42 protein-coding genes, 1 tRNA gene and 1 pseudogene are annotated in these 41,284 nt (G+C 62.2%); 11 read left to right on the forward strand and 33 right to left on the reverse strand.

What is annotated here, in order from left to right:
* From RCI06_RS08275 to RCI06_RS08345, 15 genes are all read right to left on the reverse strand, one after another.
* A partial coding sequence (locus tag RCI06_RS08275) for a hypothetical protein (protein ID WP_373690851.1) occupies positions 1-391 on the reverse strand: 391 nt, incomplete at its 3' end.
* A 414-nt stretch (positions 392-805) separates the two neighbouring features.
* On the reverse strand, positions 806-1,477 hold the full coding sequence (locus tag RCI06_RS08280; protein WP_306575520.1) for an MBL fold metallo-hydrolase: 672 nt from the start codon (positions 1,475-1,477) through the stop codon (positions 806-808).
* 10 nt (positions 1,478-1,487) lie between these two features.
* Positions 1,488-2,471 carry a lipoate--protein ligase gene (locus RCI06_RS08285; RefSeq protein WP_306575522.1) on the reverse strand — a complete coding sequence of 328 codons (984 nt, stop codon included), beginning with the start codon at positions 2,469-2,471 and terminating at the stop codon, positions 1,488-1,490.
* A gap of 28 nt (positions 2,472-2,499) precedes the next feature.
* The gene (gene lpdA / locus RCI06_RS08290; RefSeq protein WP_306575525.1) at positions 2,500-5,181 is read right to left on the reverse strand and encodes a dihydrolipoyl dehydrogenase; all 2,682 of its coding nucleotides are present in this window, start codon (positions 5,179-5,181) and stop codon (positions 2,500-2,502) included.
* A complete protein-coding gene (locus RCI06_RS08295; protein WP_276870032.1) occupies positions 5,178-5,681 on the reverse strand; it encodes a TRAP transporter small permease in 504 nt (167 codons plus the stop codon). The genes lpdA and RCI06_RS08295 overlap by 4 nt, the downstream gene beginning before the upstream one ends.
* A gap of 87 nt (positions 5,682-5,768) precedes the next feature.
* Entirely contained in the window at positions 5,769-6,341 is a 573-nt protein-coding gene (locus RCI06_RS08300) for an HD domain-containing protein (RefSeq protein ID WP_306575528.1), read from the reverse strand.
* A gap of 12 nt (positions 6,342-6,353) precedes the next feature.
* The gene (locus RCI06_RS08305) at positions 6,354-7,310 is read right to left on the reverse strand and encodes a TRAP transporter substrate-binding protein (protein ID WP_172439190.1); all 957 of its coding nucleotides are present in this window, start codon (positions 7,308-7,310) and stop codon (positions 6,354-6,356) included.
* A gap of 125 nt (positions 7,311-7,435) precedes the next feature.
* On the reverse strand, positions 7,436-8,530 hold the full coding sequence (locus tag RCI06_RS08310; protein WP_101550092.1) for a zinc-binding dehydrogenase: 1,095 nt from the start codon (positions 8,528-8,530) through the stop codon (positions 7,436-7,438).
* 14 nt (positions 8,531-8,544) lie between these two features.
* A complete protein-coding gene (locus RCI06_RS08315) occupies positions 8,545-9,573 on the reverse strand; it encodes a zinc-binding dehydrogenase (protein ID WP_306575531.1) in 1,029 nt (342 codons plus the stop codon).
* Complete coding sequence (locus tag RCI06_RS08320) at positions 9,574-10,761, reverse strand: dihydrolipoamide acetyltransferase family protein (RefSeq protein ID WP_306575534.1); 1,188 nt, start codon at positions 10,759-10,761, stop codon at positions 9,574-9,576. It abuts the gene before it with no gap.
* Positions 10,762-10,774: 13 nt separating this feature from the next.
* Positions 10,775-11,749: an alpha-ketoacid dehydrogenase subunit beta gene (locus RCI06_RS08325; protein ID WP_207654181.1), complete on the reverse strand. Its 975-nt coding sequence runs from the start codon at positions 11,747-11,749 to the stop codon at positions 10,775-10,777.
* 13 nt (positions 11,750-11,762) lie between these two features.
* Positions 11,763-12,821 (reverse strand): thiamine pyrophosphate-dependent dehydrogenase E1 component subunit alpha, encoded by a 1,059-nt coding sequence (locus RCI06_RS08330; RefSeq protein WP_306575538.1) that lies wholly within the window; start codon positions 12,819-12,821, stop codon positions 11,763-11,765.
* Between the two features lie 297 nt (positions 12,822-13,118).
* Positions 13,119-13,778 (reverse strand): FadR/GntR family transcriptional regulator, encoded by a 660-nt coding sequence (locus RCI06_RS08335; RefSeq protein WP_101550084.1) that lies wholly within the window; start codon positions 13,776-13,778, stop codon positions 13,119-13,121.
* 296 nt (positions 13,779-14,074) lie between these two features.
* Positions 14,075-14,365 (reverse strand): hypothetical protein, encoded by a 291-nt coding sequence (locus RCI06_RS08340; protein WP_306575540.1) that lies wholly within the window; start codon positions 14,363-14,365, stop codon positions 14,075-14,077.
* A gap of 4 nt (positions 14,366-14,369) precedes the next feature.
* On the reverse strand, positions 14,370-14,807 hold the full coding sequence (locus tag RCI06_RS08345; RefSeq protein WP_306575543.1) for a hypothetical protein: 438 nt from the start codon (positions 14,805-14,807) through the stop codon (positions 14,370-14,372).
* A gap of 28 nt (positions 14,808-14,835) precedes the next feature.
* Here RCI06_RS08345 and RCI06_RS08350 point away from each other — a divergent pair, with 28 nt between their 5' ends.
* Both RCI06_RS08350 and RCI06_RS08355 read left to right on the forward strand, forming a co-directional pair.
* The gene (locus RCI06_RS08350) at positions 14,836-15,825 is read left to right on the forward strand and encodes an AraC family transcriptional regulator (protein WP_306575546.1); all 990 of its coding nucleotides are present in this window, start codon (positions 14,836-14,838) and stop codon (positions 15,823-15,825) included.
* Entirely contained in the window at positions 15,822-16,835 is a 1,014-nt protein-coding gene (locus tag RCI06_RS08355; RefSeq protein WP_306575549.1) for a zinc-binding dehydrogenase, read from the forward strand. Before RCI06_RS08350 ends, RCI06_RS08355 begins: the two co-directional genes overlap by 4 nt.
* A gap of 190 nt (positions 16,836-17,025) precedes the next feature.
* Here the strand turns inward: RCI06_RS08355 and RCI06_RS08360 are convergent.
* The 3 genes from RCI06_RS08360 to RCI06_RS08370 all read right to left on the reverse strand — a co-directional run bounded on the left by RCI06_RS08360 (position 17,026) and on the right by RCI06_RS08370 (position 18,163).
* Positions 17,026-17,102, reverse strand: a tRNA-Pro gene (locus tag RCI06_RS08360).
* Positions 17,103-17,167: 65 nt separating this feature from the next.
* Positions 17,168-17,599: a PPC domain-containing DNA-binding protein gene (locus tag RCI06_RS08365; protein WP_121586809.1), complete on the reverse strand. Its 432-nt coding sequence runs from the start codon at positions 17,597-17,599 to the stop codon at positions 17,168-17,170.
* Between the two features lie 57 nt (positions 17,600-17,656).
* Positions 17,657-18,163: a GNAT family N-acetyltransferase gene (locus RCI06_RS08370; RefSeq protein WP_306575552.1), complete on the reverse strand. Its 507-nt coding sequence runs from the start codon at positions 18,161-18,163 to the stop codon at positions 17,657-17,659.
* 416 nt (positions 18,164-18,579) lie between these two features.
* Here RCI06_RS08370 and RCI06_RS08375 point away from each other — a divergent pair, with 416 nt between their 5' ends.
* The 3 genes from RCI06_RS08375 (at position 18,580) to RCI06_RS08385 (ending at position 21,511) form a co-directional block, all read left to right on the forward strand.
* Entirely contained in the window at positions 18,580-18,963 is a 384-nt protein-coding gene (locus RCI06_RS08375; RefSeq protein WP_101550074.1) for a desulfoferrodoxin family protein, read from the forward strand.
* 127 nt (positions 18,964-19,090) lie between these two features.
* A complete protein-coding gene (locus RCI06_RS08380; RefSeq protein ID WP_172439188.1) occupies positions 19,091-20,029 on the forward strand; it encodes a uridine kinase in 939 nt (312 codons plus the stop codon).
* A 138-nt stretch (positions 20,030-20,167) separates the two neighbouring features.
* A complete protein-coding gene (locus RCI06_RS08385) occupies positions 20,168-21,511 on the forward strand; it encodes a hypothetical protein (RefSeq protein ID WP_306575554.1) in 1,344 nt (447 codons plus the stop codon).
* A 56-nt stretch (positions 21,512-21,567) separates the two neighbouring features.
* Here the strand turns inward: RCI06_RS08385 and RCI06_RS08390 are convergent, their stop codons facing one another.
* From RCI06_RS08390 to RCI06_RS08405, 4 genes are all read right to left on the reverse strand, one after another.
* A complete protein-coding gene (locus RCI06_RS08390) occupies positions 21,568-22,044 on the reverse strand; it encodes an acyl-CoA thioesterase (protein WP_306575556.1) in 477 nt (158 codons plus the stop codon).
* 149 nt (positions 22,045-22,193) lie between these two features.
* Positions 22,194-22,565, reverse strand: a complete 372-nt coding sequence (locus tag RCI06_RS08395; protein WP_101553195.1) for a type II toxin-antitoxin system PemK/MazF family toxin — start codon at positions 22,563-22,565, stop codon at positions 22,194-22,196.
* A gap of 218 nt (positions 22,566-22,783) precedes the next feature.
* A complete protein-coding gene (locus tag RCI06_RS08400; protein ID WP_276870073.1) occupies positions 22,784-23,323 on the reverse strand; it encodes a hypothetical protein in 540 nt (179 codons plus the stop codon).
* Between the two features lie 17 nt (positions 23,324-23,340).
* Complete coding sequence (locus RCI06_RS08405; protein ID WP_306575559.1) at positions 23,341-24,876, reverse strand: NAD(P)H-hydrate dehydratase; 1,536 nt, start codon at positions 24,874-24,876, stop codon at positions 23,341-23,343.
* A 233-nt stretch (positions 24,877-25,109) separates the two neighbouring features.
* Between RCI06_RS08405 and rpsF the strand changes: the two genes are divergently transcribed.
* Genes rpsF through rpsR form a run of 3 tightly spaced genes read left to right on the forward strand, consistent with a single transcriptional unit; the run spans position 25,110 to position 26,263 of the window.
* On the forward strand, positions 25,110-25,487 hold the full coding sequence (gene rpsF, locus RCI06_RS08410) for a 30S ribosomal protein S6 (protein WP_101550064.1): 378 nt from the start codon (positions 25,110-25,112) through the stop codon (positions 25,485-25,487).
* 21 nt (positions 25,488-25,508) lie between these two features.
* Positions 25,509-25,961 (forward strand): single-stranded DNA-binding protein, encoded by a 453-nt coding sequence (locus RCI06_RS08415; protein WP_101550060.1) that lies wholly within the window; start codon positions 25,509-25,511, stop codon positions 25,959-25,961.
* Positions 25,962-26,011: 50 nt separating this feature from the next.
* Entirely contained in the window at positions 26,012-26,263 is a 252-nt protein-coding gene (rpsR, locus tag RCI06_RS08420) for a 30S ribosomal protein S18 (protein WP_101550058.1), read from the forward strand.
* Between the two features lie 67 nt (positions 26,264-26,330).
* On the opposite strand, the gene RCI06_RS08425 is transcribed toward rpsR, so the two are convergent.
* The 6 genes from RCI06_RS08425 to RCI06_RS08450 all read right to left on the reverse strand — a co-directional run bounded on the left by RCI06_RS08425 (position 26,331) and on the right by RCI06_RS08450 (position 32,921).
* Positions 26,331-27,245 (reverse strand): pseudouridine-5'-phosphate glycosidase, encoded by a 915-nt coding sequence (locus tag RCI06_RS08425; RefSeq protein ID WP_306575561.1) that lies wholly within the window; start codon positions 27,243-27,245, stop codon positions 26,331-26,333.
* 101 nt (positions 27,246-27,346) lie between these two features.
* Positions 27,347-28,081, reverse strand: coding sequence for a GntR family transcriptional regulator (locus RCI06_RS08430; RefSeq protein WP_101550054.1), 735 nt, complete (start codon positions 28,079-28,081; stop codon positions 27,347-27,349).
* A gap of 188 nt (positions 28,082-28,269) precedes the next feature.
* Positions 28,270-29,352, reverse strand: a complete 1,083-nt coding sequence (locus tag RCI06_RS08435; protein WP_306575562.1) for a BMP family ABC transporter substrate-binding protein — start codon at positions 29,350-29,352, stop codon at positions 28,270-28,272.
* 23 nt (positions 29,353-29,375) lie between these two features.
* The gene (locus RCI06_RS08440; RefSeq protein ID WP_276870085.1) at positions 29,376-30,335 is read right to left on the reverse strand and encodes an ABC transporter permease; all 960 of its coding nucleotides are present in this window, start codon (positions 30,333-30,335) and stop codon (positions 29,376-29,378) included.
* On the reverse strand, positions 30,332-31,372 hold the full coding sequence (locus RCI06_RS08445) for an ABC transporter permease (protein ID WP_306575564.1): 1,041 nt from the start codon (positions 31,370-31,372) through the stop codon (positions 30,332-30,334). The genes RCI06_RS08440 and RCI06_RS08445 overlap by 4 nt, the downstream gene beginning before the upstream one ends.
* A 16-nt stretch (positions 31,373-31,388) precedes the next feature.
* Positions 31,389-32,921, reverse strand: coding sequence for an ABC transporter ATP-binding protein (locus tag RCI06_RS08450; RefSeq protein WP_121586800.1), 1,533 nt, complete (start codon positions 32,919-32,921; stop codon positions 31,389-31,391).
* 357 nt (positions 32,922-33,278) lie between these two features.
* On the opposite strand from RCI06_RS08450, the gene RCI06_RS08455 reads away from it, so the two are divergent.
* Together RCI06_RS08455 and RCI06_RS08460 are read left to right on the forward strand one after the other, a co-directional pair.
* On the forward strand, positions 33,279-34,106 hold the full coding sequence (locus RCI06_RS08455; RefSeq protein WP_276870092.1) for a hypothetical protein: 828 nt from the start codon (positions 33,279-33,281) through the stop codon (positions 34,104-34,106).
* 29 nt (positions 34,107-34,135) lie between these two features.
* Positions 34,136-35,086: a translation initiation factor eIF-2B gene (locus tag RCI06_RS08460; protein ID WP_288234684.1), complete on the forward strand. Its 951-nt coding sequence runs from the start codon at positions 34,136-34,138 to the stop codon at positions 35,084-35,086.
* Positions 35,087-35,140: 54 nt separating this feature from the next.
* Here the strand turns inward: RCI06_RS08460 and RCI06_RS08465 are convergent, their stop codons facing one another.
* Positions 35,141-35,842: a Crp/Fnr family transcriptional regulator gene (locus RCI06_RS08465; RefSeq protein ID WP_288234683.1), complete on the reverse strand. Its 702-nt coding sequence runs from the start codon at positions 35,840-35,842 to the stop codon at positions 35,141-35,143.
* A gap of 122 nt (positions 35,843-35,964) precedes the next feature.
* Here RCI06_RS08465 and RCI06_RS08470 point away from each other — a divergent pair, with 122 nt between their 5' ends.
* Positions 35,965-37,479, forward strand: coding sequence for a YjjI family glycine radical enzyme (locus RCI06_RS08470; protein WP_101550039.1), 1,515 nt, complete (start codon positions 35,965-35,967; stop codon positions 37,477-37,479).
* Between the two features lie 65 nt (positions 37,480-37,544).
* Here the strand turns inward: RCI06_RS08470 and RCI06_RS08475 are convergent, their stop codons facing one another.
* The 4 genes and pseudogenes from RCI06_RS08475 to RCI06_RS08490 form a co-directional block, all read right to left on the reverse strand.
* A complete protein-coding gene (locus RCI06_RS08475) occupies positions 37,545-37,976 on the reverse strand; it encodes a YaiI/YqxD family protein (protein ID WP_302823081.1) in 432 nt (143 codons plus the stop codon).
* Positions 37,977-38,110: 134 nt separating this feature from the next.
* Positions 38,111-40,297: a beta-propeller domain-containing protein gene (locus RCI06_RS08480; protein WP_306575567.1), complete on the reverse strand. Its 2,187-nt coding sequence runs from the start codon at positions 40,295-40,297 to the stop codon at positions 38,111-38,113.
* A gap of 20 nt (positions 40,298-40,317) precedes the next feature.
* Positions 40,318-40,851, reverse strand: a complete 534-nt coding sequence (locus tag RCI06_RS08485) for an RNA polymerase sigma factor (RefSeq protein WP_101550034.1) — start codon at positions 40,849-40,851, stop codon at positions 40,318-40,320.
* Between the two features lie 154 nt (positions 40,852-41,005).
* Positions 41,006-41,284: pseudogene (locus RCI06_RS08490) on the reverse strand (hypothetical protein); the annotation flags it as partial.

A 41,284-nucleotide genomic window follows, 5' to 3' on the forward strand; every position in this document is an offset into this window, starting at 1 on the left:
GCACCGAAAAGGTCGCGCAACTGCCCCAGCCTTCCTGCATCACCCGTTCGTTCCACTGCTGCGTCAGCCGGGGCAGGACGTCCTCCTTCATTTGCACGAACCGCGCCGCCGGGCCCGGTTTCCCGGCCGTGCGCAGCTGAGTGCCCCGCTGGGGGAAGGAGAAATAGTCGAAGACGGCGTCCAGCTTCATGACCAGGTCGTAAAATCCGGTGAAAGGCAGCTTCTCCGCAAAGCCGCCGTTATAAAATTCCCCGCTCGCCGTCCGCAGGGGCACGCTGTCCGCCAGGGCCCCCTCTCCAAAACAGCCGCTGATCGTGGTTTCCGTCACCGCATTCACGCATATCATGGTCACAGGGATGTTCCCCAACTGCTGCCTGGACCTCTTTGCCATATCCGATCCTCCGATTTATTACTGGACTTGATGCTCAAAAATGTCTCAAAAAGTACGCTTTTTGTGACCTGTAAAATAAAATAATATCTAAGAATTTATAAAAATTTTTGGTTGTCAACCGCAGGAAAAAATGATATACTCTTAACAACAATTTCCTTATTAAAAAATTATTCCCTTATTATGTGGGAACAATAGAGATTTCCCCCATGTTTTATAATGTGTACCTTTTGAAACCGATCCATTTTTCCCATTTATGCCCAAAAAAGCGAACCCGGGACCGATCTTTGATCGGTCCCGGGTTCGCTTTTTTGCGGGAAGTGATTTGGGGATATTTTGTGACCTGCGGCCTAAAGCTATTCCGCTATTGATATTTCAGGAGCTCGGGGGTATAACCGTCGGGGCTTTTCAGCCAGCTCAGTAAAACAATGTTTGGCCTTCCTCCATCAGTGCCTCCACTCGATTATGCGCGCTGCCGAACCGCCTCAAGCTCCCGGCGGCAAGCCGCCGCAGCCCCCCGATATCGTCCTTCAGGAACGGGACGTGATAGACGCACACCAAGCGCGGCGCACAGTCCCGCAGAATTCGCTGCCCCACGGAGTTTGAGAAGAAAACCGGATTAACAAAAATCACGTCGGCCCGCGCATTGCAAAACGCCTTGGCGGCCTTTGGAACCCGAAATTCCGCATCAGCTGTAATGAGCAGCCGAACGCCAAAAAGATCAATCAGGTAACAGTTATGGGGAACAGCGCCAAACGCATTCCCACCAGCCAGATGCCCTGTTCGTATGACTTCGACCGACCAGCCTGGCCGGCTGACCGTCTGTCCCGGTTCCGTCTCCGGGAGCAGAATCTCTGCCAAATCCCCGTGGGCGGCGTACCGTTCTGCCAGTTCCTCTGAAAAATGGTCGGGATGGCGGTGGGTGACCAGCAGGCAGTCCACCCCGCCGCGGAGGGCCGAATCCAGCATCTGCCCGGAAGGCGCGCTGAAGCCGGGCGCCGGGAGCGAAAACAGCGCGTCCACGAGCAGCCTCGCTCCCGGCGCCTCGAGCAGCAGGCCCGCGTTGGCAAGCAGCGTTATTTTTATCATCGCGCGCCATCTAAAAGAAGAGCCCGGAAAGCTCCGCCCGGGAGCAGCCGGAGAGGTATTCCCCGACCGGGATTCCCCGCAGAAGGTCCTCCAGCGCGTCCCGGCTGTGGCGGACGCCTTTCAGGGCCCGTTCCAGTCCGTCGATCTCCCGGCGTCCGAAAAAATCGCCGAAAAAGCGGGCGTTTTGGATTCTGCCCTCCACGACCTCCATGCGGAGGTCCACAATCCCGAATGAAAGTTTTTTTACATTGCGGAAGGTATATGGCGGCGACTCCCCATAATTCCACTCCCACGTTCCATATTTTTGACGGACCAGCGCCCGGATCTCCGTGTCGTCCGCCGGGCCGATCCCATAGGGGGAAGCCTGCGGGAAGTACGTGAGGAAAAAACGGCGGAGCTCCGCGCAGAACCGTTCCACCGTCATTGGCTCCGGCAGGTGGGAAATCAGATTTTCCACCCGGGATTTTGTCGATTTGACCGCTTTGCTCTCGAGCTTCAGCGGACCGGGATTTAGCGCGCCCGCCAAATCCCCCATATTGGAATCAAAGAGGATCGTCCCATGATGGAGCATCCGGCCGCCATACCGCGCCTGGGCGTTTCCGGAAAATTTGCGTCCGTCAACCAGCAGGTCGTTGCGCCCGGACAGCTCCGTCCGGATTCCCAGAGTCTCCAGAAAGAGGCGCACGGGCTTGGTAAAAAGGGCGTAGTCATTGAATTGCTCCCCCGCGCGGTCCTCGCTGATGATGGTGAAGTTGACGTTTCCGAGGTCGTGAAAAACCGCGCCCCCGCCCGTCAACCTGCGGACGACCGCGATTTTCCTGTCCTCGACATATGCGGCGTCGATTTCCTCGGTGGAATTCTGATTCTTTCCCACAACAACCGCCCGGTCGTTGCGCCACAGCATGACCACGTCATCGGGAACCTTTTTTAGGAAGTATTCCTCCGCTGCCAGGTTGTAATAGGGGTCAATCGAAAAATTTTCAACGAGCAGCATTGCCCTCCCCCTCTCCGCGCCGCCACGGTCAGTTTGGTATGTGCAGCGCCCGCTTTTCAGCGTCCAGCGCCGCTTCGTGGAGCGCCTCCCCCAGCGTCGGATGCGCAAACACCGTATTGGCGAACTCTCCAACCGTCATGTGGGCGGACAGCGCCACGGCGCCCGCGCCAATCAGATTGCTTGCCTGCGGGCCGACGATATGGACTCCCAGCAGCGTCCCGCTGACCGCGTCCGCGACCACCTTCACAAAACCGTCCGGTTCCCCTTCAATGAGCGCCTTCCCGTTTGCGGCAAACGGGAAGCGGCCGATCCGCGTTTGATAACCGGCCTTTTGGGCGTCCTCCTCCGTGAGTCCGGCGAAGGCGATCTCCGGATGGGTGAAGATGCAGCCCGGGACAGCGCCGAGCGTCAGCCCGGTATCCAGGCCGAACATCTCCTCCACCGCGATCTCCGCTTCCCGTGAGGCGGCGTGCGCAAGCTGAATCTTGCCGGTCACATCGCCGGCCGCATAGATGTGCGGAACGTTTGTGCGGCCCTTTTCGTCCGTCACAAGGCATCCCCGTTCAGTCCGGAGGCCTGCGGCCTCGGGGCGCAGCCCTTCGCAGTTCGCGCGCCTGCCCGCCGCCACCAGCACCATGTCCGTCAGCAGCTCCTCCGTCCCCTCGTCGCCCTCAACCGTAGCCACCGTCCCGTCAAAGTCGCTTTCCACCTGAAGAAGCCTGCTCCCCAGGCGGAAGGTTACCCCCTCCCCTTCCAGCTTTTTTCGTACCAGCCCGGAAATCTCCCTGTCCGTGCCCGGCAGCAGGCGGTCCAGCAGCTCCACCACCGTCACATCCGTCCCGAGCGAAGCGTAAAAGCTCGCAAACTCCATGCCGATCACGCCTCCGCCGACGATCAGGATGCTCTTCGGAAGTCCGGGAAAATCAAAAACGCGGTCGCTGTCAAACACCCCCGCTCCCTCCAATCCAGGAATCGGGGGCGCCGACGGGCGGGAACCCGTGGCGATCAGGATTTCGTCTGCCGTGCAGACGAAATCCCCTGCCGTTCCCGTTACCCGTACCTCCCCCGGCGAGAGGAAGCAGGCCGTCCCCTCCACAAGCCGCACGCCGCTTTTTTTCAAAAGCATTTGAATCCCTCGGCCCAGTTGCCGGATAACCGCGTCCTTGCGCGCCCGGATCGACGGGAAATCCACTGCAGGACCGCCTGTACTGATCCCGTAGGCCGCCGCGGACCGGACCTGCCGATATATCTCGGCGCTCTTCAAATAGGCCTTCGTCGGGATGCAGCCCCGGTTCAGGCAGGTGCCGCCCACCTGCGCACGCTCGACAAGCGTCACCTCCCCGCCTAACTGGGCCGCGCGCAGGGCCGCGACATAACCCGCCGGACCCGCGCCGATCACTAAAACCTTTCTCACGTTTCTCTCCCTCCCCGCCTCAAGGACCCACATGATGAGCTGCGGGAAAAAGCTGAATAAGAAGATCAGCCCAATGCCCGCGGCATAGAAGTATTTCCCCGAAGCCACCATTCGCTGGATCGGCCTTTTGGAATAGCCCGCCGCCACAAAGAGGTCCAGCCCGAAGGGCGGCGTCACCATCCCGAACGCAAGGTTAAAGACGGTGATCACACCGAAATGGATTGGATCGATCCCCAGAGTGAGCGCGATGGGGTAAAAGATCGGGGTTGTCAGGATGATGATGGGAATCGTTTCAATGAACATTCCAAGGACCAGATAGAGCAGGTTCACGGTGATGAAAAAGGCGACTGTCGTCAGCCCGAAGGAAACCACGACGTCCCCCAGCATCCGCCCGACGTTTTCAATGGTAAGAATCCAGCTGAACAGGGACGCGACCGCCACCAGCAACAGGACCATACCCGTTGTCAACGCGGAATTGACAAACGCCTCCTTGAGCTTTTTGAGGGTCAGCTCCCGATAGATGAAAAAGCCGACGATCAGCGAGTAGAGTACCGCGATCACAGCGGCCTCCGTGGCGGTAAAGGTCCCGGAATAGATGCCTCCCAGAATAATGACCGGGGAGAGCAGGCCCCAGAACGCTTCCTTGACTGCTTTCCATAGTCCTAACTTTTCGTCAGATTCCCCGGATTTTTCCTGCGGGGCCGCCTGTCCGCCTCTTCGGGAGAGCTTCGCGGTCAGCATATAGACCACCGTCGTAATGATCCCCGCGACGGCGCTCACCATAAACAGGCTTCCAACCGAGGAATTCGTCTGTGTACCGTAGATGATGAGCGCAATGCTCGGCGGGATCAGCAGGCCGAGCGTCCCACTCAGCGCACCCAGGAATGATGCGAAGTCGGGTTTATAGTTTCCCTTGATCATTTCAGGGTACATCATTCCGCCGATTGCGGCCGTCGTCGCGGCGGCGGAACCGGATATCGCGCCGAAAAAGGCGGAAGCCACGATCGTCACATAGGCAAGCCCGCTCTTCGCCCTGCCCACCAGCACCTTCGCCAGCTTGACCAGCCGCCCGGAGATTCCCCCCATCAACATGATATCCCCCGCCAGCACGAAGAACGGCACCGCCAGCAGCGGGAAGGAATCGACGGCGACCAGCAGGCGCTGGGGAACGATCGTGAGCGGAAGCGAAGCCTTCGCAACCAGCGCCAGAATCGAGGAAATGCCGATTCCCGCTGCGATCGGCATTCCAAAGAGCAGCAGAACGATAAAAGTTATCAGCAATATCGCCAGCGTCACAGGGATCCCTCCTTCCTTTCACAGTCCTTCTGCGGGACCAGCCGCCCGCAGAGGTCCTCCAGGGAAAACAGCAGCGTCAGCAGGCTGAAAAAGGGAATTGCGGCATAGACGATCCCCATGGGGATCCCCATCGCGGGGGAATCCTGCCCCATCGTCATGCCCGCCAGCTGGACGCCCTTGACCAGAAGGAACACGGCCATCGCCGCGACCAGCACCGACTGGACCCCGGCGGCCGCCTGCTTTTGCTTTTCCGGGAACAGGCCGATCACGACGTCGATCGCCACATGGGATTTCCTCCGGAAGCCGAGCCCCGCCGCCACAAAGGTCAGCCAGACCAGTCCGTAGCGGCTCAATTCATCGGTCCAGACAAACGCCTTTCCAAGGACAAAACGGGAAAATACCTGCAGGAAAGAGGAGACGATGATCAGTGTGAACAAAGCGACCAGCAGAATTTGACAAAGCCTGTCGGCGGCTTCGTTCGTCTTCTTGATAAGGCCCATTCTTTTCCTCCCTTTCGCCGCGCCCTTTGCGCGGCCCGCGGCGCCGCCCCGTGACGGCGCCGCGCACACACATAGATTCGTTCCGGTTCACTCTGCGAAAAGCGGAAGCCCGCGTTCGTAAAAAACCATGTCCGCGTCGCAGAGGTCCATGTAAGAAAACAGGATCGCTTCCTTATATTGCGGCTTCATCTTCGACTGCGGTGTATGGGTAAGGATGAGATGGAGCGTCTCCTCGGAGAAGCCCTCCTCCCGCGCCAGTACCGCGCCGTAAAAGCCGTGCTGCAGCTTTTCTCCGATGGACGACCTCCGATAGCCGCCCTTCCCGTCCGGCTCATATTCCAGCAGCTTACTCACGTCGTGCAGCAGGCCGATCGTCAAAATCCGTTCGTAATTGAACGATTCCCCCTGATACCGCTCGATCAGCTTCGCCATCTGAAGGGAAGCGATCGTCGTCACGTTGACATGGTCGACAAGGCGGCAGTCCCTCTCCTGGATATCGGGGTTGAAGCAGGCGTCCTCGAGGCGCTCCCATTTGCTCATTCCCCACGCGCGCAGCCAGACCGCGGCGATCCTGTCCGCCAGATCCTGATTCCGAATCTCGCGTATGATCGGGAACAGTTCCGCGATCTTCGATTTGTCCCTCTGTTTTCCGCCGTCCATAAGCGCACCCTCTCACTGGCGGCCGAGCGCGGCCTGCACCTTGCCCAGCGTTTCCTTGTCGGCGTAATTGTCATAGATCGGCTGCACGGCCGCGCGGAAGGGCTCCAGATCGGGCGTCGTGAACTGGACGCCCTGTCCCTCCAGCTCCGCCTGAAGCTGCGCCTCCATCTCCTTGACGGTCTGCCGCTCGAAATCGCACGCCTCCTTCGCGGCTTCGCGGACCGCCTCCTGAAGCTCGGGGCTCAGGCTGTCCATAAAGGATTTGCTCGCACCGAACGGGATGGAATCGTACATGTAGTTGATCCAGCCGTAATACTTCTGCACCTCGCCAAAGCCGGAGGTCGCAAAATTGCTGATCGGCACCTCAGCGCCGTCCACGACGCCGGTCTGCAGGGCGCTGTAGAGCTCGTTCCACGCGATCGGCGTGGGGCTGGCGCCCAGCGCGTTCCAGGTGTTGATGTAGACGCTGCCCTCCGGAGTCCGGATTTTAAGGCCCTTCACGTCGTCGATCGAATTGACCGGGCGTTTGGAATTGCTGAGCTGCCGGAAGCCCGCCTCAAAATTTCCGACGATCTCGATCTGGTTCTCAAGCAGCGGCTTGTAAAGCTCCTGCCCGACCGGACCGTCGAGGACCTCATAAACCTCCTCGCGGCTCTCAAACATAAATGGGAGCCCGAACACCTCGAGCTTCGGCTCGTACGCCTGCGAAAGCACGCCCATGCCGCCCACGGCGAATTCGACCGTTCCGAGCTTGAGCCCCTCAAAGAGGTCCCGTTCCGCGCCGAGCTGCCCGTTCGGATAGATTTCAATGACGACCTTCCCGCCCGTTTTCTCTTCCACCAGCTCCTTGAACTTTTCCGCTCCCGTCTGATAGGGAGACTGCGGAGAAAGCGCATGTGCAAACTTTGCGACGATCACGCCGCCTCCGTTCTCCCCGGCGGCCTGCGCCGACGGACTGCCCGCCGGCAAATCCGACTGTTTCCCACAACCGCTGAATGCAATGAGACAAACCATACAGACGGCCAAACCGATGCAAAATAGCTTTTTCATCTTTTCTACCCATTCCTTCCAGGTCGTCGGTTTCTGTTCTCTTCCTACACTTTACGGGGCCCTGATTCAGGCACCAGCCCGATTCGGATGCAGTCCTCCGGTCCCTCCAGGAAAAGCCGCATCGCCTCCTCCGCCTTTTCCAGCGGGAATCTGTGGGAAATCATCTTTTCCACGGCATATTTCCGGCTGTTGATGAGCGCCGCCGCCTCCCCGACGTCCCACGACTGCCCGTGGCCGCCCCGGACCACCAGCTCGTTGTTGACGATCACGTCCGTCTTGAGCGGGACCTCCCTGCCGCCGTTGACGCCCGCCAGCACAACCCGTCCACAGTCCCGCGGGAGCCGAAAGGCCGTCTGCACAGACGCGGGCACGCCGGCGCATTCAATGACGACGTCCGCCATTTTCCCGCCCGTAATCCTGCGGACCTCTTCCGCCGGGTCGGTTTTTTGCAGGTCGATGATAAAATCCGCGCCGAATTCCCGGGCGACCTCAAACTTGACGCGGTCCTTGGTAAGGCCGATCACCATGATCGGGTATGCCCCGGACTCCTTTGCCGCGACCACCGAGGCCAGCCCCTGCGCGCCCGCGCCGACGATCGCGACGCTCTCCCCATACCGGACCTCGCCCTTGGTGCGCACCCACCGGACGCCGTTTCCGATGACCGAGGAGAGGCAGGCGGCCTCCGCGGGGACCTCCGGCGCGATCCGGTGGAGCCTGCTCCCGGGCGCCACAAAGAGATACTGGCTGTACGCCCCCCACAGGTAGGGCGGCTTGTCACAGTTCAGCGCGACCCCATAGGTCATATGGGGCAGGTGCGCCTGATAGAGGCCGGTCAGGCAGTACTCACATTTGTTACAGGCGATATAGGGCTCCACCGTGACCCGGTCGCCGACGTCCACGCCGTACTCCCGTTTGGCGGCCGCTCCGAGCCTGTCGACATAGCCGACGACCTCATGCCCGAGAATCTTCGGGAAGGAGGAGAGCCGGTGGCTCCCACGGTAGAGGAGCCGGTCGCTTCCGCAGATGGAAACCATCTCGACCCGCAGCAGGAGATCCCGGTCGCCGGGCTCGGGAATCGGGAACTCCTTTTTTACAAATTTGCCGGGTTCCTCCAGCACCATCGCATAACATTTTTCCATGCGGTTTCCCCCTTTTAAAGATCCCACCGCGCGGCCGCGGCCGTCATCTTTTCTTCCGCTGCTTCCACCGCCGCCGAAAAATCCGCCGCGTCGATCCAGCGGGTCCTGACCGCCGACAGACGTTTTGCGTTCTGCACGACCAGCCGCAGCGCCCTCTCGTAATCCCACGACGCATTCCCGACGCCGGTGACCGTCATTTCATGGTGCAGAAGCTGCCCGGCGGGCAGGTCCGCCAGCTCCGGGGGGACCGCGAAAACGAGCCGTCCCTGCGGACAGGAGGCGCGCCACGCCCATTCCACATTTTCACGGGCCGCGTCCGACACGAGAACGATGTCATACCCTCCCGCCGCGACCTCCCCGGTAAAAACGCAGCCGCAGGCTTCGGCGGCCGCACGGTCCGTTTCCAAAGCGTCCGGAGCGTAAATCTCGGCGGATTCCATTCCGACCCCCTCTGCCGCGAGGCAGGCAAGAACGGCAAACAGGTCAAGCCCCAGCACCAGCATCCGCTTCCCCAGGCCGCCTTCGCCGCGCTTGATGACGGCGCGCAGGGCCCGCTCCGCCGTTCCGAGCAGCACGGCCGATTCCGGCGGCAGGTCCTCGGGGAGCTTATGTACGCGGGAATTCGGGAGCACCGACACATATTCGCTGAACCCTCCGGCCAAAAGCTCCGGGCGCTCCGCGAGGGGGAAGGAGCCGTAGCGGAGCTGTTCCCGGCAGACGGAATAGTTCCCCGTCAGGCAGGGCTTGCAGAAGCCGCAGACGATGTTCGGCTCGATATAGACCATATCCCCCTCCGAGACCTTCCAGGCTTCCGCCGCCGCGGGCGGGGCGGAAACCACCCGCCCGATGATCTCGCCGCCCGGGATGAAGTCCCGCAGCCGGCCGTCCATCGCGCCGTCCAGCCGGAGATCGACGAGGCCACGCCTCCCGAAGGGCGCCGCGGCGACCTTGACGATCAGTCCCTCCGCGCCGCAGGCGGGCACCTCGAACTCCCGCACCGTGTAATCGGGGAACCGGCCAACCACAACCGCTCTGCTTTTCATTTACATCCCCCTCTCATCCATCGCCAGCAGCATCGGCTCCTCCAGCAGATTCTTCATCCTGCCCAAAAACCGCGCCACGGTCGCCCCGTCCATGATCCTGTGGTCGTAGGAGACGCAGAGATTCATGAGTTTTCGGGCCACGATCGCGCCCTCCTTCACGGCCGGTTTCTCCAAAATCGCGCCCGTCCAGATGAGCGCGCTCTGCGGGGAGGAGATCACCGGGGTGGAGATCACCGACCCATATGCGCCGGCGTTGGAAAGGGTGATTGTCGCACCGCCGACATATCGGGGGTCCGTGACGCCCTCCCGGGCCTGTCCGGTCAGGGCGTCCAGCTCCCGCGCCAGCTCCCAGAAAGCCTGATCCTGCGCGCCCTTGACAACCGGGACGATCAGGCCGCGTTCGCTCTGGACCGCGATCCCGAAATCGACATTCCGCCGGATCACGATTTCGTCTCCCTCCAGCGCGGAGTTGAGCACCGGGTATTCGCGGACCGCCATCACGGCCGCCCGGATGAAGAAGGGCATGAAGGTGAGCCTGATTCCGAGCCGCTGCGCCAGCGTGTCTTTCCATTTTTTACGCAGGAGGTCCGCCTCGGTCATATCCACCTCGACCGCCGTCGTCACCTGCACCATTTCGCTCCGGCTCCGCGCCAGCTTGTCGGCGGTCTTCTTCCGAACGCCCGAGAAGGGGATCCGTTCCTCGGTGGCGGAAACCGCCTGCACCTCCGGCGGCGTTTCCTGATACGCCGCCACGTCCTCCTTCGTCACCACGCCGTCCGGCCCCGATCCGCGAACCCGCGCGAGATCGATTCCCTGCTTTTTGGCAAGCGCCTTGGCCGCGGGGGTCGCCCGGACCCTGGCCGCGGGTTCGGGCTTTTGCGCGCGGACGGGTTCCGGCGCAGCTTCGGACGCCGCGCGTCCGCCTTCCGCCCTGCCGGCATAGCGTTCTCCCACCGCGCCCACGACCGCGAGCGCCTCGTTCACTTTGACGATCCCGCTGACCTCGCAGAGCCTTTTGAGCAGGACGCCGTCCATCGGAGATACCACTTCAAACGACACCTTATCCGACTCGACCTCCGCGATGGGTTCCTCCTTCGCCACCGGCTGGCCCTCCTCCTTGAGCCATTTCACGACCGTCGCCTCCAAAATGGCCACGCCCAGGCTCGGCAGCGTCACTTCCACAGACACATTCCATTCCTCCTCATACGATCTCTTTAACCGCCCCGACGATCTCCTCGACCGAGGGAACCATCATCTTCTCCCCATAGCGCCCCGCGGGGAGCGGCGCGTCCACCGCACCGAGCCTGCGCACAGGCGCGTCGAGGCAGTCGAGCATCTCTTCCGCCGCGATCCCGGCGATCTCTCCGCCGACGCCGCCCCGCTTCACGCCGTCCTCAACCACGACGAGCCGTCCTGTTTTGGAGAGGGAGGCGCGTAGCGCCTCCTTGTCAAAGGGGACCAGCGTCCTCGGATCCAACACCTCCGCCTCGATCCCCTCCTTTTGCAGGAGCTCCGCGGCCTCGAGCGACTTTTTCAGCGGATATCCCCACGACACGATCGTCACGTCCGCGCCCTCCCGCCGGACGGCCGCCTGTCCGAAGGGGATGGTGTATTCCTCCTCCGGGACCTCGCCCTTTGTCCCGTAGAGCAGCTTATGCTCGAAGAAAATCACCGGGTTGTTGTCGCGGATCGCGGTTTTCAGCAGGCCCTTCGCATCGTAGGGCGTGGAGGGGATCACGATTTTAAGGCCCGGGAAGTGGATGAAGGTGGCCTCCAAATCCTGCGCGTGGTGCGCGCCCGAGCCGGAACCGACGCCGCATCCGGCCGCCCGGATCGTCATGGGGACCCGAAATGCCCCGCCGCCGTTCATATAGCGGTATTTCGCCGCTTCGTCTGCCACCGCGTCCGCCGCCAGCAGAAGGAAATCGCTGTACATCAGCTCCACGACCGGTCTGCTTCCGACAAGCGCGGACCCCAGCGCCGAGCTGACGAAGCCATTTTCGGAAATCGGCGCGTGCAGGACGCGTCCGTCTCCGAACTTCTGATTCAGGCCGTTGGTGACCCCCCAAACGTTGTATTTTAAATCCTGTCCGATCAGGTAAACCCTTTCATCCCGCGCCATCTCTTCGGACAGCGCCTCTTTGAGCGCATTGGAAAATGTGATGATCCTGCCCACTGCATATCCCTCCTCAATCGGCGTAAACGTCCTGATAGTATTCCTCCCGTTCCGGGTAAGGGCTTTCGATTGCAAACTGCGCGGCCTTTTCCATTTCGGCGACGGCGTCCGCTTTGATCACCGCGATTTCCGCCTCCTTCAGGCAGCCGAACTCGAGCAGGCTTTCCTCCATCAGGCGGATGGGGCATTTCTGTTTCCATTCCTCGATCTCTTCCAGCGTACGGTACCCTCCCATCGCGTTCCGGTCAATAGGGTTGTGGCCTTCCCAACGGTAGGTCTTTGTCTCAATCAGCGTCGGACCTTTCCCGGCGCGTGCACGCTCGACCGCCTGCCGGGTGACGTCATAGACCGCAATCGCATCGTTTCCGTCGACGATATAGCCGGGCATCCCATAACCCACCGCGCGGTCCGCGATATCCTCGCAGGCAGTCGTCTCCTCCATCGTGCAGGTGATCTGATAGAGGTTGTTTTCACAGAAATAGATCACCGGCGCTTTCCAGACTCCGGCCAGGTTGAGCCCCTCGTGAAAATTGGCGTTGTTGCTCGCGCCGTTCCCAAAAAATGCGACGCACACCCGGTCAAGCCCCTGCATCCGCATACTCAGCCCGACGCCCGCCGCAATCGGCAGGTGCGCCGCCTGGACTCCCGGCCGACCCAGAATTCCAAGCTCGTAGCAGCCCAAATGCGGACCGCCCTTTCCCCGGTTGTAGCCCGTCTTTTTCCCCAGCAGCTCGGCAAGCAGGATGTGCGGCTTCATTCCTTTCCCGATCGCCCAAGCCCATCCCCGGTGATAGGGCATGATGTAATCGCTCTCCGCGAGCGCGGCGCAGGCGCCGATCGGGCCCGCTTCCTGACCCAGCGTGGAGTGTTCGGAGATGGAAAATCCCCGGTTCAGCATCTCCTTGATCTTTTCATCCAGCGTTCTTGTGCGGACCATATCGACATACATCCGGCGCAGGGTTTCCTTTGGAATCCCCTGCATGATTTTTTTCCGGTCCCGCTCCGTGCGGGTGTGGCTGGCCGCCGTTTCAATCATCTCGATCGTTCTTCCACCGTGGCACACATTGCTCATTGTGATTTCATCCCTCCCAGTTCGTCTGTCCTGTCCCGAGGGGCAGCACGTTTATAACGAAGGCTCCCTTGTGCGCACAATTTCACCTTGCTTACCATAATTCCAGCCTGTTTTTGGGTACAACGAATCTATCCCATTGCATTCGGCATGCAATAAGACGAAACCCACGATGTCAATTTTGAAAAAAGGACCGATTCCCTTAAAAATGCGTATAAGAAACAAGCCTTATTGCCGGGCGCAATAAAACAAAACGTTCTGATTCAACATGTACTGCGCTACGTCAAACGCCGCGGCGGTTTATTCCCGCCCGTGCTTGCGGTTCGTCTGAGGGTCCATCCGGACGATCATTTCAATGTTGTCCAGATGGGCGCAGATACGCTCTTTCGCCAAGGCCTTGTCGCGGCCGCGCACCGCCTGCAGGATCCCGTCGTGCTCCTCCACGATTTTGGCAGCTCTGCCTTCCACCGCCAGTCCTCTGGCGCGGATGTCGGCGAGCATGCTCACCACGAAATCCTCAACCGCCACCATAAACGCGTTGTGGCTTGCCTCGGCCAGTCCCATGTGGAACTCGTGGTCGATTGCGACGTCTTCAGGGTCCATGCGCTGCTTTTCCACCGCAGCTTCAATTCGCCGGATATCCTCCTCCAAGCCGCGCTCGCAGGCAAGCCGTACGATTGTGGACTCCAGCATCCGCCTGAACTCGATGAAATCAAACATGATATCATCCTGGTCCGAAATGCGGATCATCGAGATCGCCTTTTCAAAATATTCCGCGCCTTTGATGACGACCTTGCGGTTTCCACGGCTCTCAATGACACCCAGAAATTCCAGTACCGCCAAGCTCTCCCGCAGGGAGCCGCGCCCAATTCCCAGGTTTTCCGCAAGCTCCCGTTCGGGCGGCAATTCCTCGTTGATCCGGATTTTTCCGCTCGAGATCGCGTCCAGCAGGGTTTTCATTACTAACTCCGGGATCTTTGGTCCCGCTTGAATTTTACTAAAGATAACACTCCCTCCTTTGGTAAGACCAATATACCATTATACCATTCGCCGGTCAATCCCTTTTTGGATTTTCTATAAACTATCACGATTCTCAGGTGGGTTTTTTAGTGTTTTTTACAGATAAATGAGATTTTCATTCCATTTCTATAAATACCCGGTAACAACAAAAGCAAAACATGCACGCAAAAAACGGCCGGGAGGACCCGCAAGCGGGTCCTCCCGGCCGTATGTATGCTCACTCTCCACCGGCAGTTTCAAAGTGCGAAGATCTGGTGCGGGATATCCGGGTCCAGATCGATTTTGGGTGCGTCGATCACCTCGACCGTCGTATCAAAGCGCATCAGACGCTTATCGTCCGCCGTGTATACGGGCCACTCGGGCATGCCGGGCGCCTGCGGGTAAGCGTCTTTGATGAACGTTTTCCACGCCCCGAGCATCGTGGCCGACAGCTCTTCAAAGCCTTCGTACGTCTCTACGCCCGGCCATTCCTTGTCGTCGCCCATGACAAAGGCGCTGTCGATGCCGTGGTGCGCCCGCATCGGCATCTTATCACCAATCCAGACGGTAAAGGTAGAGTCTGTTTCCGCGGCCCGCCTTCGCGTAGGCGTCGAACAACTGGATGGTGGCGTTACCATAGAGGTATTTGCTGACAACGTCGATCATCTTCCGGTCGTCCCCTTCCGGAACCAGCCGTTCCAGCGTCCGTTTTGCGTAGCGCGCGTATTTTCCGAAGAGATTGACGAGCGTCGTGTCGTCCATCTTCTTCATGTCGCAGAAATCGTAATAGTAATGGAACTCGTCCCGGTTAAAGCCGCCGAGGATATCGACGTAGTTGGCCTTACCCGACTCGATGATTGCCAGCGCGTCGTCTCCGTCAAAGTTGACGCCGTCAAACACGGGGCCGCAGCTATGCAGGTTGTTGAGCCCCGCGATGATCATTCCCTGCTTTTCCGCGGCGGAATATGGAGACGCGTTCAGCCTGTTCATCCTGCGCCTTCCGGATGGCGCGGCAAAAGTGGACGCGGTCGAATATCTGGAAAAGGCGGCTGCCGACTGCGGCGGAGCGGGCCCCCGCCGCCTGATGGAGTATGACGCGGAATGCGCCGTGCTGCTGCAGCAGTCCGTCTCCTCCGATTCCAAACGCTTTCGGGAACTGGCTTCCCGGCTGGACGCCCTCGAACTGCCGCGCGACACGCATTACCTCTTTTATGAGCGGCTCAACGGCCTTGAGGAGGTCGCGCTGGCGGTCGAATCCCTCGCCCAGGTTCAGGAACAGTGCTTTTTTGCCCTCGGCACTTACGTATCCCTGCACCTGCCGTCCCCATCTCCAAAGCCCGTTTCGCAGGAGGAGCTCGAGGAGCGGGTCCGGGAGCTGCACAAGCGGCTGTACGCGGGCAACCAGTTCGGATTTATCACCCAATTGAAAGAGCTTTACTGCGGACTGCTGGCGGAGCACCGGCATCTCCCCTCCTGCCGCGTCGCGCATGAATTGATCCGCGACGTCTGGTTCTCCTATTCGGAGAAACAGGAAGGCGGCCTCGGGCATGATTTCCCCATGACCTTTGAGGAGGCGTCCAGCCTTAACGACCTTTACGCCGATATCTCCAACCATTTTATCCTGGCGTTCAACCACAGCGCCGCCGACTTCTCCGACATCATTTCCTGCGCGGTCGAGTTCCTGCAGGAACACTGCGCGGAGCCGATCGCGCTGGCGGAAGCGGCTCAATTTTTGGATGTGAGCGAGTCCTATCTGAGCCGCCGATTCCACCGGGAAACCGGTCGAACCCTCGTGGATTACCTTGATCATATCCGGATCGACAGGGCGCGGCTCCTGCTGAGCTCCTCCGGCCATCTCCGTGTGCATCGGGTGGCGGAATTGTGCGGTTTCAGCAACGCGCACTATTTCGCGCTGCGTTTTAAAAAAGAGGTCGGCATGACCCCGTTGGAGTTCCAGAAACGGATGCGCGCATATTTGTATCAGGGAAATCAGGAGGCGCGGATATGAAAATCCTCGGCATCTCTCATGGGAAGGTTCGTTTCAACGACCTTCCGAAGCCACAAATCATCTATCCAGACGACATCCTCGTGAAAATTCAATACGCGCTTCTCCCGCCGGACGACCTCGAACTCTATTTGGGCGGAAACATGATCATCCCCAACCCCTATACGTTCGGCCAGGCCGGCTCGGGGATCATCGAAGAACTCGGTCCCGCCGCCTATCACAAGGGGCTGTCGGAGGGGGACCGGGTGGTCTGGTTCTACCGCGCGAACTGCGGGATGTGCTACCAGTGCAGCACCGGCAGGCCGCTGTACTGCCTCAACATGACCTACTGCACCACCTCCTTCGCGGAATACATGACCTGGAAGGAGGCCTATATCTACAAAATTCCGGATTCTCTGCCGCTGGAACAGGGCGTCTTTTTCCAGGACATCCTGGATTGCCTGCGCGTATTCCATGAAGCGGAGATCGACGCCGATTCCTCGATCGCAATCCTCGGCGTCAATCACAAGAGCCTTTTGATCGCCTGGTATGCAAAGCTCTGCGGCGTGCGCTCCGTAACCGTGGTCAGCCCCAATCCGGGGATGCTTCCGTACGCGAAACGGTTCGGGGCCGACCATGTGGTGCGGTTCGGCACGGACAACCTGCTGATGCTGTCGACCGAAATCAACGAGGCCTCCGGCGGTTTTCATGCGGTCATCGACTGCGGCGGAAGCCTTCCTCTGCTACGCGAGGCGATGGACGTCCTCATGTACGGCGGTTCCCTTGTCATCCCCCATGTCTACCGGCCGGGGTCAAAAATTTCGGTCAATCTCTCCGACTTCTATTTCAAGGAGCCCCGGATCAAGGTCTTGAAGCAGGGCGCGCTCGACGTTCCGAAAGCGCTTGATCTGATGCCCCGCCTCGGTCTGGAACGCCTGACCGAAAATCTCGTGCCGTTTGAAAACGCCTTGTCCCTGTTTTCGCCAAAGTTTTATGAAAACCGGCTCTGCGGCATAGCACAGCTACCCGGATAAAGCTTCCGGATCCGTGGATGGTCAATCGGGCCCGCCGATGATTCCGGCTGGCCCGATTCTTTTGCTGATCCGGTACAAGTGTCGTATAAGTGTCGTAGTTGATCAAAAACGCCTGTTTCCTCCTTCCGGTTATATGCATGAAGAAAGCCCGCAAACGAGCTTTTCATGCACGTTTGCGGGCTTTTTCTTCTGGTCCGAATAGCGGGACTTGAACCCACGGCCTCTACCACCCCAAGGTAGCGCGCTACCAAACTGCGCCATATCCGGACGGCTATATTATATTAGCATAATCGGCAGGTAAAATCAAGAGGGTTTTTCACATTTTTCGCCTCTTATCCTTCCAGTCGGAAATCCAGCAGGTTCAAGCCCGTCTCCTCATCGAAGACGCGGCCGACGCGGCCGGCAAGCGTGCGCAGGAAAAGTTCGGCAGTCGCGCTGACGCGCGCCTCGCTCAGATGCCCGCCGATCACCGACCCGTCCGCGCGGCCGAAGGAGGCGTGGATATGCAGGTAGGGCTCCCCCTCCCGTTCCGTGACGCTGCCCTCCAAGCCGGTCATCTCAAGCGGCTCGTCAAAGACATTCGGGCAGAAGCGCTTCTCTGCCAGATCGTAGACGCCGACCACAACATGGTCCATCGCGCCCAGCCCGGAGAGGGTTCCGAGCCGGACCCGCTCCGTGACGCACAGCTCCTTCAACGACGCGGCCAGCTCCTCCCCGCGTTCGAGGCGGATGGCATAGGTGTCACCGAATTTGTGAAAAAACATGGCCGTTCCCTCTTTTCAAATTCAAAAAATGTGATATAATAGTAATAGTTCCGATATTTACTTTCTGATCTTCATTTCAAACACGCAGAGTTCCATCGGGAAACCCGGGCCGGCCTCCCATGTCCGCCTCTCCAGGAGGCGCAGCCCCAGCCGCTCGCAGTAGTCCAAAGCGCGGCTGTTTTTCCGGTCCACCACCGCATATACGCGGGCAAGCCCCCGAGCGGCGCACTCCCTCCCGATGAGTTCCAGCATCCCGGTCACCGTGCGGTTCCCGTGATATTCCCCGCGGATATAGGCATGGTACACCCAGAGGGCATCCTCCTTTTCCCGGAGGGCGACATACCCGACCTCCGCTCCATCATAGCAGATGAGCCGGTACTCCATATGCCCTCCGTCGATCTGGCGGCGGACCGCCCCGGGAGACTGCCAGGTCCTGAGCAGATAGTCCAGTTCCATCGACCCATAGACCCCCAGATAGCGATCCGTCCAGATTTCCCGGGCAAGTTCGCACACCGTTTCGATCTGCCCCGCCTGCTCTACCGGGATCCATTCCAGCATCTCCATTCGGTTCCGCCTCCTTCGGCCGGACTGCTTGCAAACCCATTCCCCTTTCCATTGGTATTATACCACAAAACCCCACCCGCGTGAAGATTTTTTTCCGGCTGTTCCTATGAGGTTTCAATAAAAACAATATTCGCGCGTGGGTTGGACATCCTAAATCCCGGGGCCGTCCGGTCCTTTTCCCAGGGGAGCGGAAGCGCATGGCGTCCCTGCCGTGACCGGACTTGCCGTTCACGAATTTTTCGCTCTTTTTTCATGAAGCGCGGCATAGGATATGCTATAATAAAGATCAGCCAATGGCCGGGGGCCGTCCGGCGCCGCGGCCGCATAATCCTGTTGACAGTGGCGGGCAGCCCCGCCATTTTCAGCCGCGCCGAAACGGCGCGGCAACAACGCAGACATCAAAGGAGGAAACATCCATGAGCCAGGAACAGAAATTTTTCATCTGCAAGCACTGCGGGAACCTTGTCGGCATGATCCACAACGCGGGCGTCAAGATCATCTGCTGCGGCGAGCCGATGACCGAGCTCGTCCCCAACACCACCGACGCGGCGGGCGAAAAGCACCTGCCTGTGGTCGAGGTGTCCGGCAAGCAGGTCACCGTCTCGGTCGGGAGCGTTCCGCATCCGATGACCGAGGAGCACCACATCGCGTGGGTCTATCTCCAGACCGCCAAGGGCGGCCAGCGCAAGAGCCTGCCTGTCGGCGGCGAGCCGAAGGTCACCTTCCTGCTCGAGGACGACGAGCCCGTCGCGGCATTCGCCTACTGCAACCTGCACGGCCTTTGGAAGACCGTGGTCTGATCGGTCGGAGCCGGGAGGGCGGCCGTATGGCCGCCCTTTTTGCACAGGAAGATTCTGGTTTGTGGGAACCGCGTGATTGTGCTATCGTTAGATTGAAAACCATATGATGAAACTGGGGGGAATCCTGATGAAATACAATCCTGAAATGGAACGGGTCCACACCGCTCCGATCGCCGAGGAACTGGCCGCGCGGCCGGAGGTGTTCGTCAGCCGGGAGGAGGGCGTGTATTTCCAGAAGATTTCCGCCGTCTGCGACCGGGTCACCGAACGGCACATCCACATCCTGCTGATCACCGGGCCGTCCGCCTCGGGCAAGACCACGACCGCCAAAAAGATCGCGCACGAGCTGCGCGAGCGCGGCAAGGTGGTCAACCGCATCTCGCTGGACAATTTCTATAAATCGAGCGACCAGCTGCCCCGCTGGGAGGACGGCTACCAGAATTATGAGAGCGTCGAGGGGCTCGACCTCGACTGCTTCCGCGAAACGGTGCAGCGCCTGCTGCAGACGGGGCGCGCGCAGTTCCCCATCTTCGATTTCACGGCGGGACGCCGCTCGGAGAAGACCTTTGAAATCTCCTACGACGAGCACACCTACCTCATCATTGAGGGCATCCACGCCCTTAACCCGCTGCTCACCGACACGCTCGCCCCGCACCGCACCGTCAAGCTCTACATCAGCGTGCACAGCGACTTCGTGGACGACGGCGGGCGCATCCTGCTGGGCGCGCGCGACCTGCGCCTCACCCGGCGGCTGCTGCGCGATTTCTACTACCGGGGCACCGGCGCGGAGGAGACGCTGCGGATGTGGGACTATGTGCTGCGCGGCGAGGACCTCTATATCCGGCCCTTCCGCGAATTTGCGGACGCGCACATCAATTCCACCCACGATTACGAGCCCTTTCTCTACCACGACACCCTCGCCGAAATGCTGCGGCAGACCGACCCGGACTCCCCCTACCGCGAGACGATCGGCCGGCTGACCGACTCCGCCCGGCACTTCTTCGGCATCGACCAGGCGCTGGTGCCCGCGACCTCCCTCATTCAGGAATTCATCAAGCGGGACTGACCGGCCATTTGAAACCGTTTCGGGAACCGCCCGGCTTATGCCGGGCGGTTCCTTTTGTTTCCTCCCGGGTGATTGAAAAAGCCGCGCGGATATGCTATGCTTAATTTCGACAGATTTCGACATCCGGGAGGGCATCTCATGTTTGGGCTGATGGGCCTGTTCGGCGCCGCCTGCATCTTGTGGGGCGCCGGAATCTACCTGCGGCTTTTCCTGCGGCGGCCGCGCTACGACGACCCGCTCGCCTACGCGCAGGCGCTTTCCCTTTCCCGCGCGCTCGACCGGCGGCTCGCGGCCACTTCCCTGCGGCGGGTCGTCTGGCTCAAATTCTACGCCAACATGCTGCTTCCCTTCCTGGGGATCGCGGGCGGGCTCCTGCTCGGATACGTGATCCTTTCGGGCGCGCCTCCCCTCCCCGGCGCCGTCGTCTGGATGGCGGCGGGCGGCTGCGCGCTGGCCGACCTGCTCTTCCTGCGCTTTTACGACCGCCTCTCCTTCTGCGTCAATGCGGCGGCCTGCCTCACGCTGGCGGCCGCCTGCTTCTTTGCGCCGCCCGGCGGGCTCTTCCCCCGGCCGCCCCTTTGGGCCGCCGTCGCCGTGTCTGTGCTGTGCGCCTGCAACCTCGCCTATTTCTGGCGGCGGCGCGCCCTCTTCTCCCCCGCCGCCGGGGAGCTTTCCGCCGACGGGGACGACATGTTCCCCGCGGGGGAACCGGAGGAGCTTCCCTTTCCGGAGACCGCCGCGTTTCCCCGCGGGATACCGGGCGCCGCGCCGACCGGACCGCCCGTCCGCGAAAGGCCCGTCCCGGCCGCATGGACGGAAAAAGAGCCCGCCCCCGCCGCGCGGACAGTTCCGGAGGGACCGGCCCCGGCCGTATTTGCCGCGGAGGAGGGGCCCGCGCCCTCCGCCACCCCCGCCGCCCGGCTCGACTGGCTGCTCGACCGCGCCGCGCCGCCGATTTCCGGCGCGGCTCCCCGGCGGGACGAGCCGCCGCGCGTCCGGAGGCTTCCCCCATATCCCCCGAACGAATGGGCGCCGCCCGCTCCCGTGCGCGCGGCGTCCTCCCCGTGGGACGCATGGGAGGCGCCCGCCTTCACGGAGGCCGCCTCCCCCTCGATATGGGGGCCTTCCGGCGGCGGGGAAGCCGCCTTTTCCGGCGGCATGCCGCCGGCCGGCGCACGCCCGCAGTTTGCCCGCCGCGCCTTCATCACCGGGAGCTTCCTGCACGGGCGGCAGGCACGCCTCGCCGCCTGCGTCCCCGGGCAGGCGGTCATCATCCGCCACCTGCCCGACGCGCGCTTCAGCGACTATATGCAGGTCAGCGCCGTCGTGGAGGACGGGCCGCCCATCGACGTGGGGAACCTCGGGGCGGGGCCGTCCGCGATCCTCTGTCCCGAGCTGCCGACCGGCGCGGCCTGTTACGGGAAGATCCTGCGCATCTTTCCGGACGGCTACGGGATGCTCAAATGCGAGATCGCCTACTGATGGAAGCAGGGCGTCCGCCGGATGGCGGACGCCCTGCTTTTTGCGCGCGGCGCTCTTTAAAACTGTTCGATGCGGCGCTGGAGCCTCAGCTCGGTGCGGCGCGCGCCCGCCTCCCACTCGGCGCGCTCCTCGTCCGTCTCGGGGACCAGGCGGGGCACCGGGGTGGGGCGCTCGTGCGAATCGAGCGCGACGAGGGTGAAATAGGCGCGGTTCACAAGCTCCTTGCTCCCGTCCAGCCGTTCGACGAATGCCTCCACCCGCACCTCCATCGACGTGACCCCCACGTGGGTGATCTGCCCGATCAGCAGGACGGTGTCGTTGGCGTAGGCGGCCTTTTTGAACTGGAGGTTGTCGATCGAGACGGTCGTCACGTCCCGGTGGGCGTGCCTGCGCGCCGTCACCGCCGCCACCACGTCCATCCACGCCACCAGCTTGCCGCCGAAGAGGCGGCCGTTGCCGTTGGTATAGCCCGGCATGACGATCTGTATCTGCTCGGTGCGGGATTCCGCGACCCGGTGCTCAAGGTTTTCCATAAACTGACGCCTCCGTTCATTTCGTATCCCCATCTTATCAGGTTCCGCGCGTCCCCGCAAGCGGACGCCCCGCCGGGGAGACCCCGGCGGGGCGTTATATGGCCGGGGAAAAACCGCCGGCGCTTTATAAAGACAGTTCGCCCACGCGTTTATGTAGGCGTGAACTGGCTGCCCGTGTCGCCCAATCCGAAGCTGATCGAAAGGGCATGGTTGATCTGTCCCATCGAGCCGTCGTCGAGACGGCCCATCTTCTCCTTGAGGCGTTTTTTGTCGATGGTGCGAATCTGCTCGAGCAGCACCACCGAGTCCTTCGACAGGCCGCACCCGTCCGAATGGATTTCGATGTGGGTGGGCAGCTTGGATTTTTCCTTCTGGCTGGTGATCGCGGCGGCGATCACCGTGGGGCTGTAGCGGTTTCCGACGTCGTTTTGAACGATCAGCACCGGCCGCACACCGCCCTGTTCCGAGCCTACTACCGGGCTGAGATCGGCGTAGTAGATCTCTCCCCTTTTTACGGTCACGTCCATCACTCTCCGTGGTTATGGGCGGGCGAGCACGCCGCCCGTATTCGCATTTTTAACGCGTTATCCTGCACCGATATTTTGAACCTCCAGGGCATGGTTTAAACAGCGCGGGGGAAAAATGTTCCCGCGCCTCTACCATTCTATTTCCGGGCGCGTCTTTTTGACAGCAAAAACGGCCCGCACCTTACGGTGCGGGCCGTTTGAAACCTCCGGGTTCATTCAAGAATCTTGAAATTCAGGATCTCCACCTCGAAGTCGTTCTGTGGAATCGACAGTTTCAGGATATTTCCGTTTTCCCCGTCGACCACAAGCGAGAAGTCCCCCTCCTCGATCTTCCCGGTCACGACGAGCTTTCCGTCCTGCTCCTCGAACCGGACCCCCTGGTCGTTGAGCGCGGCGTTGAGGGCCGACAGGATCATCTTGGAGGCGGCCTTGCCCGGCACGCTGTCGGGCGTGAAGTCGAAGCTGAGGTCCCCGTACTGGACGGTCACCTTGTCGGTAAAGAAGGTCATTTTCATGTCCCGGATGCTCTCGGGCGACTGGAAGGTCACGACCGCGCAGTTCATCGGCTTTTTGTAGATCGTCATCTCCGTCTCCAGCCCGCCGTAGCGGACCTTTGCCGTGGTCTGGAACGACTGGCTGAGGTTCTGGCGCATCTGCTCCGCCGCCGACTCCTCCCGCGCCTTCGCGCCGCAGCCCGCCGCACCCAGCAGCAGCGCCGCCGCCAGCAGGATGCCGAACACCCGTTTCATCATCGGGACTCCTCCTTTATCTACCGGTCGTTATCCGCGAACACGCGCGGAAGCGCGTCGATCACATCGCGGGCGAGCATCGCATATTGGGAAAACTCCCCGGCGGCGTAGTCGCCCGCCATGCCGTGCAGCCAGACGCCGCAGGCGGCGGCCTCCTCCGGGCTCCTGCCCTGCGCGGCGAGCGCGCCCACGAGTCCCGCGAGCACGTCGCCGCTGCCCGCCTTGGCGAGCCCGGCGTTGCCCGTCGTGTTGATCCACACCCGCTCCCCGGGCGCGGCGGTCAGCGTGTGGGCGCCCTTGAGCACCACCGTGACCCCGTACTCCCGCGCGAACGCCTTCCCGGCGGTCAGCGGGTCGGGCCTCAGCTGCTCGAGGGGCAGCGTCGTCAGCCGGGAAAGCTCCATCAGGTGGGGCGTGAGAATGACCTCCGCCTTTTTGTCCTTCAGTATATCTATATTCCGCGCGAGCGCATTTATACCATCCGCGTCGATGACGAGCGGGCGGGAGACCCGCCGCACGAGCTCGTAGACGATGCGGCAGGCGTCCGGCCCGGTCCCCAGGCCGTTTCCGACCAGCACCGCCGTGCTGCGTTCCGCCGCCTCGAGCAGCGCGTCCATCGCCTTGTAGGAGAGGGAGCCGTCGGGGTTCTGCGCGAGCGGCAGCAGCACCGCCTCGGGCAGCATGGGCAGCACGGTGCGGCAGACCTCCTTGGTGGAGGCGAGCGTCACGTAGCCCGCGCCGGAACGCATCGCGGCGAGCGTCGAGAGCACCGCCGCCCCCATGTACCGCTGGGAGCCCGCGACGTTTAAGAGCTTGCCGTAATCCCCTTTGTGGGTGTCGCGGCGGCGGCGGGGCAGCCGGTCGAAGACCCAGCCGCGGTCGACGAGGGTAAAGAGGGGCTCCACCCCCTCGTGCGCCTCGGGCGGGATGCCGATGTCCGCGACGACCACCTCGCCGCAGTACTCCGCGGCGGCGGGCATCGCGGTGGCGGGCTTGTCGCTGTCGAAGACGACCGTCATGCCCGCGCGCACCGCGCAGGGGTCCGCCTCCCCCGTGTCGGCGTTTACCCCGCTAGGGATGTCGAGCGCGAAGACCCGCACGCCCACGCCGTTGATCAGGCGGCAGACGTCCCGGTGGCGCCCGTCGAGCTCGCCGTGGAAGCCGGTGCCGTAGATCGCGTCGACCAGCAGGTCGGTCGAGGCGAGCCGCTCGGTCAGGTATTCGGGGTCGTCCCCGTAGCCGACGACCGCGATGTCCATCACGCCGATCCGCCGGAGCATCTCGGCGGCCTCGGGCGTCTTGGGGTCCCCGTCGGTCAGCACGACCGCCACGTTCGCGCCCGCCTCGCTGAGCCGGCGCGCGGCGACGAACCCGTCGCCCCCGTTGTTGCCCCGCCCGCAGAAGATCGTGACGTACCGCCCCTCCACGTCCGCCGCCCGGCGGATCGCCGCGGCCGCGGCGCTGCCCGCGTTCTCCATCAGGCGCTCGCAGCTCATCGAATAGTTGAGGGAATTGCGTTCCACCGTCTTCATCTGTTCGGATGTCAGAATCCTCATGTCGTCAGCCCCCTGTCGCTTTTGTGTGTCCCGGCCGTTTCCTCTCCATAGTATAGCACAGTTTCATGGGCGGAAAACAGCGAAAGCTTGTACAAAAAAGGAGTGTCCGGGCCTTGACGAATTCCTGCAATCCTGCTATAATTTACTGGTTAGCCGCGGAATTCCTTCCGCGCTGCAAACATCCTTGCCCTTTCCATCGAGAGAGGGCCTAAAGTCCAAAAGGAGGTGTTCAAATGGCACAGCTCACAGCCAACTACGAAACTGTAATGGTATTCAGCATGAAGAACGGCGAGGAGAGCGTCAACGCGCTCGTGGAGAAGTTCTCTTCCCTCATCGGCGAGAACGGTACCATCACCAAGGTCGACACCTGGGGACAGCGCGCCCTGGCGTATCCGATCAACGATGAGACCGTCGGTTACTACGTGGTGATCAACTTCACCTCGAAGCCCGATTTCCCCGCCGAGCTCGACCGTATCTACAAGATCACTGACGGCGTCCTGCGTTCGCTGATCGTCGCGAAAGACGAGGAAGAGGCGAAGGAGGAGCCCAAGGAGGAAGAAGCCCCCGCCGCTCCCGCGGCCGAGGAACCCGCTGCTCCCGCCGAGCAGTAAGCGTAAGGAAGGTGTACCGCGATGTTAAACAGGGCGATTATCATGGGCCGCCTCGTGGCCGACCCGGAACTGCGCCAGACCCCGAACGGTGTGTCGGTCATCACCTTCACCGTCGCGGTCGACAGGAACTACTCCCGGGACCGGGAACGCCAGACCGACTTCATTGACGTCGTGGCCTGGCGCCAGACCGCCGAATTCGTGTCGAAGTACTTCAGCAAGGGCAAGATGATCATTGTCGAAGGCTCGATCCAGACCCGCAGCTATGAGGACCGCAACGGCAACAAGCGCCGTGCCGTCGAAGTGGTCGCGGACAACGTCCAGTTCGGCGAGAGCAAGAGCGCCGGCGGTTCCCAGCAGGGCTATACCGCTCCCGCTCCCACCCAGGCCCCGCCGGAGCCCGCCGTCTCCTATGCGAGCGGCGATGTGGGCGACTTCTCCGAGATGTCGTCCGATTCCGACGACCTTCCCTTCTGACCGCATTCTTCCACCTGTGAACCCCATATCATTACAAGGAGGTTAGAATCATGGCTTACGACAGATCCGATAACCGTGGCCCGCGCGGCAGAAAAGGCCGTAAAAAGGTCTGCTCCTTCTGCGTCGACAAGCTCGGCCCGATCGATTATAAGGACGTCCCCCGCCTGAGAAGGTATCTCAGCGAGCGCGCGAAGATCGTTCCCCGCCGTGTCACCGGCACCTGCGCGCGTCACCAGCGCCAGCTGACCCTCGCGATCAAACGCGCCCGTCATATCGCGCTGCTCCCCTACACCAGCGACTGATCGCTGACAAAACAACGCATCAAAACGGCCGACCGGCATTTGCCGGCCGGCCGTTTTTTGCCGCCTGTTATTTGCAGTACGCGACGGCGATCCGCGCCGCCACGCGCGCGTTGTTGTAGGCGAGCTCCAGGTTGCTCGCCAGCGACACGCCGTGGGTCATGTCCTTGATCGCAGCCAGCAGGAAGGGGGTCGTCGCCTTTCCGTGGACGCCCTGCTCCTTCGCCATGTCGAGCGCTTTGGTGATCACCTGCTCCATCTCGTCGTAGTCGAGCGCGTACTCCTCCGGGATCGGGTTCGCGATGACCGCGCCCCCCTTGAGCCCCAGCTCCCATTTGGTGCGGAGGATGCCGGCGATCTCCTCCTCGGTGTCGATCCGGTAATCCACCTTCAGGCCGCTGCTGCGGCAGTAAAAGGCCGGGAAATCCTCCGTGCGCACCCCCAGCACCGGCACGCCGTACGTCTCGAGGTATTCCAGCGTGAGGCCGAGGTCGAGCAGGCTCTTCGCCCCCGCGCAGACCACGCCGACCGGCGTGTTCGCGAGCTCCTGGAGGTCCGCCGAGATGTCGAAGGTCTCCTGCGCGCCGCGGTGCACGCCGCCGATCCCCCCGGTCGCGAAGATGCGGATCCCCGCCAGCGAGGCGATCAGCATCGTCGTGGCGACCGTCGTCGCGCCGTCCCGCTTCTGCGCCAGATAGACCGCCACATCCCGGCGGCTCACCTTGCCGATGTCGCCCGGCTTGCACATCCGCTCGAGCTCGTCCGCCGTCAGCCCCACCTTGAGCTTTCCGCCGAGGATCGCCGTGGTGGCGGGGACCGCGCCCTCGGCGCGGATGATCTCCTCCACCTTGTGCGCGAATTCCAGATTCTGCGGATAGGGCATGCCGTGGCTGAGGATGGTGGATTCGAGCGCCACCACCGGACGGTTTTCGCTTACGGCCCGCGCGATTTCGGGCGTGATATCCAAATATTTTTCCAGGTTCATAGCAGTCATACCTCCACGATTCATTTTATTTTGGTCAATATCATATAGTCATCTAGATCATTATTCCGATTTTTCCGGGACCCCGGGTCGACCGGGATCCCTCAGCCCCTGCCGTAGGAGCCCTGTTCGATCTGCATGACGTACCGCTCGCCGATCGAGTCGGTGACGTCGAAAAACACCGGGTCCCCTGACGCCAGGAAGCCGACATGCTCCAGGCGCAGGATGGGGGTGGAGGTGCTGACGCCCAGCCGCTGCGCCAGCTCCTCGCTGGCCAGCGTCGCAGTCACAAAGCTCTCCCCATGCTGGAGCGGGACGCCGAGCTTTTCGGTAAACATCGCGATCAGCGACATCTCAAGGTCGCCCGCGCAGAGGCCCGTCGCGTAGGCCGGGTTGATGTACGCCGTACAGTAGGAGATCGGCACCCCGTCCGCCAGCCTCACGCGGGAAAGCCGCCAGATCGGCGTGCCGGGCGCGAGCCCCAAATGTTTCGCCGTCCGCTCGTCCGCAAAATCGGATTCGAGGTTCACGTCGCGGATCCCCGGCACGAGCCCCGAGGCCAGCAGCTGGTCCGTGAAGCTCTTGACGACCGCGGTGGAGCGGTCGAGCGCGACGCCGCTCTTGAAGGTCCCCTTCCCCTGGATCTTGGTCAGCAGGCCCTCGCTCACCAGCGCGGTGATCGCCTGACGGACGGTGCCCCGGCTCACGGCGTACTTTTCCGCGAGCTGCTGCTCCGTTTCAATCTGTTCCCCATAGGCCATTCCCTGGATCTCTTCGCGAAGGTCTTCCATGATCTGGTGGTACAGGGAAACCCCGGCGACCCTCTTCAGCGCACTCATCTCTTCACCCGAATTCCGGAGTCATGTGAGCTCCATTTAATCAAACGTCTGTATGTATGTCTCTTCCTGTTTTCATAATACACATTCCAATTGGTTGTGTCAACCAATTCGGCGGCCGCCGCGCGCCGCCGGTTTTCCGCGAAACCCTCCGGGGAATCCCCCGGAGGGTTCGCGCTTCTCTCTTCCGCTTACTTGTGCAGCGGCTCGGTGGAGATGTCGATTTTGCCCGCGATGATATCGTCGTAGGCCGCCTTGATCTTCTCCTTCGCCTCGTCGCTCAGGGGGGAGTTGTCCAGATATTCAAAGGTGCAGACGCCTTCGGAGATGCCGTAATCGACGCGCTTGCCGCCCTGGAAATTGCCGGAGATCGCGTCCTCGATGAACTGGATGACCATCTTGTCAAAGAAGTTGACCGCGCTGCCCAGCTCCAGGTCTCCCAGCACGTCCTGATAGTGCACGTCCCACGCGACAAAGTAGACGCCCTTTTCCGCCGCGGCCTGCGCGCCGCCGACGCCGGTGCCGCCCGCCGCGGCCGCGATCACGTCGCAGCCCTCGTTGACGAGCATGAGGCCGAGCTCCTTGCCCTTGGTCGGGTCGGTCCAGGTGTTCGCATAGGCGACCATGTCCTCGATGTCGGGGTTGACGCTGCGCATGCCCTGCTGCCAGCCGGCGACGATCGCGTTGATGACCGGCTCGTCCGCGCCCGCCACGATGCCGACCTTATTCGCCTTGGTCGCGCAGGCGGCCGCCACGCCGGCAAGGTATCCGGTCTCGGTGCGGTTCAGGCCGAATTCCTGCAGGTTGGGATAGTCCGCGATGTCCGAGATCACGCCGTCCAGGCTGCCGAAGAGGATGTCCGGGAAATCCGCGGCCACGGCGGTCGTCGCGTCGGCCATGCTGGAGTTGGTGGTGATGATGATGTTGTAGCCCGCCTGCGCCAGCGCGCGGGTCTTGGGCTCGTATTCGCTCGACTGGGTGGCTTCGACCACCTTCACCTCGATGTTCGGATGCTCGGTCTGGTAGTCGCCGAGGCCGGCAACCAGGTTCTGAAGCCATTCCGCCTCGTCGACGGCCATGTCGGAGACGAGCGCCACCTTGTAGCTCTTTTCCGCGGCGTCCCCATCGCCGCCGGGCGCGGGGGCGGAAGCGTCTTCCGTGGGAGCGGCCGGGGCGGAGGTCTCCGGCGCCTTTTGGCCGCCGCAGGCGGTAAACGCCGCCGCGACAAGAACCAGCGCCATTGCGAGAGCAAGGATCTTTACAGACTTTTTCATTTTCCGTTCTCCTTTGAATTGATTTATTGACGGTCTCCGGCGGTAACGTCGGACCCCATAACAATCAGCTTCTTTTCCGCGGAGCGCTTCCGCAGCCATTTGACAAGGCTCTTGATGAGCAGCGGCGCGATGACCACGATCAGTGCGAGCACATAGGGCAGCATCGAGAGGATCTGCACCGGGTAGCCCCTGCCAGAAAGGGTCAGCACCAGCGCGTCGGAGAATCCGAACATCAGGCAGGCCAGCAGCGAAAGCACCGGCTCCGCCCCTGTGAGCACAAGCACCGCGATCGCCGTAAAGCCGCGCCCGTCGGTCATCCCGACGTTGAACATGTTGAGGGAAAGCGCGAGCTGCGCGCCCGCCAGCCCGCAGAAGACGCCGTTTAGAGCGAGCGCGAAATAGCGGATGCGCTTGATGCCGATGCCCGCCGAGAGGGCCGCGTCGGCGTTTTTCCCGATTGCGCGCACCGACAGGCCCATGTTCGTCCGGTAGAGGAAGACGTGGACCGCGAACGGCAGGAGGAGCGCCAGATAGACGAGGATCGAGTGGTCGTTCAGGACCGGCCCGATCAGCGGAATTTTTTCGAGGAAGGCAAAGTGGATGGTCGGCAGCGCGAGCTCGGACGGCAGGATGAACCGCCCGCTCGCGCCGAAGATCGGGACGAGCAGGTACCGCGTCAGGCCGGTGGCGATCGTCGTACACGCCAGCGCGCAGATGATCGGGTCGACGTCCAACTCGAAGACGAAGAGCGCGTAGACCAGCGCGACGAGCAGCGTCAGCAGGACGGCGAAGAGGATGCCGCCCATAACGCTCTGCGTCATATAGGTCCCGACCACGGCGGCGAAGCACCCAAAGAGGGTGAAGCCCTCGAGCGCGAGGTTAAAGATATCCACCTTGATGGAGAAGAGGCCGCCCAGACAGATGAGGATGACCGGCGCGGCCAGCCGGACCGACAGGTTCAACAGCTGTTCCACATTGATCATGCCGTCTTCCCCTCCTTCCGCCTGCTCTGGAGCAGGTACCGCAGGATGTTGATGGTGGCGAAGAGCATGACGAAGCCCTTGACCACCTGGACCATCTCCGCCTGGACGCTCGTCTCGACCGACAGCGTCACCGCGCCGCTCTGCAGGGCGCCGAGGATGAGCGAGCCGAAGATGATGCCGAGCGTCGAATCCTTGCCGATGAGCGCGGCGGTCATGCCGTTGAAGCCCATGTCCACCGCGAAATTGTTGTAGACCTTGTGGTAGACGCCCATGACCTCGCCCGCGGCGGTCAGCCCCGAAAAGACGCCGCCCAGCAGCGCGACGACCAGGACGATCCGGATCGTTTTGACGCCGCACGCCTTGGCGAACTTCGGATTGTGCCCGATCATCCGCAGCTCATAGCCCGGGACGGTCCCCCGGATGCAGAGCGCGTAGGCGATGATGATGGCGACGACCGCGACCAGGATCAGGGTCGTGTTGAGGGAGGGCGCGAGGTTCACCGACATCGGCACGGTGGTGTCCGCCTTTGCGATCGGCCCGTTGTTGAGCAGATAGTCGGTCAGCAGCAGGATGATATAGTTCATCAGGATGGCGATGACCACCTCGTTGACCCCGAACAGAAATTTGAACACCGCCGGCAGCAGCGAGATGAGTCCTCCGAAGAGCGCCCCGGCCGCCACCATGACGACGGCCTGCACCCAGAGCGGCGCGTTGGGGATGACCTGCGGCACGAAGGCGATGCCCAGCGCCGCGAAATACATCTGGCCCTCCTGGCCGATGTTGAAATAGCCGCAGCGGTTGCAGATCGAAAAGGAAAAGGCCAGCAGGATGATCGGCAGGGTGTAACGGATGGTGTTCTTGACGCCGACCCAGCTTCCCAGCGCGCCCTTGGCCAGCGCCCGGTACGCCTCGAGCGGGTTGCCGCCCGAAGCCAGCACGACCAGCCCCGCGACTGCGAACGCGATCAGCACCGCAACCACCGGGGACAGGCCGCCCAGCAGCTTCTTCAAGGAAACCTCCGGGAGCTTCCGTTCCATGACATTCTCTCCCATCTCAGTTCGCCTCCCTTTCCGAGCTTGTAATACCGCCCATCATCAGCCCGATCTCCGCCTCGGTCGCCGAGGGGATGTCGGTCACCTCGCCCGAGCAGCGCCCCTCGTAGAGGATAATCATGCGGTCGCTCAGGCTCATCAGCTCCTCGAGGTCGGCGGAGACGAGCAGGATCGCCGTCCCGCGCCGCTTCTGTTCGAGCAGATGCTCCCGCACGAAGTTGATCGCGCCGATGTCGAGCCCGCGGGTCGGCTGCGCCGCGATCAGCAGCTTGGGGTTCCGGCTGATCTCCCGCGCCAGTACGATCTTCTGCATATTGCCGCCCGAGAGGGACCGGACGGGCTTGTCCTGCGTGAGGCCGCGGATGTCGAACTTGCGGACCATCTCCGCCGTGTTTTCCGCGATCGCCCTGCCGCGCAGAATCCCGCGCCTGCTGAAGGGCGGCTGTCCCGCGACCCCGCAGATGAGATTCTCGTCCGCGTTCGCCTGCAGCGCCAGCCCCGTCGTCATCCGGTCCTCCGAGATATAGCCGACCCCCTTGGCCCGCCGCTGGCGGATCGGCAGGCGGGTGACGTCCTCGCCGTCCAGCAGGATGCTGCCGCCCGAGAGGCGGAACATCCCGATCAGCAGGTTGATGAGTTCCGTCTGCCCGTTCCCTTCCACGCCGCCCACGCCGAGGATTTCCCCGCGGCGCACCGCAAAGGTGAGGTCCCGGATGCGCGGGATGCCGCTTCCGTCGATATACCAGAGGTTCTTGCAGACGCAAACCGGCTCGCCCACCTCGCCCCGCTCGCTGTTCTGGATCAGCTGGACGTCCTGCTTGCCGATCATCGCGCGCGCCACGTCGGTCTCGGAGGCCTCCCCGCGCTTGAAATGCGCCACGACCCGCCCCTTGCGCATGACGGTGATACGGTCCGCCACCCGGATGACCTCCCGCAGCTTGTGGGAGATGAAGACGATGGAGGTGCCGTCCTTTTTGAGCTCGTCGATGACGCTGAAGAGCTCGTCCGACTCCTGCGGCGTCAGCACCGCCGTCGGCTCGTCGAGGATGAGCACCCGCGCGCCCAGATAGAGCGCCTTGATGATCTCGATCTTCTGGCGCTCCCCCACGCAGAGGTTCCCGATCGGCGTGTCGGGGGAGATCTTCTGCATGCCGAAGCGCGCGAGCAGCCCGCGGATCTTCTCCTTGGCCGCCCGGTAATCGATGAAGTCCGCCCGGGTGGGCGCGTGGCCGAGGATGATGTTCTCGGTGATGCTCATATGGTCGATCTGCATGAAGTTCTGGTGCACCATGCCGATCCCGTGCTTAAGCGCGCCCGAGACGTGATAGGAACAGGGTTCCCCGTTGATCAGGATCTTGCCCGCGTCCGGCGCGTACTGTCCGTAAAGGATCCGCATCAGCGTCGTCTTGCCCGCGCCGTTTTCCCCGACGAGGGCGTGCGTCTCGCCGGCCTCCAGCGAAAAGTCGATCCGGTCGTTCGCCACGAGCGCCCCAAAGCGTTTTGTAATGGATTCCATCCTTACGACAGGAGCCATCCGATAACCTCCTTCGGTGCAACCGCCTGGTTGTTCAGTGGAAAGATTTAGTGTTTTATAGATTTAGTTGTCTATATGTTTATGGCATAAGGGTAGCATGCGCTCTCCGTAATTGTCAATAGTTTTCTTTTTCAATTTTCAATTTTATTATGCAGAATGAGCCTCTTTCCCCCATCAAATGCCCGCGTTTTCTCGCATTTCATGCTGGATTGCGGCGCTTTATGCAAAACGCCCAGCCCCCATGGAGAAATTTCCGGGTGAAATCTGTGCAAATCGTAAAAATTGTAAAAACATCTATACAACTATATCATCTTGTGTTATAGTGAATCCATCAAGTCTGGAAAAGAGGGATTCCTTATGGATGCTTTCACGCCCGAGACCATCTGGAATGAATATGAAGAGCTATTGGAGATGACCCGCAGGCACAGCTTTTCCTCCCGGATCCGCAAATACCGGGACCTCTCCATCCTCCGGCTGCTGGGGGAAGTGAGCCTTGTCGTCGCCTGCGATTCCAACGCCTCCAACGGGGAAAAGCCGAACGACACCCACCGCAACACCTATGACGAGACCGCGGTCAGCGCGCTGAAGGTCCCCACCATGGAGGTGCTCGCCACCGGCGCCACCCCCATCGTCATTGCGGACAACCTCTGCGTGGAGATGGAGCCGAGCGGACGGAAGATCATCTCCGCCATGCAGGAGGAGCTGGACCGCTGCGGGCTGCTGGACAGCATCCAGTTCACCGGCAGCACCGAGGACAACATGCGCACCCTCCAGACGGGCATCGGCGTCACCGTCGTCGGGCTCGTGAGCGACGCCGCCCTCCGGCTCGGCCGCACCCGTCCGGGCGACGCGGTCTACTGCGCCGGCGTCCCGCAGAGCGGGATCATCGAGCATTACAGCGAACGCGACGGCACCGTCGCCAAAATCTCCACCGTGGCGAAGCTGCGGGAGCTGGATTTCGTCCACGAGATCCTCCCCGTCGGCTCGAAGGGCGTCCTGTATGAGGCGGGCCAGCTCGCGGAATGTGTCGGCCGGCGGTTCCTGCCCGTCGAGCAGCCTCCCGTCGACCTTAAGACCTCCGCCGGCTCCTGCACCGCCGTGCTGGTCAGCCTGCCGGAGGAATCGGGCGCGGCGCTCGCCGCGGAACTGGACATCCCCTGCTTTTTCATCGGCCGGATTCAATAAGATACCATATTAATAAAGGAGCGATCACCATGTTACAGGACATCCAATTCCAATCGGCACAGCACGTCATCGACGAGGTGCGCAATATGAACGTCAAGGGCGGCAGCCCGTTCGGGCGCGCCGCCGCATGGGCCTACCGCCTCGCCTGCACCCAGGAGGAATTCGCGGACGTGGCCGCGCTCAGGGAACGGTTCGACTATATTTCGGGCGAGCTGCTCAGCCTCAAGCCCACGATGGCCACCATCTATAACTCCAAGTCCCTCGTCTATAAAAAGCTCGACTCCTTCCCCGCCGGCACGGAGATTTCCACCATCACCGGCGAGATCGCGGCGCTCTGCCAGCGGATCATTCAATATTCCCTCAGCGCCGTCGACCACCTCGGGGAGAACGGGGCCAACCTGATCCAGGACGGCTGCACGGTCATGATGCACAGCTATTCGAGCGCCCTGATGAGCGTCTTTACCGCGGCCGCCAAGCAGGGGAAACGGTTCAGCCTGATCTGCACCGAGTCCCGGCCCCTGCGTGAATCCCGTGTCGCGGCAAAGATCCTCCAGGAGCTGCATGTCCCCGTCACCTATGTCACCGACGCCTCCATCTGGGAGTTCATGCCCGCCTGCGACCTCATCATCATGGGGGCGGACACCATCGCATGGGACGGTTCGGTCGCCAACAAGATGGGCACCGCGCTGATCTCCCAGCTCGCGCTCTCCTGCAAGAAGCCGGTCTACATCGCCAGCGAAATCTATAAGCTCGACCGCCGCACCGCGCAGGGGCACCCGATCGTGCTCGAGCGCCGCACCCCCGCGGAGATCGTCTCCCCCGGCGATTTCGACAGCATGGAAGGGATCGAGGTCATCAACCAGTTCTTCGACCTGACCCCCTCGCACCAGATCACCGGGCTCATCACCGAGCGCGGCGTGATCGCTCCCTCGATGATCTCCCTCAACTGGGACCGCCTCGAAGCCCAGCTTCTCGGCTGATCCCCATTCTCCCATACAAAAGCGCGGCCCCGGTTCCGGGGCCGCGCTTTTCCGTCACATGCGTTCATAGATCTCCCGGGCCGCCGCTTCCAGCTTCCCGAGCGCGCGCCCGTCCAGCGCCAGCCTGCCGTGCTCCCGTACGGCGTAGCCCTCCGCCTCCAGCCGGTCGAAATAGCGGTAGAGGGTGCGCAGGTTCAACCCCAGCAGCTCGGAGAGGACGCGCCGGTTGATCCGGACGGATACCGGCGGCGTCTCCTGCCGGACCCGCTCGTGGAGGTAGAGGAGCACCGCCTCGTATCCGCCCGCGAACCGGCGGCGGACGCTGGTCTGCATCGCCCGCTCCACAAGGGACGCGAGGTAGCGCAGCACCACGCCGGAAAAACCGCCGCCGTTTTCAAGCAGCGTGCAGAAGCGCCGCGCGTCCGCCTCGGCAAAGAGGCAGTCCTCCTCCGCGGTGATCGACGCGCTGAAGGCCTCTCCGCCGCAGAGCAGCTCGGTGAGGCCGTAAATCTGAAAGCCCTCGTTGACGTAGGCAATGAAGCTGCGGCCGTCGCGGGAGATCGTGAGGACGTGGCACCGCCCCGACAGCATGATCCGGACGGAGCGGATGGGGAACCCCGCGTGGAGGATCCGCTCCCCTCTTTTGACCCTGCGCGCGCGCAGTCCCGGCCCGCAGCAGCGGGACAGCAGCTCGGGGCCCGCTTCCCCGCGTGCGGCGGCATCCATGAGCTCCGTGAGGCCCTCCGCGAATTCCATTGGATATCCCCCTTTCCGTCACCAGCATAAAACACTTTTGATAAGATGTCAATTGTCATTTTCTTTGCCGGACCGCCGGCCTATGATGGAAACAGAACAATCACCGGAAAGGCGGCGATCCAATGGAATCGATCCAGCGGCAGGTCCTGGAGATCATCAAGGACCCCACCAAGACGCACATGCAGACGGTTTTTTCCCTGGCGGAGTTCGCGGAAAACCTCTGCGGCTACCCGGCGGGCGTGCCGGACAACTTCCAGCGGCTCGTGGAGGAGGAGATTCTCTGCGACCACAACGACGGGCACGCCCCCCTCTGCCCCCGCTACATCCTCCCCGACTACGAACGGTTTATGGAGCGGGGCTGCGCGTTCCTCCGCCTCCCGCCGCCCGGGACGCTGGCGGAGGCGCTCGCCTCGCTGATGATCTTCTATTCCCATGTCCCGTCGGTGACCCATTATCCCGTATACATCGGACGGATCGACCGGATGCTCGAGCCGTTCGTCCGGGAGGTCCCGCGCGATGAGGCGCGCGGCATGCTGCGCCTCTTTTTGACGGCGCTCGACCGGACGGTGAGCGACAGCTTCTGCCACGCTAACATCGGCCCCGAAGCCACCGTCACGGGGGAGCTGGTCGTCGAGCTGCTTCCCGAGCTGCAAAACGCCGTCCCCAATCTCACGCTGCTCTACGACCCCGCGGTCACGCCCGACGAATTCGCGGTCAAATGCGTCTCCAGCGCGCTGAAGTGCGCGAACCCCGCGTTCGCCCATGACCCCTATTACCGTTCCCGCATCGGGGAACGGTATGGGATCGCAAGCTGCTACAACGGCCTCTATGTCGGCGGCGGGGCCTACTCCCTCTCGCGCATGCGGCTCTGCCGGATCGCCGAACGGTGCCGCAGCCTCGACGAATTCTTTTCCGTGCGCCTGCCCGAGGCGGTGGACGCCGCCTGCCGGTTCATGGAGGCGAAAATCCGCTTTATCGCCGAGGAGATCCCCTTCTTCCGGACGAATTTTCTTGTCAAGGAGGGGTTCCTGGAGCGGGAACGCTTCGTCGGGCTGTTCGGGCTGGTCGGCATGAACGAGTGCGTCAACACCCTGATGGACCTCTGCGGCAGGCCGGGCCGCTACGGTCCGGACGAGGAGGCCAACCGGCTCGGCCTGCGGATCGTCGAGGCGATCGAACGGCAGGTGAACGCTTTCCAGAGCAAATACTGCGAGATCAACGGGCACCGCTTCCTGCTGCACGCGCAGGTCGGCGCCGTCGGCGACAACGGCGTCACCCCCGGCGTGCGCCTCGCGATCGGCAGCGAAATCCCCCTCTACGACCACCTGCGGCAGGCGGGGATGTTCCACCGCTTCTTCCCGTCGGGGATCGGCGACATCTTCCCCTTCGACCGGACCGCGCTCCAAAACCCCGCCGCCGTGCTCGACGTCTTCAAGGGGGCCTTCCGGGTCGGCATGCAGTATATCTCCACCTACGAGTCGGAGAGCGACGTGATCCGCGTGACCGGCTACCTCATCAAACGCTCCGACTTCGAAGCCCTGCAAAAGGGCGCGCCGGTCGCCAACGGCGCGGTCGCCGCCTCCAGGGAAACGATCGAGGAACGCGGCACCTACGAACGGATGGTGCGCAGCGTCTAAAAGCGGCCCACGGCAGGATTCCCGGGAAATAAAAGACGCCCGCGTCTCGCGGGCGTCTTTTGACTCTATTCGTCCAGCAGGGTCTCCAGCGCGTGGGAAAACGCTTCGTCGTCCGCGGCCGTGCGCTTTTTGATCGTGCCCGTCCTGCCCCCCGCCCGGCGCACCTTCTGCCCCAGGTGCCGTTCAAAGAGCAGCCGGTCCATATTGCCCGAATCGTACACCATCCCGTTCTGGTTGAGGGCGCGCGCGCCCTTGCCCAGCGCCATCGCCGCCACGCCGAAATCCTGCGTCACGACGACGTCCCCGCGCTCCATGAGGTTCGCGAGCTTGATGTCCGCGCTGTCGCGCGCCTTATCCACCGTGATCACGGTGCTGTAGCCGTCGCTCAGGACATGGGTATTGTCGATCACCATGACGACGGCGATCCCCCGCTTTTTCGCAAGCCGCACGATCTGATCCTTGACCGGGCAGGCGTCGGCGTCCACCAGAATCCGCATTTCACGGTCCTCCCAAAGGCAGGGGAACGGCGTCCGCCGTTCCCCTGCCGTCTCTTTCTCATCGTTCCCGCGCGGCCGGAGCTTACCCCGGCGGAAACCCAAAAACAGCCGCCGGCGGCGGCCGTTTTGGGATGTTATTTAAGCCGCAGGATTTCCTTGCGCGTAAAGCTGTCGAGGTCGTAGCTCACGATCCAGTCGGGCGAGAAGGTATAGAGGGTGTTCCCGATGTAGAGTCCCCGGTTCACCCCGGAAAATGCGTTGGGTCCGAAATCGTCGTGGCTGATCTTCGCCTTGAGGGTAAAGCCGTCCGCGTCCTTCCCGTAGCTGAACACGTAGTAGCGGCTGACGATCCGTCCGAAGCCCGTATCCACCGCAAACCCAAAGAGGGAGCGTTCCTCGTCAAAGAGGACGGCCTTGTGGTTGGACAGCGCCTCCGCCCAGACGCCCTCGCCCCCGAAGTTGTAGACGTAGAGTTCCTTCGGGTTGAGCGGGTCGGAGACGTCGAACATCGAGAGCTTGACGCCGTTCGCCGTGCCGCGCTCGTCGACGCTCTGCCCGATGCCGAGCAGGAGCCCGTCGTCCAGCGGGTGCAGGTACTCCGAAAATCCGGGGATCTTGAGCTGCCCGAGCACCTTGGGCGCGCGCGGGTCCGAAAGGTCGATCGCGAAGAGCGGGTCGGTCTCCCGGAAGGTCACGACGTAGGCCATCTCGCCGAGGTAGCGTACCGAATAGATGCGCTCGCCCGGCGCGAGCCCCTCGAGGCGGCCGATCTGCCGCATACCGCTGTCGAGCACATAGAGGTTGTTGCTTACGCCCTTCACGGGATATTCCGCCGTGGCGGCCACCCGCAGGTTGCCGTCGAACTCGCTGAACGCGAACTGCCCGTCGACGTATCCGTCGATCCACGCGGTCCCCATGAGGTCCAGCTTGCCGCCGGCGGAGAACTTGACGATCCCGGTGCGGCGGTAGCTCTCCGAATCGGAGACGGACCCGCGCCAGGAGTCATAATAGACATAGAGGTTGTCGGTCGACATGTAGACGCCGTCTCCCCCGCCGAGCACCGCGCGGGTGTCCGATTTCCCCGTCCGCACATTGACGGCGGAAACCACCGCGTAATCTGCGGAGCTGCAATCCGGCGCGATCGCGATCTTGTCCGCGGGCAGAAGCCGGGGTTCGGCGGCGCCGCTCTCGAAGCAGACCGGTACGATGTCGCTCAAAGGGGTGCGCTTATCGGTGAGGTCCGCGTAGACATATTTCCGGCTGACGAGATAGAGGGTCCCGTCCATCAGGCGGGAGGAGACGTAATTGCCGTCCTGCCGGAAGGTGCGCACCTCCTGCGGTTCGGCCGGGTCGGAAATGTCGTAGACCGTCATCTCCACTCCGCCGTCCCAGCTCCCGCCGTTCCATGAAGCCGCGTCGCCCGATGCGGCGGACCTGTCGACAAGGCTGTCGTCCGTCGCCTCGACCACCGTCTGTTTCGGTGCCGGGAGTTCGTCCGCGCTGTAACCGACGGTGACCAGCCTGTCGCCGTCGAGATAGAATTCATCGATCGCGGGATCGACCTCGATCGTCGCGGTCAGGGTCATCTCCTGCGCATCCGCGATGAAAATCGCCGGGGATTGGCTCGTCGTATTCTGATAGACGTAGCTGTAGAGGTATTTCCCGTCCGTCTTGACGATGTCCGCCTCGTCGACCCCCGCCTCCTGCACGTTGGTGCCGGAGAACGCGGCGGGCGCGCTGCGGATCATCCCGCCGGCATCCGCGGCGGGGGCCGCGTCTTCCACCGCGCCCGCCTCCGGTGCCGCCCCGTCCGCAAGGTACAGGTCTCCGCTGAAGCTGCCCTTGAGCATCCGGTCCCCTGCCAGCCGGTAGATCGTGTCGCGGACCTCGGTGTAGTCCGCCGCGTAATAGGCCGCTTCCGCGCCGCCGGAAGCCGCGGACGCCAGCATCGGCATGGCCGCCTCAGCCGGCGCGTCCGCCGGGGCCGCGGCCATATCGGCCGCCGTCTCCGGCATCTCCGCCGTTTCCGCCTCCGCCAAAGCGGGGCCGTCAAGCAGGTCGGCGGATTTCGCCGCGCCTGAATTCAAAAACCATACCGCGCCGAGCACCACCACAAAGCAGGCCGCGACGCTCGCGATCGCGCGCCACCGGATGACCTTCCCGGATCTCTCCTCCGGGACCTCCTCGATCTCCTCCAGCCGCGCGCGCAGCACCTCCGCGTCGAGTGAATGTGGCAGCTTGATGTCACGATTCAGTTCCTCGAACCTGCCGCGCAGAAAATCCAACGATTCCTGCAACTCTTCCTGTCTGTCGGGCTTCACGCACATTCACTCCTTTCGGGTTATTTTTCCAGCTGGGCGCGCAGTTTTTTGAGCGTCCGGTGCAGCTTGGAGCTCACGGTGCCCTGCGGCGCCCCCAGGATCTCGGCAGTCTCGCGCACCGTGTAGCCCTGCACCACCGCCAGCGCGATGATCTGGCGCTCCTGCGGCGTGAGGGTTTCCAGCGCGGATACGAGCGCGAGCTTTTGGGTGGAGTGCTCCTCCACGCCCTCCCCTTCCTCGGTGAGGTCGAGGAAATCGTCGATATCCAGCTCGTTGCGCCCCGAAATATACTGCCCGATCTTCCGCTTGCAGCGGATCGAAAGGATCCGCATGATCCATGGCCGGAAGCTGTTGTCGTCCCGCAGGTTCTTGATGCCCTTGAACGCCTCGATGAAGGTTTCGCTTACCACGTCCTGCGCGTCATGGGCGTTGCCCAGCGAATAGAGCGCAACACGATAAAGGTCATCAGCGATCTGCTGATAAACCCTTGCGAAACTATCCTTGTCTCCGAGGCGGGCCTCACGCACCGCCGTAACGTCAACAACCATCTTCATTTACCACCATTTTCTTGCAAACGGTTCACTGATATAGTGAAGGGAAAGCTGCAATTTACTGCACATGATTTGGAAAGAATCCAAAAAAGAATGTGTGCGTCGGCAAAGCCAATGCACACATTATAGCAAGCATCGCGGAAAAGTGCAACTTTCGTCACGCTTCGAGCACGTCGGTCGGGTTCTCCACCGTCAGGATGGCGTAGACGCAGGTGGTCACCACCGACAGGAAGTTCGCCAGCAGGTTGATCTGCGTCTGCGTCAGGTTGTCGCAGAGTACGTTCGCAACGGTCGCCGCCGCGTAGACGAACTGCGCGCCCTGGCCGCTCTGGGCCTGCGGCCCGGTGGGCCGCGTGGAGCCTGTGGAGCCCGTGGAACCGGTGGGACCCGTTGGGCCCGCCGCCCCCGAAGCCGCGGAGAAGGGGCCCGCCGCCCC

The sequence above is a fragment of the Anaerotruncus massiliensis (ex Togo et al. 2026) genome (assembly GCF_030825285.1).
Taxonomy (GTDB): Bacteria; Bacillota; Clostridia; order Oscillospirales; family Ruminococcaceae; genus Anaerotruncus; species Anaerotruncus massiliensis.

Coding starts and splice junctions, on each gene's coding strand:
- RCI06_RS08280 (WP_306575520.1), bottom strand. CDS start 1,477: ATGATAAAAATAACGCTGCTTGCCAACGCGGGCCTGCTGCTCGAGGCG.
- RCI06_RS08285 (WP_306575522.1), bottom strand. CDS start 2,471: ATGCTGCTCGTTGAAAATTTTTCGATTGACCCCTATTACAACCTGGCA.
- RCI06_RS08295 (WP_276870032.1), bottom strand. CDS start 5,681: ATGGGCCTTATCAAGAAGACGAACGAAGCCGCCGACAGGCTTTGTCAA.
- RCI06_RS08300 (WP_306575528.1), bottom strand. CDS start 6,341: ATGGACGGCGGAAAACAGAGGGACAAATCGAAGATCGCGGAACTGTTC.
- RCI06_RS08310 (WP_101550092.1), bottom strand. CDS start 8,530: ATGGAAAAATGTTATGCGATGGTGCTGGAGGAACCCGGCAAATTTGTA.
- RCI06_RS08315 (WP_306575531.1), bottom strand. CDS start 9,573: ATGAAAAGCAGAGCGGTTGTGGTTGGCCGGTTCCCCGATTACACGGTG.
- RCI06_RS08330 (WP_306575538.1), bottom strand. CDS start 12,821: ATGAGCAATGTGTGCCACGGTGGAAGAACGATCGAGATGATTGAAACG.
- RCI06_RS08335 (WP_101550084.1), bottom strand. CDS start 13,778: ATGAAAACCCTGCTGGACGCGATCTCGAGCGGAAAAATCCGGATCAAC.
- RCI06_RS08340 (WP_306575540.1), bottom strand. CDS start 14,365: ATGCCGATGCGGGCGCACCACGGCATCGACAGCGCCTTTGTCATGGGC.
- RCI06_RS08345 (WP_306575543.1), bottom strand. CDS start 14,807: ATGAACAGGCTGAACGCGTCTCCATATTCCGCCGCGGAAAAGCAGGGA.
- RCI06_RS08355 (WP_306575549.1), top strand. CDS start 15,822: ATGAAAATCCTCGGCATCTCTCATGGGAAGGTTCGTTTCAACGACCTT.
- RCI06_RS08365 (WP_121586809.1), bottom strand. CDS start 17,599: ATGTTTTTTCACAAATTCGGTGACACCTATGCCATCCGCCTCGAACGC.
- RCI06_RS08370 (WP_306575552.1), bottom strand. CDS start 18,163: ATGGAGATGCTGGAATGGATCCCGGTAGAGCAGGCGGGGCAGATCGAA.
- RCI06_RS08375 (WP_101550074.1), top strand. CDS start 18,580: ATGAGCCAGGAACAGAAATTTTTCATCTGCAAGCACTGCGGGAACCTT.
- RCI06_RS08380 (WP_172439188.1), top strand. CDS start 19,091: ATGAAATACAATCCTGAAATGGAACGGGTCCACACCGCTCCGATCGCC.
- RCI06_RS08385 (WP_306575554.1), top strand. CDS start 20,168: ATGTTTGGGCTGATGGGCCTGTTCGGCGCCGCCTGCATCTTGTGGGGC.
- RCI06_RS08390 (WP_306575556.1), bottom strand. CDS start 22,044: ATGGAAAACCTTGAGCACCGGGTCGCGGAATCCCGCACCGAGCAGATA.
- RCI06_RS08400 (WP_276870073.1), bottom strand. CDS start 23,323: ATGATGAAACGGGTGTTCGGCATCCTGCTGGCGGCGGCGCTGCTGCTG.
- RCI06_RS08405 (WP_306575559.1), bottom strand. CDS start 24,876: ATGAGGATTCTGACATCCGAACAGATGAAGACGGTGGAACGCAATTCC.
- rpsF (WP_101550064.1), top strand. CDS start 25,110: ATGGCACAGCTCACAGCCAACTACGAAACTGTAATGGTATTCAGCATG.
- RCI06_RS08415 (WP_101550060.1), top strand. CDS start 25,509: ATGTTAAACAGGGCGATTATCATGGGCCGCCTCGTGGCCGACCCGGAA.
- rpsR (WP_101550058.1), top strand. CDS start 26,012: ATGGCTTACGACAGATCCGATAACCGTGGCCCGCGCGGCAGAAAAGGC.
- RCI06_RS08425 (WP_306575561.1), bottom strand. CDS start 27,245: ATGAACCTGGAAAAATATTTGGATATCACGCCCGAAATCGCGCGGGCC.
- RCI06_RS08430 (WP_101550054.1), bottom strand. CDS start 28,081: ATGAGTGCGCTGAAGAGGGTCGCCGGGGTTTCCCTGTACCACCAGATC.
- RCI06_RS08435 (WP_306575562.1), bottom strand. CDS start 29,352: ATGAAAAAGTCTGTAAAGATCCTTGCTCTCGCAATGGCGCTGGTTCTT.
- RCI06_RS08440 (WP_276870085.1), bottom strand. CDS start 30,335: ATGATCAATGTGGAACAGCTGTTGAACCTGTCGGTCCGGCTGGCCGCG.
- RCI06_RS08445 (WP_306575564.1), bottom strand. CDS start 31,372: ATGGAACGGAAGCTCCCGGAGGTTTCCTTGAAGAAGCTGCTGGGCGGC.
- RCI06_RS08450 (WP_121586800.1), bottom strand. CDS start 32,921: ATGGCTCCTGTCGTAAGGATGGAATCCATTACAAAACGCTTTGGGGCG.
- RCI06_RS08455 (WP_276870092.1), top strand. CDS start 33,279: ATGGATGCTTTCACGCCCGAGACCATCTGGAATGAATATGAAGAGCTA.
- RCI06_RS08460 (WP_288234684.1), top strand. CDS start 34,136: ATGTTACAGGACATCCAATTCCAATCGGCACAGCACGTCATCGACGAG.
- RCI06_RS08465 (WP_288234683.1), bottom strand. CDS start 35,842: ATGGAATTCGCGGAGGGCCTCACGGAGCTCATGGATGCCGCCGCACGC.
- RCI06_RS08470 (WP_101550039.1), top strand. CDS start 35,965: ATGGAATCGATCCAGCGGCAGGTCCTGGAGATCATCAAGGACCCCACC.
- RCI06_RS08475 (WP_302823081.1), bottom strand. CDS start 37,976: ATGCGGATTCTGGTGGACGCCGACGCCTGCCCGGTCAAGGATCAGATC.
- RCI06_RS08485 (WP_101550034.1), bottom strand. CDS start 40,851: ATGAAGATGGTTGTTGACGTTACGGCGGTGCGTGAGGCCCGCCTCGGA.